The following is a 57671-nucleotide window of genomic DNA, read 5'->3' on the forward strand; positions in this document are numbered from 1 at the left end:
ACCTTGAGCTTTTCAACTCTTTCTATTATACCTACTTTTCCTACTTTGTCAAGGACTTTTTTCAGTGAAGTTGATTTTTCTTTTCTTCACTAACTTAACCACTGCTTCTGTCCGTGCAGTGTGGGGAAACATATCGACCGACTGGATATACTGGAGATCATAGACTTTTACTAGTTTAACCAAATCTCGCGCCAAGGTCGAAACATTGCAGGATACATAGACCATTTTGTCTGGAACATAGGTCAGAATGGTTTCCAACAGCTTATCATCTAAGCCTGTACGAGGAGGGTCAACTATCAAGGCATCTGCTCGGTAGCCTTCTTTATACCAGCGTGGAATAATCTCTTCAGCTGTTCCCGCTTCGTAATGGGTATTGTCAAATCCCATTTTTTTAGCATTTTGCTTGGCATCTTCAATGGCTTCTGGAATAATATCCATTCCTCTGAGACTCTTGACCTTCTTTGCGAAGGCAAATCCGATCGTCCCAACACCGCAATAGGCATCGATTAGATGGTCTTCTTTGCTGACATCCAGAGCCTTAACTACTTCACTATAGAGAATTTCTGTCTGCTCAGGATTAAGCTGATAGAAAGCTCGAGGGGAGAGAGAAAACTCATAGTCGAGTACTCCTTCTTGAATACTCTCTTGGCCCCAGATAATTTCCGTCTTTTCACCATAGATTTCACTTGTTTTCGCTGTATTTGTATTGACTGCAACTGTGACGACTTCTGGAAAATCTTTAACTAAGTCTTTTACTAGCTGGGTTAAATTAAGCTGACGATTTGTGACGATGATTATCTGGACTTGTCCCGTCTTCCTTGCTCGACGTACCATGATGGTGCGAACGCCTAGCGTTTTTCTCTCATCGGTGATGGGGATTTGATGGTAAGTAAGAAGTTCAGCTAGGCGATTCGCAATCACTTGGGTTTCCTTATCTTGTACCAAGCAGTCTTTTAACTCTACGAGATAATGAGAGTTTTGTGCATACAAACCTGCCTTGACCTGATTGTTAAATTTCCGAGTTTGAAATTGCAACTTAGCACGGTAGTACTTCGGTTCCTGCATTCCGATAGTTGGACGGATTTCATAGCTTTCATATCCTGCAGGAGCAAATTTTTTCAGAGCTTGGTGGAGCAAGTTCGTTTTGAACTCTAACTGTTTATCATAGTGAAGGTGCATGATCTGGCATCCACCACATTCATTATAAATCGTACAAGCCGGTACGACTCGAAATTTCGACTTCTTATTAACCTTTAGTAATTTTGCTTCAACAAAGTTGCGTTTAATAGAAGTAATCTGACAATAGATATCTTCTCCTTTGAGGGCACCTGGCACAAAAACGAGGGTTTTCTGGTAGAAACCGATTCCCTCACCATTGATACCCATCCGCTTGATTTTTAAAGGTATTTTTTGTTTGACTTTCAGATTCATACCCCTATCTTATCACATTTTACGGTATAATAGAACTATGAAAATCACAAAACTTGAAAAGAAAAAACGCCTCTACTTAATGGAGCTAGATAATCAACAAACCTCTTATATCACGGAAGATACCATTGTCCGTTTTATGTTGTCTAAAGATAAGGTTGTTAGCAAAGAAGAATTAACCGAGATACAGGCCTTTGCCCAGTTTTCTTATGGTAAGAATCTCGCACTCTACCATCTATCATTTAAAGCTCGAACCGAAAAGGAAGTTCGTGAGTATCTGAAAAAGTATGAACTTGATGAAAAAATCACTAGTCAAGTTATCGCTAACCTTAAAGAAGATAACTGGATTAATGATCGTCAGTATGCCTACTCTGTCATCAATGCAAATCAACTTTCTGGAGATAAGGGACCTTATGTGCTAATTCAAAAACTGTCTCAAAAAGGGATTGCCAAATCAACTATTGAAGATGTTTTAATGGATTTTGATTTTTCAGAGGTTGCTCAACGTGTTGCAGAGAAACTGCTTAAAAAATACACGGGAAAGCTTCCCGCTCGTGCCTTGCAGGATAAGATTATTCAAAATTTGACGAACAAAGGTTTCTCATATTCTGATGCTAAAAAAGCCTTTGATGATTTGGATAGTCAAGTCGACCAAGAAACGACTCAAGAACTCATTTTCAAAGAGTTAGACAAACAATATACTAAATACGCTCGCAAATATGAAGGTTACGAACTAAAGCAACGTTTGACCCAAGTTTTAGCTAGAAAAGGCTATGATTTTTCGGATATAGCAAGCGCTCTCAGAGAATATCTTTAACATTTTCAGGTAAAATTCAAAAAAATTAGACCAATTTATGATATAATAGTAAGCGATAAACTTATAAATTGTAGAAAGTTGGTTAGTTATGAAACTTCCAAAAGAAGGCGACTTTATTACAATTCAAAGTTATAAGCATGATGGGAGTCTCCACCGTACTTGGCGGGACACCATGGTACTAAAAACAACAGAGAACGCTATTATCGGCGTCAACGACCACACACTTGTTACCGAAAGTGACGGTCGTCGTTGGGTGACTCGAGAACCGGCTATTGTTTACTTTCACAAAAAATATTGGTTTAATATCATTGCCATGATTCGCGATAATGGGATTTCCTACTATTGCAATATGGCCAGCCCCTACTATCTAGATGAGGAAGCCCTGAAATACATTGATTATGATTTGGATGTCAAGGTTTTCACTGATGGTGAAAAGCGTCTCTTGGACGTTGAAGAATATGAACGCCATAAACGCAAAATGAAGTATTCGGATGATTTAGACTATATTTTGAAAGAGCATGTTAAAATCCTTGTTGATTGGATCAACAATGGACGCGGTCCTTTCTCAGAGGCCTATGTCAACATTTGGTACAAACGCTACATAGAACTAAAGAATCGGTAAAGTTGTCAAACTGGGGTGAGAGCCCTGGTTTTTTATTTGAAAAACCCAGCCTGGAAGCTGGGTTAATTGCTATATATCTAATTTAGTGACAGTAAACTTGATATGAGAATAGTCTTTTTCAACATCCTTATCCAACAAGAAAGCCGTGGCATCCTTCTTAATCTGAACAAGATCAATATTCTGGGCTTGAGCTGCATAGACGCATCCACAATAACATTGACGATAGATATCATACTCCTCGCACATCTCCACTGAACGTTTATAGCCTTGATTTTTCTTGAAATCACTTGGAAGATAGTGGGTTGTGTAAATCTTTTGCACATCGATTCCGATGCTGTTGATGGTTTGAGAATTCTTATGGGGACTGATGGTCAAAGCTGAACCAAAGTAGTCAAAGCCCAAGTCCATAGCTACCTGTGCTGTTTTATCCAGACGATAGTCAAAACAAACCTTGCAACGGTCGCCACCTTCAGGCTCTTCTTCCAGTCCTCTGACTAACTTCCGGTATTCATTTGGTTCGTAAGGCGCTTCTAGGTACTGAACCGTATTTCCTGTTCGCTCATTGAAATCACTGACAAATTTCTTGGTGACGTAAGCTCGCTTGTGGTATTCTGCCTTGGGATGGATATTGGAATTGGCAAAATAGATAGTCACATCCGCGTACTTGGTCAGGTATTCTAGGGTATAGGTACTACAAGGAGCACAGCAAACATGCATGAGAATGGTGGGACGTTGCTCATTTTTCTCCCAAACCTGAACCATTTTCTGCATAACACGGTCATAATTAATCTTCTGATTAGGGTTCATCTTGCTCAGAATTTCTTCTACATCAATCATGTTCTTCTCCTTCTTCTAGTCTTATTTTATCATATAAGTTAGGAGAGCTCAAATCAATTTTAGAAGAGAAAACCGTAAAAGGAGGGAATACGCATCCCTCCTTTTATAGTTTTTACATCATGCCGCCCATCATGCTTGGATCCATTGCTGGAGCTGGGGCTGCTGGTTCTGGTTTATTAGCTACGACTGCTTCTGTTGTCAAAATCAAGCTGGCTACAGATGCAGCGTTTTGAAGAGCTGAACGGCTCACTTTAACTGGGTCGATGATTCCCTCTTCAATCATGTTGACCCACTCGCCAGTTGCTGCGTTGAAACCTGTGCCAACTTCCGCATTTTTCAAACGATCAATAACGATAGAACCTTCGAATCCTGCATTGTGGGCGATTTGACGAACAGGTTCTTCCAAGGCACGGAGAACAATATTGCGTCCTGTTGCTTCATCTCCTGTCAATTCCAAATCAGCTACGGCTGGAATGACATTAGCAAGTGCAGTTCCACCACCTGCAACGATGCCTTCTTCAACAGCTGCACGAGTAGCGTTGAGGGCATCTTCAATGCGAAGTTTCATTTCTTTCAACTCAGTTTCAGTTGCAGCTCCGACCTTGATGACTGCGACACCACCCGACAATTTTGCCAAGCGTTCTTGCAATTTTTCACGGTCAAATTCAGAAGTTGTAGTTTCAATTTGAGACTTGATAACTGCAACACGGTGAGAAATAGCTTCAGGATTTCCAGCACCTTCTACAATAACAGTGCTATCTTTGTCCACAGTTACTCTCGCTGCTTGACCTAGCGCTTCAATAGTAGCGTCTTTCAACTCAAGACCAAGATCTTCTGTGATGACTGTTCCGCCTGTCAAGATAGCGATATCTTCTAACATAGCCTTACGACGATCACCAAAGCCAGGAGCTTTGACAGCAACAACATTGAAAGTACCACGAATCTTGTTCAATACAAGGGTTGGAAGAGCTTCGCCATCTACATCATCTGCAATAATCAAGAGTGGACGATTGCTTTGGAGAATGCTTTCTAGAAGTGGCAAGATTTCTTGGATATTTGAAATCTTCTTATCAGTAATCAAAATGTATGGATTTTCAAGGTCGGCCACCATCTTTTCACTATCTGTCACCATGTACTGTGATAGGTAACCGCGGTCAAACTGCATTCCTTCCACGACTTCAAGCTCTGTTTCCATACCACGTGACTCTTCGATAGTGATGACACCGTCTTTACCAACTTTTTCCATAGCTTCAGAAATGTATTCACCGACTTTCTCAGAACGAGAAGATACGGCAGCAACCTGAGCGATGGCTTCTTTATTAGCAACTGGAATGGCATTGTTTTTCAAGGCTTCTACAGCTGCGGCAACTGCAGCTTCAATCCCCCGACGAATACCGATTGGGTTGGCACCCGCAGTAACGTTTTTGATTCCTTCGCGGACGATAGCTTGAGTCAAGACTGTTGCAGTTGTCGTTCCGTCACCTGCGATATCATTGGTCTTTGAAGCGACTTCTGATACCAACTTGGCACCCATATTTTCAAAATGGTCTTCCAACTCGATTTCTTTGGCAATGGTCACACCGTCATTGGTGATGAGTGGTGAGCCAAATGATTTTTCCAACACAACGTTACGACCTTTTGGTCCCAAGGTTACTTTAACAGTATCTGCAAGGATATCGACACCACGGACCATAGCTGAACGAGCATCAGATGAAAATTTAATTTCTTTTGACATACTTACTTTCTCCTTCTATTCTTCCACAATTGCCAAGATATTGGCTTCGCCTACAATGATGTATTTTTCATCGCCATCTTTGACATCAAGACCTGCGTGGGCTTCAACTAAGACACGGTCTCCAGCCTTAACGCTTGGAGCAACCAAGTCACCGTTCAAGGTACGAACCCCTTGTCCAGTAGCTACAACTTGGGCTGTTTTTGTTTTTTCTTGGGCTGAGCCCGCAAGGACAAAGCCTCCAACAGTTTGTTCTTTTTCTTCGATTTTCAAGACCACACGGTCTCCTAATGGTTTCAACATCTGTTTTCCTCCATGATGAAATACATATTATTAGCACTCTTTATATCTGAGTGCTAATTCATAGTTCTATTGTATCACTTGGTCAGAAATAGTCAAGAAAAAAGTCTGACTTTGGCAATATAAAAAAGCCTGAGACCAAGTCAGACTTTTCAATGTTTAAAATGGCAATTCTTCCTCTTCCAAGACCAAATCTGCCAAATCCTGTCCTGCGTTATTTTCACGCATAGCCCGTTGGGCGCGGCTTTCCAAAAGTTGGAATCCTGTGGCAAGGACTTCAGTCACATAGTTCATCTGGCCCTTTTTCTCAAAGCGACGGGTACGAAGTTCTCCATCCACAGAGATAAGACTACCTTTAGTTGCGTAGCTTGCCAAGGTTTCAGCCAATTTCCCCCAAAGAACAAGATTGACAAAATCAGCTCCACGTTCCCCGTTTTGGTCTTTGTAACGACGGTTCACAGCGATAGTTGCTCGCGCCACTGACTTGTCGTTGTTTGTTTTGTGCAATTCTGGTGTAGACGTTAAACGTCCAATAAGAATAACTTTATTATACATATTTTCTTCCTCCTACTTATCTATTCGTAAGGAATCAAAAAAAGTTACAAAAATTTGTAACTTTTCGAAGAAATTTTTTATTTTTTATGAACCATGAAACCTGTAGCCTGTTGATTGGCCATAATAGTCATATCTGTAATCTGCACACGGCGAGGCTGACTGGTCACATAGACAACCGTATCTGCGATATCTTGTGCTTGCAGGGCTTCTATTCCCTGATAGACGGTCGCAGCCCGCTCTTTATCACCGTGAAAACGAACTGTAGAGAAATCTGTTTCGACAATCCCTGGCTGAATGGTGGTCACCTTGATATCCGTTGCGATGGTATCAATTCGCAGGCCATCTGAAAAAGTCTTAACTGCTGCCTTGGTGGCTGAGTAAACAGCTGCACCCGCATAGGCATAGATTCCTGCGGTCGATCCCATATTGATAATATGTCCCTGATTGGCTTTTACCATTGCTGGCAAGAAACAGCGAGTGACTGCCATCAACCCCTTGACATTGGTATCTAACATGGTCAGCATATCCAACTCTTCATAGTCTTGATAGGGAGCCAAGCCAAGAGCTAGTCCCGCATTATTGACCAAGATATCAATCTGCCCTATCGTTTCCAAAATATCGGAGCAGACAGTCTTGACCATGGTCATATCCGTGACATCCAGTGGAAAGGTCCAAACTGTTTGATTTGGAAAAGTTTCTGCAAACTCTGACTTGAAGGCCTCTAGTCTGTCTGTCCGTCGCCCTGTTAGAACGACATTCTCTCCCTGCTCCAGATAAGCACGCGCAATCGCTTCACCGATTCCTGAGGTCGTTCCTGTAATCACTACATTTTTCGCCATCTTATCCCCCTATCTGGTCTATCAAACACTGACAATTTCCTAGGCAGTCCAGTGTTTGGCTGGGTCAAATGGAGTTCCAATAACTTGGTCTTCTGATAATTCAATAACCCCACGTTTTTGTGGAGCATTTGGCAAATGCAATTCACGAGGACTGCACATCATGCCAAAACTCTTTTCACCACGAAGTTCGCCTGGGAAAATGAGATTGCCTTTTGGCATCATAGCTCCAGGAAGAGCGACAATGGTTTTCAGACCGACACGCGCATTAGGAGCCCCTGCAACGATTTGCACTGTCTTATCACTTGCGACTGCAACTTGGCAGATGTTAAGGTGGTCACTATCTGGGTGAGTTACCATCTCGACAATCTCACCGACAACAAACTTTGGTTCCTTATCATTAACAATTTCTTCTGTAAAGCCTTCCGCCTGCAATTCTTGGTTCAAACGAGCGACTTGCTCATCTGTCAAAAAGACTTGACCGCGCTCTACAATTTCAAATAAACTTGAAACTTCGAAAATATTCCAAGCCACTGTTTCTCCATTTTCTTTGAGGAAAACACGGGCAACCTTGCCTTTGCGCTCCACGTCCAGTTTGGCATCGCCGCTATTTTTCACGATGACCATAAGGACATCGCCGACATGTTCTTTGTTATATGTAAAAATCATTCTTTCCTTTTTCTCCTATTTCAGTCCTGCTAAAAAGTCGTTAATTTCTTCCTTACTTTTACGGTCGCGATTGACAAATCGGCCGATTTCCTTGTCCTTTTCTAAAACAACAAGACTAGGAATGCCGTACACATCCCAGAGTTTAGCCAGATCCAGATACTGGTCTCGGTCCACTCGAATAAAGGTGAACTCTGGATTGGTCTCCTCAATCTCTGGCAAGGATGGATAGATATAACGACAATCGCCACACCAGTCCGCCACAAAAAGGAAGACCTTCTTGCCATCTTGCTCGACAAAACCTGCTAGTTCTTCTATACTATCGGGAGTAATCATAAGGCTTCCTCCTCATAGACCAGGTCTTCATTTTCATAGACAAAGGTATAGTGACGACCATCCTCGAAAACGACTCCTCCGACGAGTCGCTCTAGGCTACTTTCGTAGACTTGAACATAGATAGTCGCAATCTCACCCATATCTGAGAAAAGTTCGCGCACGATAGCGGTCAACTCTTCTTGCGTCTTCATCAGTTTGTGGTTATCTGCTGCTTTTTTGGCACCCAAAGCGAGGGCACTTAGACCAGCCACAGTCAAGCCAGTCATCCATAATTTCTTAGCTTTCATACCATTCATTGTAACACAAAAAGGGCTCTAGGACAAATAGGGAAGCCGTATACGAGCAAGGAAAATCACTTCCCTCAGTGAGAAAAGAAAACTTCGGATTCTTATCGCCAAGCGCCTGAGTTAACAAGAATTTCCTGAATGGATTTAAAAACCTCTGAGATTGCTCTCAGAGATTAGAAGATAACTAGTTACTATTTTCAACTGCTGCTGTAACAAAGGCGGTGTAGAGTTCTTCTGGACGGTTTGGACGGCTGGAAAGTTCAGGGTGATACTGACAAGCCACAAAAAATTTATTCTCAGGAATCTCCACAATTTCTACCAAACGATTGTCTGGAGAAACTCCTGAAAAGACAAAGCCTGCTGCTTCAAACTGTTCACGAAAGGCGTTGTTAAACTCATAACGGTGACGGTGACGGCGTTGCACCACTTCTTGATTATGGTAAGCAGCTGCTGCCTTAGAACCACGTTTTAACTTAGATGGATAAAGTCCCAAACGAAGGGTCCCCCCCATATCCTCCACATCAATCTGATCACGCATGATATCAATGATAGGGTATTTTGTATCTGGTGCAAGTTCTGCAGAATTGGCACCTTCAAGACCTAAAACGTGACGAGCAAACTCGATACAAGTCAACTGCATTCCCAAGCAGACACCCAACATTGGAACATCATTCTCACGCGCATAACGGATGGCTTGAATTTTTCCTTCCGTACCACGTTGGCCAAAACCTCCTGGCACAATGATTCCGTCCGCATCAGACAAAAGCTCTGCCACATTCTCTGCTGTCACATCATTGGCATTGACCCAATTGATTTTAACTTCTGCGTCGTTGGCATAACCAGAGTGTTTCAAGGCTTCAACCACTGAGATGTAGGCATCTTGCAACTCCACATACTTACCGACAAGGGAAATTTTAACTTGTTTTTTCAGGTTCATGACCTTGTCCACCATAGCTGACCATTCTGTCATATCCGCTGCTGGTGCGTCTAATTTCAAATGGTCACAAACAATTTGGTCCATGCCTTGCGCCTGCAAATTCAATGGAATTTGGTAAAGGTGTTCGACATCCAAAGACTCGATAACGGCTTCTGGAGCTACGTCACAAAACTGAGCTAGTTTATTTTTAATGCCCTGACCAGCTGGTTTCTCCGTACGAATGACCAACATATTTGGCTGGATTCCCAAACCACGCAATTCTTTTACAGAATGTTGAGTTGGCTTGGTCTTCATCTCACCAGCAGCCTTGAGATAAGGAAGCAAGGTTGTATGGATGTACATGACATTATCTGCCCCCACATCTGCCTTCATCTGACGAAGGGCCTCTAGAAATGGCAAGGACTCGATATCTCCAACGGTTCCACCAACCTCTGTGATAATGACATCAGAGTCGGTCGTTACAGCAGCACGCTTGATTTTTTCTTTCAAAGCATCTGTGATATGAGGAATGACCTGAACAGTTGCCCCAAGGTACTCACCACGGCGTTCCTTGCGAAGAACTTCACTGTAAATTTTCCCAGTTGTCACGTTGGAATATTTGTTAAGATTGATATCGATGAAACGTTCATAGTGACCCAAGTCCAAATCGGTCTCAGCCCCATCATCTGTCACAAAGACTTCTCCGTGCTGGTAAGGGCTCATGGTTCCCGGATCGATATTGATATAAGGGTCAAACTTCTGAATAGTTACTTTTAGACCACGATTTTTCAAGAGACGGCCTAGACTTGCTGCGACAATCCCTTTCCCAATAGACGACACCACACCACCAGTTACAAAAATATATTTCGTAGACATAGATTCCTCTTTCTAAAATGCTCAAGGTCTTGTTAACTACGAGGGGAAATCGAAAACAAGACCCTTATGAATAACGACTTTTCAAGAAAACTTCCTGAAAAACAAAAATAGCTCCCTAGTAACTAGGGAGCCCCGACCTCTAAAAGAGGTGCCCGAACAATATAATACCTTAAAGCAGAACATTTGTCAACCCGAATTGGTAAAAGATGAAAAAAGGAGATTGTTTTCAGAAAACAAATTAAAGATCCGCATCCCAACGGATGACCTGCTCAAGGAACAAAAAAGGAGATCAGGCGATCTCCTTTGTGAAGTCTTTTACTCTTCTTCACTCGTTTCAGCGTCATCGTCAGAAAACTCATCGTCTTCTTCGTTGAGATCCACGTCTTCACCCAAGTCATCAGGGGCGATTTCATTGATTTCTGCATCGTAAGCTTCCACTTCATTTTTCTCATCATCTGGATTTTCATCATCGTATGAAAGAGCTGGATCTGCTTCGTATGCATCTTCGTCTTCTGGATCATCCGCATTGTAGTCAATGGCATCTGAATCACCATCCATAAAGGCATTGACACGTTTTTTCTTAGCTTTTGGTGCCACTTCATCGTCGTCACTTTCTTCAAGAGCGATGATTTCTTCGTCGATTTCGTCCACACCATACCATGAACGAAGACCCCATTTGTTGTCCCCAAGTGAGATGAAGCTACCGTCAAAGTTCAACTCCGTGTAGAACAAAGGCAAGGCTTCGCGGATATCGCTGTTTGATGTTCCAAGGTAGTTTTGAATTTCGTTTACAAGATCGCTAAAATGCATCTCATGATCGCGACCACGAATTTCCAAGATAGCACGCGCTACCTCAATCATAGATAGTTCACTTTTTTCTTGCCCAGCAAATACTTCTAATTCCAAAGCGTTTCTCCTCATTTTTACTACTATCGCCAGAGCGAACAGACTCTGACCTCATTTTATCATGTACTCTTTATTGTACGATAATTTTGCGGAATAGTCAAAGGTTAAATGGGAGAAAGTGGCAGGACTTTTTATTTCTTTGATACCCAGCCGATAGCATCGCTTGGTGGGTTTTCTGTATCAATCCAGATGAATTCAATACCAATTTCACCATTTTTAAACTTGGTCAATCGAATACCGTTGATTTCTAGTTCATTGAGTCGTTGACCTGTCAAGACTTCTCGTTCCTTCAACTGGAAAACACCACGCAAAATCCAATTCCCAAGGATTTCTTGCTTATCAGTTGACTGGATTGCCTTACCAGCTTCTTGGTTGATATAGGCATTGATGACATCTCCAGAAGGCAAAAATCGTAATTTAAAGGTTCTTTCTTCTTTGGATAGAGCTAGTTTTTTAGTGCCAGGTTCAAAGGTCCCGAAACCTGGACCAAAGAAATCTGGTCTTTCATCGTGAAAGTTTTTCGAGTCAGGCAGAGGAATGTAAACTTCACTAACTGGCCGATAGACGAGTTGTTCGATTTCTTTAATGAGTTTTTCATTGCTAGTATTGTGAACAAAGTTAATTAAGTCCTCACGAATAGCCTTCATCTGAACTTTTTCTTCCTTGCTGGTCCATTTCTTCAAGAGTATTTCTTCCAGAGAGAAGGTCACAAAAGCTAGTTCTTCTGGAGCTAAACTGTCCTTAAATTTATCCTGAATCTTTAAAATCCGTGGCAAACGGTCTTTTTTGGCTAATTTTGAACCACCGTTAAAGGCGTTGAAACCAGAGTTTTCTTCTACATTTCCATGTTTGTCTGTGATTACCCAAGACACCGTTTCTAAGATATCGGATTGTTCCTTTTCAGCTGTCAGTAAATGAAGATTTTCAAAAAGAGAAAAAGGATCTTCGATGTAATGGACGTCCCAAGTGTCTACCACAATATCTTTATTGTTAAAAGTCATGTGAAGCTGGCTGTCAGCTGCTGTATACTTGTAGTGGTGTTGTCCATCTGTAAAACGAAAGTTAGTTGGATTGTTTTTGGTGGTAGAGCCTTCAATAACCAGATTATCAATATCGACTGGTAAATATGAAGTTTCGCCGACAAAAATCCTAGGATTTTCTCCTTTTGGTGTTGGCATCAAAACATGATAAACAGCTTCAACATTGACCGAATCCGAGCTAAAACCCTTGATTTGTGCCTTAGAGGACTCAATTCTCTGATTTCTCAAAGTCGCAATCTTTCGCGCCAACTCTTCATAGCGTTGGTAGTTTTCCTTGTCTGCTGTTTCTTTATCAGCAGCAATATCTGCATAAAACTTGATATCACCCAACAAGTCCGTCCAAGATTGAGAATCCTTCTTAAACTGGGCAATTTTTTGGTCTCCCGAATTAATCCCAAAAGACTTGATCCCCACTAGGTATTTATGATTTTCATCTACAACAACAGAAGCATCATAGGAAGTATTGGCGATATCTTCCCCTACGGCATTAAAAGCCTTCTGGAAAACAGTCTCCTGAAATTTGGAGTTAACAATCGGAGCCACATAATTCTCTGTTTGTCCCTCATCTTCAGATTCTGCCTTTTGAGAGAAAGCTTGGCTCAAACTAGCGAAGTTGGTAATTAAGGTTTTGTATTTGTCTTTTTGTTCAGACTTTAGATGTTCCCACATAAGCGCCCTCTTTTCTATTTTCAGTATATCAAAAGAAGATTAGTTTTTCACTAATCCTCTTATATATTCGTTAATTAATACTGTAAAATTCGAGTTTGCCTTGTTTTTTGACAAGTCTCAAATACTCTTCATCTGACAGAACAGCTAAACCATCATCATAAGCCTTGATTTTTTCAAGAGCCTGATCATAGCTATCCACAAAATCCTTGACATAGGATTGCCCTTCAAACTGCCCGTTCATCTTGGTATAGATAATGGCGAATTTTCCTGAGCGGTCAAGTTGAGATTGACCTTGGCTTTCATTTAAGGCCTTGGCAACATTCTCCGCGATGCGTTTAATAACAGGAACAACCACACTGTTTCCAGCCTGCTTGTATAGCTGACCGTTAGAAACCCCTTCTGGGATTTTAAAGGATTTAGGGTATCCCTGAACGTTAAAAGTTTCTTTCGGTGTCAGCTTACGAATCTCACCGCTGTCTGTCAAAATCAATGGAACGTTGTGTCCACCTGTTCCCATATTTGCTGTTAGGGTAGGTACGACGCCATTTTTATTTTCACGGACATACTGACGGCGCCACTGGTAGACCGTATCTTGACTGGTAACTTCAAATTTCAACTGGTCGTAGAAATTTTGCTTGCCTTCACGGTAGTAGTAGACCTCGTCTAGCTTATCACCAAAGTTAATCACATTCTGAAGACTCGTAGTCAGCTTGATTTCCTCTGGGAATTCAAACAAGTCATAAGCTTCCTTGGTATCAAAACCAACAATGTAGATCCGTTCACGATTTTGAGGGATATTTCCGTAGTCTTTCCCGTTGAGAACCTTCCACTTGATGAAGTAGTTGTTTTCGGTTAAGGCTTCACGAATAACCTTGAAGGTATTGCCATGGTCATGACCGACCATGTTCTTGACATTTTCGATAAAAATAGCCCGAGGTTTGCATCCCTCAATCATGCGTAGCAATTCGAAGAAAAGATCGCCACGATCATCATCAAAGCCCTTGCGATAGCCCGCAATACTAAAGGCCTGACAAGGGAAACCTCCCATAATCACATCCACGCGCTCAGCTGGGATATCCTCTGGCTGAACATCGTGAATATCACTACCATCCAAATAGGTATCTGGATGGTTTAACTGATAAGTTTGACGCGCATACTTATCAAATTCATTGGCATACACCACTCTGAACTCGTTGGTCTGTTCAAATCCCAACTCAATTCCCCCAACACCTGAGAAGAAAGCAGCAATGTTGTACTTCTCAGGTCGGTTCGAACTTACAGAATTTGTCATGTAGTAACCTGCTTTCTAAAAATTTATCTTTTGTCATATTAAAGACATATCTTGTGAAACGATATATTTAAATGATAAACTGGCAATTATATGTCGTAATTATAAATAATTAATTCGCTCGCTGGAACTCGGCAAGATCCATTTCTATTAATTTTTCTAGGGACATTAATTTTTTTTATTTTAAATATACTATCATCACTATATAAATCCAAAATTTCATCAGTAAATGAGTTAGATACTAAAAATCTAATTCCTCTTTTATGAAGCTTAATACAAATATCTCTTAACTCTCTTTGTTTTTCGATCGGAAATCCTAGTTCTGTGTATCCAGTGAATGACGAGGAATTGAGCGGTAAATAAGGAGGGTCAAAATACACAAAACTCCCTTTCCTTAAATACTTTAATGCTAACTTGTAATCTCCTGTCATCATTTTCAAATTAGCTGTATTAAAGTAATAAGAAATATCACTAATCATTTCCTCATTTATTATTTGCGGATTCTTATGTCTGCCATATGGGGTATTGAATTGACCCAGTTGATTCACTCTAAATAGACCATTATAGCATGTCTTGTTTAGGTAAATGATTCGAGAAGCTCTTTCGACAGCCGTTAAGTTACTAAAAGATTCCAATCTATCTAATTCTCGAATATTGTAAAAATAGTCTTGCGAATTATTAATTTTGTGATTATGAAGAGAATCAATGAGAGCTTGAGGATCTTCTTTTACAACTTTATAAACATTCATTAATTCTGAATTGTAATCATTGATAATTGCACGCTGAGGCTGTAAGTCAAATAGAACAGCACCGCCGCCCAGAAAAGGCTCAACATAGACAGTAATATCAGTAGGTAAATGTTCTCTAATTATATCTAGTAACTGTCTTTTGCCTCCTGCCCATTTTAAAATTGGTTTTAAACGGACTTTTTCCATTATTAAAACACCTCATCAGAATAGAAAAATGAATTAACTTTTTCTAAAAGCCACTCTTTATTCATTCTGTTTCGATCTATATTTTGAGACAGTTCACTTTTCATTTCCCCTTCTGGATAATGTATATTGTGATAGGAGATAAATTCTTTAGTTAAATCTATCAAATTTCCCTTTTCACGTTTACTAGATAAAAACTGAACAAATTCTTGCTCTCTTTCAAGAAAATCTCTGGAAGTTTTTTTTAATGTTTCAATCAGAAGACTTTCATCAAATACCATATCTTCAATTTCTTTATTGTTGTCAAGAATATAAACTTCTATTTCAAAATTTTTAAATTTCCCTTTATCTTTATTTATCTTTTTTTTCGCCTTTTTGCCCGCTTCATCACCATCTAGTAAAATAAAAATTTTTCTATGAACCTGACTTACTTTATCCAGATATAACAAGATTGGTAAGACTGACTCTGTTCCTTTTGCAATAAAATCAAAACTTAAATCAGCTTCATCATTCTGATACTTCTCATATCTTATTTGCGGTCTGTAAGGTTTCGAATCTAATATATATTCAATATAATTTTTATCTGTCTTCCCTTCACATATTATAATTTCGCTATGATCATCGACTTCATCTAATAAACCATAATTTTTTAACACTTGATTTTTTATCTCATTAGTGAACTTACTAACTACAGAATTTTTCACAATATCAAATTCATTCTTACTTCGTTGATAAGATTGTTCTCTTTTACTCTGACTAATGTTATAAAATCTAAAGATAGGATTATTCACTTCCTTTAAAAATTCTCTTGAGTGAGTAGTTATGAATAACTGAGATTTATTATTTTCATTATTCACTAGTTCTAAAATTGAATCTTTTAAACCCGTTGTCAAAAGTGGATATAAAAAAGCTTCAGGTTCATCTAATAAAATTATTTTATTATGTTTTTGAAAAATCTCGTTTAATAAAAAGAATGTTAATAAAATAACAGATGTCCGTTGTACCCCTGCTCCTTTAGCATCAATAATTTGAGCATAATCATCATCTAGCTTCAAAGAAATATTCTTCAATAAAAATTCCGTAATCTTTGCTTTATCATCAATTACTAACTTTGGCTTTATTTCAATATGATTTTCTCTAAATAATTCAAACTCATTATCTAAATCCGATTCGATATCATTAATATGTTCTTTAAAAGTCCCCAATAACAAATCATATTGTCTTTCAAACTCTTCTACAGTTTGTTTAATTTTTTTATGTTTTTTCTTAAAATACTCTAGTACCATATCATTTAGCAAAGAAAATGCCTGACTAGACAAGTCTTGGTCTGTTGTACTTAGATACACACATTTAAATTTAGCATTTAGATATTTTTTTATTTTGCTACTCGAGTTTAATTTTGCATGTTTTGAATTAGTCTTGTAGATTTCAGCCTCTTCTTTATTTAGATTACAATAAATCTGATACTTACTTTCTATACCAATTTCTAATTCATCATCAATAAAGTCTACTGTAATAACAGGATCTTTACTTGCCCCTTTAGTAATTTCCTTAATAGCATTTCTATCAATACTTGGATTGTAAGATTTTGGGTTAAAAAACAAATTAATAGCTCTTAAAACATTTGTTTTTCCAACATTATTGCGACCCGCAAAAATATTTAAAACATCAAGTTCCTTAATAATATTTTCTTCATTAGTAAATGATCTAAAATTACTAATTTTTATTTGAGAAATTTTTATCATATCTTATTTTCCTATATACCCTAACTAATGTCAATTACGATGCCCTAGATCAACTTCTTCATCTCATCAATACGTGCGACGGTCGCATCATATTTCGCTTGGTAGTCGGCTTGTTTGTCGCGTTCTTTTTGGACGACTTCTGGTTTGGCATTGGCTACGAAGCGTTCGTTAGAGAGTTTCTTACCGACCATATCCAGTTCTTTTTGCCATTTAGCCAGTTCCTTGTTGAGACGAGCGAGTTCTTCTTCGATATTGAGAAGGTCTGCCAGTGGCAAGTAGATTTCTGCTCCTGTGATGACGCTTGACATGGCGAGTTCAGGTGCAGGGATAGTTGATGCGATTTCCAAGTGCTCTGGATTTGTGAAGCGTTTGATGTAGTTGACATTGCTGTTAAAGAAGGCTTCCAAGTTGCTATCGCTTGTCTTAACAAGGATGGTGATTGGCTTGCTTGGTGCTACGTTTACTTCCGCACGCGCATTCCGAACAGCACGGATCAAGTCTTTGAGGCTTTCGACACCAGTGTGAGCCGCAAAGTCTTCAAATGCTGGGTTAACAGTAGGGTAAGCAGCTGTGACGATAGAGCCTTCTGAGATTTGTCCAAAGATTTCCTCTGTCACGAATGGCATGATTGGGTGAAGGAGTCGAAGAATCTTGTCCAAAGTGTAAAGGAGAACAGAACGTGTGATAACTTTCTCTTCTTCGTTGTCGCTATAAAGGACTTCCTTGGTCAACTCAACATACCAGTCCGCAAACTCGTCCCAGATAAAGTTATAGAGGATGTGGCCAGCCACACCAAATTCAAACTTATCAAAGTTTTCAGTGACTTTGCCGATCGTTTCATTGAGATTGTGGAGAATCCAGCGGTCAGTAACATTTCCAGCTTCCTTGTTGGCAACTTTTTCCACATTGGCCGTTGCTTGCTCAAGTGTCAAACCTTCATTGTTCATGAGGATGTAGCGAGAGATGTTCCAGATCTTGTTAATGAAGTTCCATGAAGCATCCATTTTCTCGTAAGAGAAGCGCACGTCTTGACCAGGTGCAGAACCGTTTGAAAGGAACCAACGAAGGGCATCGGCACCATATTTCTCGATAACATCCATCGGGTCAATCCCGTTACCGAGAGATTTAGACATCTTACGTCCTTGCTCGTCACGAATGAGACCGTGAATCAGGACGTTTTGAAATGGCTGACGACCAGTGAATTCCAAGGATTGGAAGATCATACGAGACACCCAGAAGAAGATGATGTCGTAACCTGTTACCAAGGTTGAAGTCGGGAAGTAACGTTTGAAGTCTTCTGAGTCGACATCCGGCCAGCCCATGGTAGAGAATGGCCAAAGGGCAGAACTGAACCACGTATCCAATACGTCCTCATCCTGAGTCCATCCGTCGCCTTCTGGAGCTTCTTCACCAACGTATATTTCACCCTCAGCATTGTACCAAGCAGGGATTTGGTGACCCCACCAGAGCTGACGAGAGATTACCCAGTCATGGACATTTTCCATCCATTGGAGGAAGGTATCATTGAAACGAGGTGGGTAGAATTCTACCTTGTCGTCTGTGTCTTGGTTGGCAATGGCATTCTTCGCCAATTGGTCCATCTTAACGAACCATTGCGTAGACAAGCGTGGCTCAACTACAACACCTGTACGCTCTGAATGACCAACACTGTGGACACGTTTTTCGATTTTAACAAGAGCACCAATTTCTTCCAACTTGGCAACAACTGCCTTACGAGCTTCAAAGCGATCCATACCTGCGAATTCAAAGGCCAAGTCGTTCATAGTTCCGTCGTCGTTCATGACATTGACTTGTGGCAAGTTGTGGCGTTGACCAACTAAGAAGTCGTTTGGATCGTGGGCAGGTGTGATTTTCACGACACCAGTACCAAATTCAGGATCTGCGTGCTCATCTCCAACGATTGGAATCAATTTATTAGCGATTGGAAGGATAACATTTTTACCGATCAAGTCCTTGTAGCGTGGGTCTTCTGGATTGACCGCAACGGCAACGTCCCCAAACATGGTCTCAGGACGAGTGGTCGCTACTTCAAGGGCGCGTGAACCGTCTTCCAGCATGTAGTTCATGTGGTAGAAGGCACCTTCGACATCCTTGTGAATCACCTCAATATCAGAAAGGGCTGTGCGAGCTGCTGGGTCCCAGTTGATGATAAACTCACCACGGTAGATCCAGCCTTTTTTGTAAAGGTCCACAAAGACCTTGCGAACGGCTTTTGACAAACCTTCGTCAAGGGTGAAACGCTCACGAGAGTAGTCTACAGAGAGTCCCATCTTGCCCCATTGTTCCTTGATGGTAGTGGCATACTCGTCTTTCCATTCCCAAACCTTGTCGAGGAATTTTTCACGACCGAGGTCGTAACGACTAATGCCCTCACCACGCAAGCGCTCCTCAACCTTAGCTTGGGTCGCAATCCCCGCGTGGTCCATCCCTGGAAGCCAAAGCGTATCAAAGCCTTGCATGCGTTTTTGACGGATGATAATATCCTGTAAAGTCGTGTCCCAAGCGTGACCAAGGTGGAGTTTACCAGTTACGTTTGGTGGTGGAATGACGATAGAATAAGGCTTAGCCTTTTTATCGCCAGAAGGCTTGAAAACATCGGCATCAAGCCATTTTTGGTAACGACCAGCCTCAACCTCGGCTGGATTGTATTTAGGTGAAAGTTCTTTAGACATGTGTGTTCTCCTTTTTTGATGTGATTGATTCAAGTAATTTTAATTTATGTTCCTTGTTTTTTTCAGTATATCGTATATCGGTTTCTATTCTTTTTTTAATAAATTCTTTTTTAACTCTTTGTTTCCTCTCATGTAATTTTTTAAACTCTTTCTCACTTATACTACTTTTAAGTCTTTCTATTTTGCTTTCAAAATAAGAAATTTCGTCATATAATTGGTTTGACATTTGTATATCTTTTAATTGTCCAAATTCGACTAATTTAATTTTTGCAATGTACCATTCTTCTATGCTATCGTGCTGGGGAACAAAAATGAAACTTAAAATAACGATTAAAAAGATAACAATCACGAAAATAAAAATAAGCTCACTCAAAGATATAAAATTTTGATTAGCAAAAAAATATAGCAACTTACCTAAAAAATATGCATATGGAATTACATATGAGATAATAATCCATGAAACCTGCTTTTTCGTCGAAGTAACAGAGCTATAATTCCAAGAATCAATTATCCAATTTTGTATGAATAAAAGAGCGATTGACAGTAAATCAAAAAACATAATTAAAGATTGCCAATCTTTCCCCATCTTAATCGTATATGAAAATAAAGACGCAAAAAGTAAAATAACTACAATATATTTAATAAAATTGTAAATTAAATTAAGAGGTCTATAGCTGATTTCTTTTTTACTATGTTCCCAATTATATTTTATAGATAACTCTAAATACTCAACAAGTTTGTGTATCTGCTTTTCCGAATAATCAAAATCATCAATTAAGTACCAGATATGGGCATCCCTCAAATAATATTCTTTTGAATACTTAAAAGTCATTCTATGTCCATAAGGATTTAATTGAGTTCTTAATTTACTAATCGCAGAATGTCGATTTCTTCCATCTAATAAATCAACTATGATTGCTTTCATGGAATTCCTCCACTCAGACCGCTCTTTGGTAATATAATCAAGCCGATTCCTCTTGTTGTTATTCACAAATACCAAAATTGCACTCAAGATCGCACCAATACCTGCGCCGCTCAGCAGAGTAATTATCTGACTTATATCCAATTTTTCTTACCTCGCTTCCAAATGCTCATAAACCTCAACTGTTCGATTTTTCCGAACAGTTCAACTTGTAAAATACTCTTACAAGTTTGTTTTACATTTGCTCTTCCCACTCACTCCTCAGCAAGCCGTATCTCAAATCATCACAACGATTGCCTTGGGCATCTTTGCGGTCTCTTATGCGAGCTTCTAAGGTAAAGCCAAGTTTCTCAGCGACTCGTTGACTTTGGACATTATAACCAAAACAAGACAATTCTACCTTGTGGAGCCCCAAATCCTTAAAACCTAGCTCAATCAAGGCACGCGCAGCTTCTGGCACATAACCACGGCCCCAATAGTTCGGGTGCAAGGTATAACCAATTTCCAGTACATCGTCTTCATGTCGATGGTTGAAATCAACAGACCCGATGATGGTATCAGTCCCTTTGACCACAATTCCATAGCCTGCTGGGAGATTGTCCTTTTCATTGCGCTCGGGCAGAATGTGCTCCAGATAATAAATCTCATCTTCCAAGGTCTTGACGGGCGGAAAGCCTGCTGGATAGGAAACTTCTGGCCTACTGGCATAGTCAAAGATATCCACAACATCAGCCACGGTACGGACTCGTAAGACTAGCCGTTCGGTTTCTAAACGTTCTGGTAACTCTGCTCTTGTCATCCTTCTACCTCGCTTCCTACAAAAAAATCGTCCCTGCCATATCCATGACAGGGACGAATGTGTTATCCGCGGTACCACCCAATTTCGGGCAGAGATGCCCGCAACTCTTGTCTTTGAAGGATATACAAAGACACTTTTATTTCATTTTCATCCATCAGCAACCAGTTTTGACACATTTGTGGACTTCTCAGCACCGCCACTTTCTGTAAAATGCGGGACTCAAAACACCTCTGATGGCTTTATTGTAGCAAGTTTTTGACGGAAATGCAAGGATCAAGAAAGATTACTTGAAACTGATTCCGTGTTCTTTTAATTTCTTAATCGTAGCTGGGCCAATTCCTTTCAAGGCAAGGAGTTCTTTTTCTGTCCAGTTTTTGAAGTCAGAAGTTGACTTGATGCCTTCATCATAGAAAGTCTTAGCGCGATCTACTGAGAGGCCACCCAAAGTAGCTGCGAAATCTTCTACTGAATTCGCCACTTTTTGAGCTTGTTCCTTGGTCACTTCTACTGCTTGTTCCACTTTTTTAGAGACAACTTTTCCTGCTTGGCTGGCAGATTTTTCTGCATGTTTCACGACTTTCTTGGTCTCTTCGACAACCTTGGTCACTGTAGTTGAAAATGCACCTGAACGACGAAGGCTATTTCGCAATTGTTTTTTACGTTGAAGTTTCTTTGACATGATAAAATCCTTTCAATAAAAAATCCCTGCTCTGACAAGGATTTAATAAAGATATTCTATCAAGATTTTGGCAAAAAATCAAGAAAGTATCACTATTTTAATAGTTTCTTTCGCCAAATAATCCCTCTGGCAAATCATGGAAACCCTTGCCTGCTTTGAAGTTTTCAAACTTACCCAGCAAGAACTGATAAGCATCCAACCGACTCTCGTAGCGAATCATGGCATCTTTGGCACGCTCGTCTTGATCTTCTTCGTAGACTTTTTGACTTTCCTTGTGCGCCATGTCGTTGATCATGATTTGGGTATTAACCCAGGCTTCAAATTCCTTCATAAATTCTTGTTCGTAACTCATTGGTTCTCCTTATTCTAATCCACGGAAGTAGTCCGTATCAATCTCACGGTAGGGCTGGATATCCTGAACGTACTCTAGCACGCCTTGGAATTCCCCGTTCTCATCGTGTACTGCAGCGTAGGTGATGTGGACAAACTTGCCTCGCGACTCCGACTTGAACCACATCTCATACTTGTCCTTGGTTCCTTCACGAAGTCCCTTCATGATGGTCTTGACCTTGTCTAGGTACTTAGGCGGATGACAGAGTTCAACATTTCGTCCGACTTGGGACGGCGTCCGTTTGAAAATCATCTCATCAGCTGGCGCATTGTCATTGTAATACTGAAAAATATCGTCTTTATTGACAAAGGTAATCTCCATGGGGAGGTGATTGAGGATGAGGTTGGCCTGCTCAACTGAGAGATAGCCATTGCCAAAAGCCTGTTGACTATGACGGTCCAGCACCGCTTCCTTTTCCTTAGGGGGAAAGGTAATGGTGAACTGTCCTTCCGGCGTATCGATAACTTGCTGAACTTGACCTTCAGCAGTGTCTAGTTGTACTGTCTCCTCGGCACTCTTTTCTTCAACGAAATTTTGACGTTCTGGCACCCATTTTTCAGACGGACGGATGATAGCATAGCCATAGGCATCGCTCTCCTCCGCAATCTGAATCCAGTCATCCTGAGTGAAAGACTCAAGGAGAATCATGAGGAGGATGGACTCTTCCTTGAAAATCATACTTTCAAACTCTGTCGCAAAAGCTTCAAAATCTTCTTTTACAGCGCTAATCGGCACTTCTGGTAGTGACTTGGCTGTAGATAGAGCTGTCTGAAAGAGTTCTCTGATCTGATCATCCACTCCCCACATGACTTTTGGAGGTGAATCGTGACCATAGCGCTCCATGATGGGGAAAAAGAGCTCTTCCTTGCGCTGATAGTGAATGTCAAATTGCCCCAAAAGCCCCATTTGACGGACCAAACCCTTACGCATCTCTGCCAGCATTTCCTCGTCTTCCATAGACTCATAGGTATCTAACAATCTCCGAATGCGAATCAGAGCAGCACGGAGAGCCAGATTTTCATCCTTGAAGACGCGAACTGGGTGACCAGGGTGTTCGGTATCCTCCACTTCGACACCCTTAACAGCGTTTTTAAAAAGATTGGCATGGACATCACAGAGTTCCATGACATCTTCAAAGGTGACACCTGAGTCTGAGTTCATCAGCTCGTGCTCCATGAGGGAAATCTCAATAGCTGAGACACCTGTAAAGGTCGCATCAAAACGCTCCTGAACCGACTCAGGAGAGGCACCATTATGCAATTCTAACAAAATATCCCGTAGGATATGAATCCGTTCATCTGCCATTAGTCTAATCCAATCACTTCATAGCCATTCGCTTCCAGTGTGCGGACAATCTTGTCCATAGGCGTTCCTTCAAGCTTAGAACCCTGTTTGAGCGATACTTTGCGACCGACTGTGTTGCGCATCAAGGGATTGGCAAGTGGTTTAAAACCTAGCTCAACTAGGATTTCCAAGACTTCTGGATGCTTGTCCACCACTTCTGCAACGGGTATTGACACATCTATGATATTATCCATGACAACCTCCATGTATGTTATAAAATGATTTTACTGCTTATATTATACCATAAGGACGATTAGCATACACCAAAAAAGAGGGTTTCCCCTCCTTCTTAGTTCTTATCCAGATTGCGTAGCATCTCGTCAATCTTGTTTCCATATTCGATGGATTCGTCTTTGACGAAGGTTAAATCTGGGATTTTGTACAATTTCAAATTGCGACCAAGTTCACGTTTAATCGTACCAGTTGCTTTTTCAAGCCCGATTTGAGCCTTTTGGTTATCCGAAGCAAGGTTACTCAAAATGGTGTAGTAAACCTTGGCAACAGACAAGTCACCTAGCATCTGAACATCTGTAATGGTCACACCTTGGACACGTGGATCACGAACTTTCTTTTGCAAAATCTCATTGACTTCACGCTTGATTTCCATGCCCACACGATCCGTACGGAAATGATTTGCCATGATATTCCTTTCTCTACTTTGAACCAAAAGCTAGGCCAGCAGACCTAGCTATTTCTATTAGATAGAGGAACTAGAGCCATTTGAATCTAGGAAACAAGCCTTAGATAGAACTGAGGTTCATCAAGGCGCTGTTGACGATGAGTCAAATCGGCTATCGTTTCTCTATTATCGTTTGATTTCTTCCATGACATAAGCCTCAATCACATCATCCATCTTGATATCATTGTAGCCGTCAATCATCAATCCACCTTCACGACCGTTTGTAACTTCTTTGACGTCGTCTTTGTAGTGTTTCAGGCTTGCAAGTTCGCCGTCATAGATAACGACACCGTCACGGATGACACGGACTTTAGAATCACGGGTAACCTTACCACTCATAACCATAAATCCACCGATGGTTCCCACTTTAGATACCTTGAAGGTTTCACGGATAACTGCTTCACCGATAACCTTTTCTTCGAATTCTGGATCAAGCATCCCTTTCATAGCTTCTTCCATCTCTTCGATAACCTTGTAGATAATGCTGTGGAGACGGATTTCTACATCGTCAGCTTCGGCTTGTTGGCGAGCTTGTGGTGTAGGGCGTACGTTGAAACCAACGATAAAGGCATTGGAAGCTTCTGCAAGCGTCACGTCAGATTCATTGATGGCACCGACCGCTGAGTGAACGATAGTAACTTTCACACCTTCCACATCAATTTTTTGAAGTGAGGCAGAAAGAGCTTCAACAGAACCTTGGACGTCGGCCTTGATGATAACATTAACTGATTTGAGTTCACCGGCTTTAAGCGTATCAAAGAGGTTTTCAAGGCTAACACGTTGGGTAGCTTGACGTTGTTTCATGAGCGCGCGTTTGGCACGCTCCTCACCTGCTGCACGCGCAGATTTTTCATCTTCGTAAACGGCAAAGTGGTCACCCGCCATTGGTGCTTCGTTCAAACCTGTGATAGAAACTGGTGTTGATGGTCCTGCAACCTTAACACGACGACCAAGGTCATTGGTCATAGCACGGACACGACCAAAGGTATTTCCGACAACAATAGGGTCTTGTACATTCAAGGTACCTTGTTGGACAAGAAGGGTTGCGACCGCACCTTTCCCTTTATCCAAACGAGCTTCGATAACCGTACCGATAGCACGCACTGTTGGGTCTGCCTTGAGTTCTTGGATTTCAGCCACAAGAAGGACTGTTTCCAAGAGTTCATCGATGTTTTGGTTGAATTTGGCTGAGATTTCAACAAATTCAGAATCTCCACCCCAAGCTGTTGACATAACCCCATGCTCTGCCAATTCACCGATAACACGTTCTGGGTTGGCACCTGGTTTATCAATCTTATTGATGGCTACAATGATTGGAACATTCGCTGCTTTTGAGTGGTTGATGGCTTCGATAGTCTGAGGCATAACACCGTCGTCTGCCGCTACAACCAAGATAGTAATATCGGTAACAGATGCACCACGCGCACGCATAGATGTAAAGGCCGCGTGTCCTGGTGTATCAAGGAAAGTAATCTTCTTGCCGTTTTCAACGATTTGGTAGGCACCGATATGCTGAGTGATACCACCCGCTTCACCTGTTGCAACACGAGAGTTACGAAGGGTATCCAAGAGAGTTGTTTTACCATGGTCAACGTGTCCCATGATGGTCACAACTGGTGGACGCTCAACCAGTTCATCTTCATTGAGATAACCATCTTCGACGAAGAAACGTTCGATGTCCGCATTGTCCACTTCTACCTTTTGTTTGGCTTCGATACCATAATCTACCAATAGAAGTTCAATGGTTTCTCCATCCAAAGATTGGTTTTGTGTGGCCATAACACCCATCATAAAGAGTTTCTTAACGATTTCAGCTGGTTCACGTTTGATACGTTTTGCGATTTCCGCAACAGTCATACCATCTGTATATTCAAATTCGCTTGGCAATTCATGGAACTTACGCTCTGTAACAGGTTTTGGAGTCTGGTTACGGTTGTTTTGCTTGTTCCCTTTTTTATTTTTCTTATTGTTATTCCAGTTACTATTTCTTTGATTTCTCACTTGATTCTGACTACTTCGATTCTTTTGTTGTTTTCTAGGACCATCTTCTTCGTGATCATAATCGTCACGTTCTTTGTCTGGTCGAGCTTGTTTTTTACGACGTGTATCCACTGGCGCTTCTTTCGCTACAGGAGCTACTGTTACGGCTGGCTGAGTTTGTTCAGCTAACTTAGCAGCTTCCTCAAAGATTTCCTCAGGCTCCTTGCGTTTATTAGCTTGAGCCAAGGCTTCTTTGGCAGCTTGCGATTGTTTGAAGCGCTCCTCGCTTGAGCGTGCGTACTCTGCATTTTGCTCTGCTTTTAGGGCTGCTGCACGGGCTTTAAAGTCAACACGTGGTCCAGCTTGTTTTGGCTGGAAGTCTTGTTGCTGACGGCGATCATTGCCACGATTTCCTTGACCTTGTGGTTTCTTCCCTTGGTCATTAAATCGGCCATTGTCGCGGTTTCCTTGACCTGGTTTGCCACCATTACGGCCGTCGCCTTTCGGACGGTTACCGTTTTGTTGTTGGTCACGGTTATTGCCCTTGTTTTGTTTGCGTCGCTCTGCCTGCTCTTTTGCACGTGCCTCACGCTCCGCCTTGAAATTTCGGCTCTGCGGTCTTGCAGCCACCACTTTTTCTTCCTTAGGAGCTACAGGTGTAGCTGGTTTACTTTCTTCCTTAGTGACAACTGGTTTAGTTGAAACAGGTTTTTCTTCTTTCTTTTCTACACTTGCTTTTGGTGCTGCAGGTTTTGCTTCTGTTTTAGGAGCACATGCAGACTTAAAGCTGGCAGCAATTTGCTCAGCAGCAGCGGTTTCCACGCTCGATGAGTGGCTTTTTACATCCAAGCCCAACTCTTTTGCACGCGCTACAACTTCTTTACTTTCTTTTCCAAGTTCTTTTGCGATTTCGTACAATCTTTTCTTAGACAAATCATGTCCTCCTCTTCTATTCCATAAGAGACCTCATTTTCTTTGTAAATCCAGCATCTGTCACAGCCAAAACCTTTCTCGATTTTCCGACTGCTATGCTTAATTCCAGTGTTGAAAACACGGTTATAACTTCTACTTGATAATAGTCACTTTTATCTTGAATCTTCTTGGTCAGATTGGGTCCAGCATCATGGGCTAGAAAGACTAGTTTGGCTTTCTGGTCTTGGATGGCCTTGACCACCAATTCCTCACCCGATATGATCCGACCTGCTCGTTGAGCAAGTCCCAAGAGATTGCTTATCTTTTGCTTATTCAAGTCCTAACTCTCTTCTTTTTACTTTGTGATCCACATAAGCAATCAACTCGTCATAAAAGCTTTCTTCCACTTCCATGTTAAAGCTGCGGTTAAAGACTTTCTTCTTTTTTGCCTCTAGGGCTTCTGCATTGTCTAGCTTGATATAAGCGCCACGACCATTGGCCTTGCCTGTCGGATCGATAAAGACCTCTCCTTCCTTGTTCTTGACAATGCGGAGCAAATCACGCTTATCAATCACTTCGTTGGATACAACAGACTTGCGCAAAGGGATTTTTCTTGTTTTCATCTTTCCCTCCTCTAGCAGCTTTTATTCTTCTGTCAATTCGTCCGCAGCTGCGTAATCCACTTGACCTGCTTCTTCCATAGCTTCAAACTCGCTGGCAGACTTGATATCGATACGGTAACCCGTCAAATGAGCTGCCAAGCGAACGTTTTGTCCACGACGACCGATCGCAAGAGAAAGCTTGTTATCAGGTACAACGACCAAGGCACGTTTGCTGTCATTTTCATCAAAGATAACTTGGTCAACCTCTGCCGGTGCGATGGCATTGTAGATAAACTCAGCTGGATCTGCTACCCACTCGATAACGTCGATGTTTTCTTCGACAGGAATCATGCGGTCGCTCTTAGCATCGTAACGAGCTGGGTGGAATTTGCTGGTGATTTTCTTGATATTAGCACCACCACGTCCAACGATTGTACCGATAGCGTCCACGTTTGGATTGTGGCTACGAACGGCAACTTTCGTACGGTCACCAGCTTCGCGGGCTACGCTCATGATTTCGACAGTTCCATCGTACACTTCTGGAATTTCTTGCTCCATCAAACGTTTGATCATTTCTGGATGGCTACGGCTAACAAAGACGTTGACGCCGCGAGGATTGTCTTCGACCTTATAAACATAGACTTCGATACGGTCGTGAGAAGCAAAGACTTCTCCAGGGATTTGGTCTTGTTTGGACAATTGGGCTTCAATGCTGCCAAGGTTGACATAGATAAAGCGGTTATCAAAACGTTCTACTGTGCCTGACATGATTTCTTGCTCATGTTCTTTATAAGTATTGTAGGTAATAGCACGTGTTTGCTTGCGCATTTTTTCCATGATGGTTTGTTTGGCAGATTGGGCAGCTACACGGCCAAACTCAGCAGGTGCTTCTTCAAACTTGATTTTGTCACCAAGCTCATAGGCTGAATTAATGGCAAGAGCATCTTTCAAGCTGATTTCCAAACGACTATCAAATACTTCATCAACAACTTCACGAACAGTATAGACAGTAAAGTCACCTGTTTTTTCGTTGAAGTCAATAGCTACGCTATCAGACTGACCATAGCGTCTGCGATAAGCGGAACGAAGCGACTCTACTACTGCGTCGATGATGTCTTCTTTTTTGATTCCCTTGTCTTCTTCCAAAATGCGGAAGGCCTCTAGCATTTCTTTACTCATGTTTTCTTCACTTTTGAATCCTCAAAAGCTATCCTTTCTTTTCTATAGTTTTACTGCTAAACGTGCTTTTGATACTAAACTGTATGGAATTTGGACAGTTTTCTTACGTGTTTTGTCCATGTACTCCATGGTCAACTCATCCTCTTCAAAGGATAGCAAGGTTCCCTCAAAGACTTTTTGCTTATCGATGGCCTGGTAGAGCCCGACATGGATGTATTTACCAACTGCTCCAGCGATAGCATCCTTGGTTTTCAAAGGACGTTCCAAGCCTGGACTGGTAATTTCTAGGAAATATTGTTCTGGGAAGGGATCAGGCTTGATAGTATCAAGAACAGGACTGATGATTTCTGTCAGGTCTGCCGTGTCGTTCAAGGTAATTCCTTCAGGTTTATCTACAAAAATACTGAGAATCATGTCACTGCCAATCTTTCCATACTCGATATCCACGAGTTCGAAAGGTGCTTGAATGACAGGTTCTACAACTTCTCTGACTAATTCTACGATTGTTGCGATTGCGTCCACCTCCTCATAAGCAAGAGGCGAAGATATTTCCCCGCCTCTCTTTCTCATATTCTTACTATCAGTATAGCACGTTTGTCAATTTATGTAAAGCATAAGCACTCAAACGGCTGGTTTTCAAGCTATTTCTTAAAATTCTGCCTCAACTCGGTAGATCACTTGACCTTTGCTGGAGAATTTTTGCTCATATTCCGTCATGACATTGCCTTCAAAATCACTGGCATGTAAGTCTAGCCAGACACCATTGAGCTTCATCCCATACTGAGAAAAGCTCACCAGGCTGTACTCAAATAAGCCACGGTTGTCTGTCTTGAAATGGATTTCCCCATTCTCAGGCAAGATACGCTTGAAGGTATCCAAGAAACTCTTGTAAGTCAAACGACGTTTTTCATGGCGTTTTTTAGGCCAGGGATCTGAAAAGTTTAGGTAGAGACGATCAATTTCACCGTCTTCGAAATAGTCAGTCAGATCTGAACCATCTACCCACAGCAATTTGATGTTGGGAACTCCAACTTCAAGCACCTTGTCCAAGGCATAACTCAATACCGACTTTTGGATATCAATCCCAATGTAGTTGATGTCAGGATTTTGTTTGGCCATTCCAGATACGAAGGCTCCTTTTCCACTTCCAACTTCAACATGAATAGGATGATCATTTCCAAACAAGTCTCGCCATTTCCCTTTAGCCTCCAAGGGATTGAGGACCACATACTGGGGATTAGCCTCTAGTAACTCTGTCGCCCCTTTACGATTTCTAACTCTCATCTCTTCTTTCCATACTTGTCACGAAAGATACGCAAGGCATAAATCTCCCGGTTTACATTATCTAAATCTTGATTTACAAAGTATTTGGCAATCTGGCTCAAGTAAGAATACTGACCATACCAATACAATTTATCTAACACTGTCTGATTGTACTTATAACCGTAATAAGTTAGCCAATCATGCCAATGTTGCTCTGGAATATAATGACACAGCATATGCGCCACATCAAACATGCGATCCGTCAGGCGAACCGAATCCCAATCCACTAAATAAACAAGCCCACTCTCTGTCTCAATCCAATTACTATGGCGAAGATCCCCATGCACAATCGTTGCATGGTCTTCCCTAAATCCTGGAACCGTCCTGCGCAAATCATCGATCACCGAGTTTAAGTACTGATGTCGTTTCAAGACTTCAGGCGCTTCTTGCCTCCAAGACTGCAACAAGTCTACTGGCGTCTCCATGGTATATCCCAAACGGCTCAACTGCTTCATCAAGGGACGTGAGCGGTGAAGACGTGTCAAGATATTGATGATCTGCTTGCGGTTCATATCGTGCGGTGTCAAGATTTTACCCGTCAACCATTCTTGGGCACACATATCACGACCATCTGGCAAACGACGAGTCCATAGTAATTGAGGAGCGATTTGTTCTCTGGCTAGGCCAGGTAGGATTGGAGAGGTGTTCATTTTTACAAAGACGCGCTTCCCATCAGGGTAGCTTCCCATATAAGCTTTGCCGCTCTTCCCAGGTATAGGGGTCAGCGTTAGCTCATTATCACCCAAGTCCATTTCTTTCCTCCGTATAAAGTTTCCTTACTATTCTACTAGTTTTTGGTCTATTCGTCAACCAGTCTTTTCAGTTGGTAAGGTAAATAAAACAATTGTAGGAAGAGACTAGCTCCTACAAGAACCAACAAGGATATTTTTTCTTGAAAAACCACTGCTCCGACCAGCAATTCTAACAAAAGAACTGCACTTCCCACACCGACTACAATCTGTTTCAGACCCTTTTCTTTCTCCCCTTTTTCTAGTGGAAAGAGCTGGGTCAAGTACTGGTAGTCAAAAGCGTGATAGAGGCCCAGCAACTGAAAGAGCAAGAGGTAGTTAAACAGCACTACCACCGCTGTCGCTATCCAAGCTTGCTCGATAAAGATCACAGCTAATAAGGATAGGAGCAAGAGACGCAAACTGAGGGCAAAGAGGTCTCCATTTCGCAGGTAAGAACGAAGATAGAGATTTTGCCAGATCTTCCCTGGAACCTTTTGAACCGTCTTTAGGATAAAATCCAGATAAGCTCGGCGCTTGACGCTGTTAGAAATCCCCTTGACCTGAGTAAAGAGAGCAAAGAAACGAAGCAAGATTTGCTTGCGTTTGCTTTCTTGGGCGATCACATAGTCCCAATCCAATCCAGTCTCAGTAAGAAATTTACTGGCTTTTTGGCGAAAGAGGAAGTATTTCCCAGTCCCCAATAAAAACACATAGACGAGAAAGACTGGCAAGCCATAACCCATGGCTAAAAACAAGGGTGCAAATAAGGATAAACAGAGAGTCTGCACCAAAAGCCAAAAGACCAGTGAGCGCACTGTCTGCCCTTTGAGGTAGGACTTGACCTCCTCTTCACTGACTAAGAGAAAGAGTTTATCCGGTCCTTCCATATAGGTCGCGATTCCTCCCCAAGCTAAAAGCAAGGCAGAGACAATCCCCAAAAACAAGAGAATAGGCCAATGATTTTCAGGAAAATTTTGCAAAAGTTGACTATACTGGTAGGCTAGAAAACCGATGAGAACCAGCAGGAACAAGACAAAGTGGTCATTGAGAACATAGCGCAGATAACCGACACACTCCTTGCGAAAGGCCTGCTTTCTCTTTAAAAACAAGTCTTTCATAGCTCCTCCTCTTTGGTCAGAGCCAAGTAAATATCATTCAAACTAGCATCAGGCATTGCAAAAGCACCCCGGAGTTGCTGGAGGTTCCCCTGAGCCCGAACCTCTCCCTTGTGGAGAATGACAAAGGCATCACACATCTTTTCTGCTGAGTCTAGCACGTGGGTACTCATGAGAATGGACTTGCCTTTTTGCTTTTCCACTTCTAGAAGCTGAATCAAGTCAGAAATGGCCAGCGGATCGAGGCCAAGAAAAGGTTCATCAACGATGAAAAGACTCGGATCTACGACAAAGGCACAGATAATCATGACCTTCTGCTTCATCCCTTTGGAAAAATGCACTGGGAACCAGTCTAATTTTTGGTCCAGACGGAACATTTTTAACAAAGGTTCTACTCGATCAAAAGCCACTTTCTGATCGATACCATGAGCCATGGCAACCGTTTCGATATGCTCTCTGAGAGTCAATTCCTCGTACAAGCTAGGCGTTTCTGGGATGTAGCCAATCTGCTTGCGATAGTTGGTCGCATCTTCTCGCAGGGTGAGACCATTAATCTTGATTTCCCCACTGTAAGGTGTCAACAGACCAATAATCTCATTGATAGTCGTTGATTTCCCAGCACCGTTGAGACCAATCAAACCGACCAACTGCCCACTTTCAACTGTAAAGGACACATCTTTCAAGACAGGAACGTGAACATAGCCTCCTGTCAGGTTTTTAATTTCTAACATATTTTCTCCGAATCTGGTATAATGTAGCTATATTATATCAAAATTCAATACAGTAGAGGTGGATTTTATGTCAGATTGCATTTTTTGTAAGATCATCGCAGGGGATATTCCTGCTTCAAAAGTATACGAGGATGAGCAGGTTCTTGCCTTTCTTGATATCTCTCAAGTAACGCCTGGACACACCCTCATTGTACCAAAAGGGCACTATCGCAATCTTTTGGAGATGGATGCTGCGAGCGCCAGCCAACTCTTTGCCCAAGTGCCAACAGTGGCTCAAAAAGTCATGAAGGCTACTAAAGCTGTTGGCATGAATATCATTACCAACTGTGAGGAAGTCGCTGGTCAAACGGTCTTTCATACCCATGTGCATCTCGTACCTCGCTACGGTGCAGAAGATGACCTCAAGATTGACTTTATTGCCCACGAACCTGACTTTGACAAACTTGCCCAAGTCGCTGAAACTATTAGAAATGCCTAAGGAGTTGCCATGAAACTATCAAATCTACTGCTATTCGTAGGAGCTGCAGCTGGAAGTTATTTTGTCGTAAAAAATCGCCAAGCCATCACAGAGGAATTTGTGGATACTAGCGACCGTGTCGAGGCTATGAAGGAGGATTTGGATATCATTCAAAACAGCCTGCAAATCATCGACCAACAAAAAGCCCTTATCAAGGAATACCAAAAAGACCTAACCTACAAGTTCAAAGTCTTAGAAAAGGATTTCCAAACCAGAATGGCAGTCCTCCAAGAAGAAAAACAAGGATAAGAGAGTCTCTAACTTTCCTTAAACTCTTTTTGGGACACTGAGCCCGAACAGAAAAAGGAGGGAATGAAAGTGAAACAGTTTTTAAAAGTTCTAGCGAAGGTCATCGCGATCCCTTGTGGTTGCCTCTGCCTGCTTGCAGCCTTGGCATTTCTACTACTGATGAATCTTTTCAAGGCCTCACCGAGTGACATCCAAAAAGGGAATGATGACTTAAAACAAACCTTTATCTCTCTTGACATGCCTCCTGAAAAAGTAGAATCAAATGGAAGGTATCAATTTGAGGGTGGAGGCTTACATTTTTATGTTACTTTCTCAGATGAGGTCATCAATAGCCACCCCGTCCTAAAAGAAAGTCCAAAACTCTCCAAAAACCGACTCGAAGTCTATGTCCTCCAGACAGGAGAGATTTCCTACTATAAAGTAGGGGATAACTTGTTCAATCATGGCTTATTCCAATTTTTAGAGAAGGAGGGCGAGAAGTATTTCCAAGAAAAAGGAAAGAAATTTAACCCTAATTACTCACTTCTCTTTTGGAATAATCAGGAAAGTTTTAAAAAGGGAATCGCATTCTATGAAAAAGCTTTGACCTTAGTAGATATTCAGGATAATTCGGCGATTAAGCGCATTGATACCGTCACCGTTAAGCCTGGAAAGGAAGAGGAATTCAAGCAACTCATCCAGGAGATGGATGTGGCTGGCTTGCTCACTCAAAAGTATAAATAGTAGACCAGCTGGAAAATGATTTCCCCAATGATAAATTTTTAAAGATAACAAAAAAAGAGCCAATCGACTCTTTTTGTTTTATTCTCCTTCAAAGGCATCTTTTATATGGTCAAAGAAGCCTTTTTTCTTTGGATTGACTTTCAAGTCACCTGCAGCTGCGAATTCCTTCAAAGCTGCTTTTTGGCGGTCGTTTAAGCCTGTCGGAGTCACGACATTGACTGTAACGTATTGATCACCAACGGCACCTCCACGAAGGCTTGGCGCTCCCTTGCCACGTAGACGGAATTTCTTACCTGTCTGAGTTCCTTCTGGGATGACCAATTCAACATCACCATGTACAGTTGGAATTTCCACAGTATCTCCAAGGGCTGCTTGGACAAAGTTGAGGTTCAGATTGTAGAAGATAGTCGTTCCTTCACGTTCAAACTTATCACTAGCTTCAACTGAAACCACCACGTACAAGTCTCCGTAAGGTCCACCGTTAAAGCCGGCTTCACCTTGACCCGCTAAGCGGATTTGTTGGCCTGTTTCCACACCAGCAGGAATCTTCACATGTACGCTATGAGCTTGTTTTTCATGACCTGTTCCGTGACAAGTTGTACATGGATCTTTAATTTCCTTTCCGCGACCATGACAGACATCACAGGTTACTTGGCGGCGCATCATACCAAGCGGAGTTTGCGTATCAACGTTAATGACACCAGCGCCATGACAGCGTCCACAAGTGACTGGACTTGTCCCTGGCTTAGCACCAGAGCCATTACATGTACGACAGCTGGCTTCACGATTGTATTTAACTTCTTTTTCCGTTCCAAAGATAGCTTCTTCAAAGGTCAAGTTCACACGATACTGGAGATCATCACCTTGACGAGGAGCGTTTGGATTGCGCGAAGCCCCGCCTCCACCAAAGAAACTTGAGAAAATATCCTCAAAACCACCGAAGCCACTTGCTCCGTCAAAGCCACCGAAACCGCCAGTACCACCAAAGCCACCGTTGGCACCTGTAGCACCATACTGGTCGTAGGCTGCACGTTTTTGGTCGTCACTCAAAGTCTCATAGGCTTCTTGAACTTCCTTGTACTTTTCCTCAGCACCAGGTTCCTTATTGATATCTGGGTGATATTTTTTTGAAAGCTTACGATAAGCCTTTTTGATCTCGTCTGCCGAAGCGTTTTTTGACACCCCCAGACGATCATAAAATTCAGTATTGTTCATACAAGATACTAAGAGCGAACAGAAAGCGACTGAAATTTAGGAAACCGACAAGAAATCCTGATTTCTTAGGAGGTTTATCTAATTCCCAAGCTTTCCGCTCGAGTTCAATTACGAACACCCTTATTCCTTTCTATAATTTATAAGCAAATCATTAGAGGGTATTTTCTATACTCTGCTTCACTTCATCAAACTCTTTGTCCGATAGAGTAAAAATCAAGTCCTCTTCTGAATATTCGTTCTGTTCTTTAAAATAGTTGTCAGTATTTTCTGCCAAACCTAGACCAAGAATCACTTTTCTTGCAAACTCTTGATGTGCAAAGCCAATAGCAGTAATGATATTTTTATCTTGCAGGACAGCTTTTGCTTTGAAATTTTCCCGAGGAAGAAATTCAAAATAATCAAAGAAGTTTTGCCAAATCCCACCAGTAAATTCCGTGTCATTCAACAAGCCAGCTTTCGCTAACAAAATGGGCGCAGAAGAAATTGCTGTAATTAAGATATCCTGCTCACCGAGTTCTCTCAAAAATGAGGCTAATTTTTCATCCTGTAGAACAGGCCCTATATTTACCATTCCTGGCAAAATCACACAAGAATACTCTTCTATACGTACTTGATCCAATGTTTTTGTAGGTAAACAAGGCAAGCCATCTTCAGAGACCACCATCGAATGATCTGAAGCTACATAATCAATCGTGATGTCAAAAGACAGAGCCAAAGTACTCGTTAAAGAGGATATCTCATAAAGAGAAAAATTAGGATAAAGGATACAAAGTACTTTTTTCATAAGCAACACCCTCTATTTTACCGAAAAACAGAGGCTGGGTTGCAACCTCTGCGAATAAGTAAATTAACTTTATTTTGATTTTAAATATCCTATAAGTACAGAAACATTTATATATTTTTGTCGCTTCTTAGTATTGGCTATAAAATTCCAATAGATTAGAAGGAATACACAGACAACCCAAACCATGCCAATTATAAACGATATTATAAATTCTGGTTTTTGTATGGTTGCTGATACTAGTGCTGATACTAGCGCCGACAACAATACTGAAGTAACAAAATTCCTTACCGCTTCATCATTTTTGACACAACTATCATGTTCAGCTAATATAATTTCTCTATATCTAGCTAAATATTCTATTGGAATATTGTCAATAAAATCTTTTGATGTTCTATAGTTGTCAGCTCGACTACAAAAATCATTATAAACCTTTCGTGTATTTTTTAGATACTCTTCATCCGATACACTCATCTTATTTCTCCGTAAACTCTCCGTCTACGACGTCATCGCCTGCATTTCCTGTTGCTTGTGCGCCTTCTGCCCCTGCTTGAGCTTGTTGAGCTGCTGCGGCTTGTTCGTAGAGTTTAACAGCAAGTCCTTGAGCTTTTTCGTTCAACGCTTCAAGTTTTGCTTTCATTTCATCCAAGTTATTATCTTCTTGGGCTTTCTTAAGGTCATCAAGGGCAGCTTGAGCAGCATCACGTTCTGCATCGAAGCCTTTACCTTCAGTTTCCTTGATTGTCTTTTCAGTCGCAAAGATTGCTTGGTCTACTTCGTTACGAAGGTCAACTTCTTCTTTACGTTTCTTATCTGCTTCAGCGTTAGCTTCTGCATCTTTCATCATGCGGTCGATTTCTTCGTCAGTCAAGCCAGAGTTAGATTGGATAACGATTGTTTGCTCTTTTTGAGTTCCAAGGTCTTTAGCCTTAACAGACACGATACCGTTCTTGTCGATGTCGAAAGTTACTTCGATTTGAGGAATTCCACGAGGTGCAGCTGGGATATCTGTCAATTGGAAACGTCCAAGAGTCTTGTTATCTGCTGCCATTGGGCGTTCACCTTGAAGAACGTGGATATCAACGGCTGGTTGGTTGTCTGCCGCAGTTGAGAAGACTTGTGATTTAGATGTTGGAATAGTAGTGTTGCGGTCGATAAGTTTTGTGAAGACACCACCCATTGTTTCGATACCAAGTGACAATGGAGTTACGTCAAGAAGGACAACGTCTTTAACATCACCAGTGATCACACCACCTTGGATCGCAGCACCCATAGCAACAACTTCATCAGGGTTTACTGATTTGTTTGGTTCTTTACCAGTTTCAGCCTTAACAGCTTCTACAACGGCTGGGATACGAGTTGAACCACCAACAAGGATAACTTCATCGATTTCTGACAAGCTCAAACCTGCATCTGAAAGGGCTTGACGAACTGGGACTTTTGTACGTTCTACAAGGTCACGAGTCAAATCGTCAAATTTCGCACGAGTCAAGGTCATTTCCAAGTGAAGAGGTCCAGCTTCACCCGCAGTGATGAATGGCAAGCTGATTTGTGTTGAAGTTACACCTGAAAGGTCTTTCTTAGCCTTTTCAGCTGCATCTTTCAAACGTTGCATTGCCATCTTGTCAGTAGACAAGTCAATACCATTTTCTTTCTTGAATTCTGCTACCAAGTGGTCGATGATTTTTTGGTCAAAGTCGTCACCACCGAGTTTGTTGTCCCCTGCAGTTGACAATACATCGAAGACACCGTCACCCAATTCAAGGATAGATACGTCAAACGTACCACCACCAAGGTCGAATACCAAGATTTTTTCTTCTTTGTCAGTCTTATCCAAACCGTAAGCAAGTGCTGCTGCAGTTGGCTCGTTAACGATACGTTCTACTTCAAGACCAGCAATTTTACCAGCGTCTTTTGTTGCTTGGCGTTGAGCATCGTTAAAGTAAGCTGGAACTGTAATAACTGCTTTAGTTACTTTTTCACCAAGGTAATCTTCAGCGTAACCTTTCAAGTATTGAAGGATCATAGCTGAGATTTCTTGTGGAGTGTATTCTTTTCCGTTAGCAGAAACTTTTTCAGAAGTTCCCATCTTAGATTTGATAGAGATAACTGTATCTGGGTTTGTAACTGCTTGACGTTTCGCAGCGTCACCAACGATGATTTCACCGTTTTTGAATGATACTACAGATGGAGTTGTACGGTTACCTTCTGGGTTTGCGATGATTTTGCTTTCAGTTCCTTCAAGAACTGCAACTGCTGAGTTTGTTGTACCTAAGTCAATACCGATAATTTTAGACATGTGTTTTTCTCCTTGTTAGTTAATTTTCTATTTTTGATATTTCCCTTAAGTGGTGGGGACGTGAGCAACTCCCTTCGGGATTTCATCACTTATTTTTGAGCCTATTGTCTCAAAAATCCCCTGTTTCAGTAGCTTATGCTACTGAAACTTTCACCACAGTGGGCAATATCTTCCTTGCAAGCCTCCGGCTTGCTTTTTATCTTTCTTCATAGTTTTTTGTCGTTTCGGACAAGTTTTCAATGTATTTATGTTGCGACACGAGAAGTCGAAATCGATTTTATTTCGACGACGAGTTAGTAAGGAGGCTAGGCAAACGCCATAGCGATTGACGTTTTCTGACGAGTTGCTTCAGCAACCGTCAGAATTGCCTAGTTATAGACCACTACCATGGCTGGGCGTAAGATGCGGTCATGGAGTTTGTAGCCTTTTTGGAAGACTTGGGCGATGGTATCTGCTGGATGTTCATCGTCTGCTGGGAGAGTTTGGATGGCCATATGATAGTTATGGTCAAATTCTCCATCCGCTGCGATTTCTTCGATTCCCTCTTCTTTCAAAGCGTGAATCAAGCTTTCTTGCACCATCTCCAATCCTTTTTTGACATCATCTGTCAATCCTTCAACTGCGAGTGCACGTTCTAGGTTGTCGAGCGATGGTAAGATTGCTTTTGCTAAGTCCTGGCTACGATAACGTTGCAAGTTTTGACGCTCTTCATTGGCACGGCGTTGGATATTTTGCATTTCTGCATGAGCACGAAGGTATTTATTCTCAAACTCATCCGCACGTTCATTTGCCAAGTCTAGCTCTGACTTTTCAGGAGTTGTTTCCTCAGTCGTTTCCACCACTTCCTCTTCTTTTACTTCTTCGTTTTTTATTTCCTCAGACATTTTTCGCCTCCTTTTTAGGAATTTATGTAATTTCATGTTCAACTCACCTCATAATGATTACTACTCAAATAGCGATAGAAATCTGTGAGTTTCATAGTTAGTACTCGATTGACAACATTGAGTTGATTGACCAATTGCTGGTAATCCAGATTGACCGGACCGATAATCGCCAGAATTCCAAATCCTCGATAAGGGATGAGGAATTTACTGCTAATCACTGCTAGGTCTGCCAGACAAGACTCTTGACTGTCTGCAACACGAACATTTTGCATCTGATCTTCATGCAGACCCTCACGAATCTCCAGAGCCACTTTCTGTGGTTGGTCAAAGAACTGATAGGCTGCTAGATTGGCAAAATTCAAAAGATTGACCTTGCCCGCCACCACAATGTTTTCGTTGAACATTTCCTTAAAGATGTGTTCAAAGAGATCGATGACATTGTCCGTCGTTGTAAAGTAACGCTGGATAATCTGTGGAATCTCCGTCCGAATCTTGTAGTGAATATCTAGAACGGTGTGACCGAGGAAACGTTCCTGAATAATGCTCTTCAGTTTCAGCAAATCCTCCTGCAAGAAGTTCCTTGGAATCAGAAACTGACTGGTAACCGTTCGAGACTCATCAAGTGTAAAAACTGCAAGAGCGGTATGTTGTCCCAAAACAACGATATCAAAAGCTGTCAACCGTTGCCTGCTCGGCTCAACATCTAGCGCTACAACTGTGCAGCCACTTAAGTCTGTCAAGACATTAGCTGCCTCTTGTAGAATATCCTCCAGTTTGAAGAATTCCTGATCAAAGGCTTTGACAATCTCATAGACCTCATTTTCAGCCAATCGGTCAAAATCCAGTGAGTGTTTCACATAGTACTGAAAACCAGCAACACTTGGCATCCGACCGCTTGAAGTATGCGCCTTCTCAAGCAAACCTTGCTTTTCTAGAGCCGCCATATCATTACGAATGGTTGCACTGCTAGAGTTGATAGACTCTTGCAAAGCTTTGGATCCGACAGGTTCGTGCGTTTTGGTAAAGATGTCAATAATCAGATTTAAAATATTCTGCTGACGCTCTGTAACCATCTCATCACTCCTCTCTGTCCAATCGATTAGCACTCGATCCACCTAAGTGCTAACTCATGATTCTATTATACACCCTTAGAAGAGAATGTCAAGACAAAAACTCAAAAAATTAGCACTCTTTTGCCAAGAGTGCTAAAAATCAGTCTGAAGACCTAGAAACTTACTTTTCATCAATTTGGTATTTCCTTTTAAGTCTGAAAAAACCATAGATTAGATAAGAAATTAAGCAAGCATATAACAAGAAAATAATAAAGAAAGACTGAGACAAGTTTTCTCGATACAAACTCATGCAAACAACAAAACCACCCGAGAAAGCAGCTATACAAGAACGAAGTCTGGACCACATAACTTCCCATCCAAGACCATTAGTCATATAGACTTGATCCTCTGGAAGTATATCTGAAGATAATTTACGAAGAATCGAACAAAAACCTGTTTCTATCAATTCCCAATCTCTATTCCTAAAATCTTGCAGTTCATGCTTATACTTTTTAAGAAATCTAGAATCATAGATACAGTATATGACATCGTCCGGTTGACATTGGTCAAAATAGAAAAAGCCCAAACGACTAGTTCTATATCTCCAACCTTTCAAGTGCATCTCATGCAAATAATCTTCTTCCTTGTCCAAATCAACAATGGTGAAAATCCGAAATTGTACTTTGCTATTCATTGCCTGACCTCCAAATCAGAAAACAAGTATTGTTTCAGCTATCAGATAATTCTTTCCACTTTTGGAACAATCTCCAAAAAATATAAAAAATCTGAATTGCAAAAACTATCAATAAAACACAATCCATAATAACAATCAAAAACATTACCCAACTGAAATTACTACCTCCACTGAGAAACTTTGAGAAAATCGGTATTAGAGCTAAAAAGAGAAGCAAAATAGGAAGCATCCGCATTATTAAAATCCGTTTGACCATGGCTAACTTCCCAGTAGCGTCATTATAGATTTCAAACTCAGTATCCAACTCAATTCCAGAATGAAGCTTTCTAAAGTAGGAAAAACCATTAAAATCTATAATATGCTCCCATCCACAGTCTTTAAATAGTTGTAAATAGGAGGCTCTCTCTGATTTTTCCATTGGGTGAAAATCCAACTGATAAGACACCTGCTCCGGTTGGCACTTTTCAAAAGTATACTTAACCGCAACTACTAAGTTAGAGTAACTCACTTCCTCAAGTTTCCAACCCTTAGCATGCATTTCCCCAAGGTATAAAGCCTCTCTATCATAATCCGCAATGGTAGTAATTCTATAAACAACCTTCTTTTCCATCAACCTTCCTCCCGACTATTTCTGTAAAGTCGTTCAATACGTTTGAGTTCGATTTCTAAAACTTTCTGACCCAAGTCTGTAATCTGATAGATTTTCCGTTTTTCCTCTTCTCGGACAAAGGAAATCAGGCCATCCTTTTCCATTTTTGACAAGGTTCCATACATAGTTCCAGGACTAATAGAAACTTGCGAATCTGTCATTTCCTTGACCTTTTGCGTAATACTATAACCATGACGTTCCCTTTGCAGACAGAACAAGATATAAAATCCCGTTTCCGTCATTGGAAGATAAACTCGACGAATCTTATCCGTTAATTCCATTTATAAGCGCCTCCCATTTAGTTCGATATATCGCATTTCGTTATATAAAATATATCACACCTCGATATAAAATACAATAAAAAAGACTGCCCTCAGGCAATCTTTCTTCATTAATAAAGGTCTAAATAATTATCAATTTCCCATTGTGAAACGAAGGTTGCATAACTTGCCCATTCGATTCGTTTAGCTTCAAGGAAACTAGTATAGATATGTTCTCCAAGAGCCGCTCTGACAACCTCATCCTCTGTCAAAGCTTTCAAAGCGTTGTGAAGGGTTGATGGAAGGTCTGTAATACCAGCCTCCTTACGTTCTTCTGCTGTCATGATATAGATATTTTCTTCGATAGGAGCTGGTGCTTCAATTTTGTTTTCAATACCATGCAAACCAACTTCTAACAGAACTGCCATAGCGATGTATGGGTTTGCCATTGGGTCCACTGAACGCAACTCAAGACGAGTTCCCATACCACGTGAAGCAGGCACGCGCACAAGTGGCGAACGGTTACGACCAGCCCAAGCAATGTAAACAGGCGCTTCATAACCTGGAACCAAACGTTTGTATGAGTTAACTGTTGGGTTCATGATGGCAGTATAGTTATAAGCATGCTTGATCAAACCACCAAGGAAATGGTAGGCCGTTTCAGACAACTGCATTCCTTTTGGATCATTCGGATCAAAGAAGGCATTATTTCCTTCTGCATCAAACAAGGACATATTACAGTGCATACCTGACCCAGCGATACCAAATTTTGGTTTTGCCATAAAGGTTGCGTAAAGACCATGTTTACGAGCAATAGTTTTTACTACGAGCTTAAAGATTTGAATCTTGTCACAGGCACGGAGGACTTCATCATACTTGAAGTCAATCTCATGTTGTCCAACCGCAACCTCGTGGTGACTTGCTTCTACTTCAAATCCCATTTTGGTCAAGACATTAACGATTTCACGACGCGTATTGTCCGCAAGATCTGTAGGTGCCAAATCAAAGTAGCCACCCTTGTCATTTACCTCAAGAGTCGGATCCCCATTTTCATCCAGCTTAAATAGGAAGAATTCTGGTTCTGGACCAAGGTTGAAAGATTTGAATCCTACTTCTTCCATATGACGAAGTGCACGCTTCAGATTACCACGTGGGTCACCTGCAAATGGCTCACCCTCTGTTGTATAGACATCACAGATCAAACCTGCAACACTTCCATTTTCATCTCCCCAAGGGAAGACTGTCCATGTATCCAAGTCTGGGTACAAGTACATATCTGACTCATTGATACGTACAAAACCTTCAATAGAAGATCCATCAAACATGGCTTTGTTTGACAAGACCTTGTCTAACTGTTCATCTGTAGCAGGAATTTCGACGTTTTTCATAGTTCCCAGAATATCTGAAAACATGAGACGAATAAAGGTAACATTTTTTTCCTTGACTTCACGACGAATATCTGCAGCTGTGATTGGCATGAGTTTTCTCCTTAATTTTTGACTACTTGCGATTGCCTAACCGCGACCAAAAGGCGACTGTGCTGAAGCAAAGCGTCCCTGTTGAAGGAGCTCATTATGAAGCGCACGACGCACCTCCGTTGGGCTCACTGCTTTCTTGGATTTCGCCTCACGTTCAGCATATTTTTTCTTAATGGCAGCGATATTATATCCTTCAGAGATATAATCTTTGATTTCAAGCAAACGATCCATGTCATTCAAAGAATACATGCGACGGTTCCCTTCGTTTCGATCAGGCTTTATCAACTCTTGATCTTCATAATAACGAATCTGACGCGCCGAGAGATCGGTCAATTTCATCACACTGCCGATAGGAAAAACAGCCATATTTCGGCGAAATTCTCTTTCCTTCATTTACAATTTCCTTCTTTCTATCTATTATAATCTAAAAAAACACATACGTCAATTGATAATGTCATAAAATGTAACATTATTTTCTTTTTTTCTCCAGGAGATTTCTGAAACGATCAATATCATAATTTACGAGTATGGCCACAAAAACACCCATAAAAGTTTCAAATACACGCGCAAACACGTACAAAAATGTTTCTCCGCTTGGTATTGATAGGGTAATAATCAACATAGCTGCTACACCACCGATAACTCCTGCCTTGTTGTTCATGGCAACATTTGTCATAATGGTTAACATGGTGCAAATCGGAACAACTAGTAAGGTTACCCAAAAGGCTTCTTGAAATAAGGTATTTAAGAGAAAAAAGACAAGAGCATAAAAACCTCCGATGCTATTTCCTAAGATACGTGAAGTTCCAAAATGAACACTCTTATCAAAGCTTTCTCTCAAACTAAAGACTGCTGTCAAAGCCCCAATTTGAAGCCCCTTCCAACCAAAGAATCCAAAAATCAAGAGAACTAAAAAAACAGCAATTCCGGTTTTAAAGGTTCGTAGACCAAGCTTGAACTGTGACTTATCAAATTTATATTTTTTAAAATAACCCATAATCTCAACTTTCTATTTCCATTTTATCATAATTTAGTTGATTTTATGAGCCAAAATCAATCGGAAACGTTTTTAATTCAAGCTACAAGAAAAAGAGGAAACAAAGTTCCTCTTTTCATCGTTTCATTTACGAAAGATTATTTTTCTGTAAGTGCAGCCAATCCTGGCAATACTTTACCTTCAAGGAGTTCCATTGATGCTCCACCACCAGTAGAGATCCATGAGAACTTGTCTGCACGACCAAGGTTGATGGCTGCGGCAGCTGAGTCACCACCACCGATGATTGATTTCACACCTGGTTGTTTCACGATAGCATCCATGACACCGATTGTACCAGCTTGGAAGTCAGGGTTTTCAAAGACACCCATTGGTCCGTTCCATACAACTGTTTTGGCACCAGTCAAAGCTTCATCGAATTTAGCGATAGATTTTGGACCGATATCCAAACCAAGGAAACCTGGGTCTACTGCTTCACCCTCAGTGTCTTTCACTTCAGTGTAGTCAGCAAATGCGTTTGCTTCTTTTGAGTCAACTGGCAAGATCAATTTGCCGTTTGCTTTTTCAAGAAGAGCTTTGGCGACATCCAATTTGTCTTCTTCTACAAGTGAGTTACCGATTTCGATACCTTGTGCTTTGTAGAATGTGTAAGTCATCCCACCACCGATAAGAACTTTATCAGCTTTTTCAAGCAAGTTTTCGATAACACCGATCTTGTCTGAAACTTTTGAACCACCAAGGATAGCAACGAATGGGCGTTCTGGAGCTTCAACTGCTTCTTGGATGTAGGCAATTTCGTTTTCAAGAAGGAATCCAGCAACTGCTTTTTCAACGTTTGCTGAGATACCAACGTTAGATGCGTGTGCACGGTGAGCTGTACCGAATGCATCGTTTACGAAGATACCATCTCCAAGTGATGCCCAGTATTTACCAAGTTCAGGATCGTTTTTAGATTCTTTCTTGCCGTCAACATCTTCAAAACGAGTGTTTTCAACCAAGAGAACTTGTCCATCTTCAAGAGCGTTGATTGCTGCTTCCAATTCAGCACCACGAGTGACACCTGGAAGGAAAGCAACGTCTTGACCCAATTTAGCAGCCAAGTCAGCAGCTACAGGAGCAAGTGATTTACCAGCTTTGTCTGCTTCTTCTTTTACACGGCCAAGGTGAGAGAAGAGGATAGCACGTCCACCTTGTTCAAGGATGTACTTGATAGTTGGAAGAGCTGCAGTGATACGGTTGTCGTTGGTAATCACGCCATCTTTAACAGGTACGTTGAAGTCAACACGAACGAGAACTTTTTTCCCTTTCAATTCAACGTCTTTAACAGTCAATTTTGCCATTAGATATGACTCCTTCTTTTTTTATACGTGTTAATTATATCACAAAATGAGTAAAAGAGATAGCAAAAGCCTGCACTTTTCCAGTTCTTTCTTGCAACTGAAACTAGCATTTCTTAAAATCAAAACTAGAAAAACCTTATCAAATAAGTAATGAATGCGAGATAAAATCATTAAAACAAGGCCTGACTAATCTACAGTCAAACCTTGTTTTTAGTTGTTAAGAGGAAATCCAAGATTCGTAAATCCGATTAGTCTTCTCTCCTCTTTCTAGCAAGCAAGCCATAGCCACTCATCACTCCGAGAAGCCCCAGAGCTACTAGACTGGCATCTGTTTCTACACCAGTATTTGGCAGTTGTTTGCTTGCTGCTTCACCTTTGATAGACACTTCTGCAGTTGGAGCATTTGTACTTGGTGTAGCTGGAAGTCCCTTTTGCTCTTTAGAGAGGGTATCAGCATGAGGTTTATCTGGACTTAGCGCCACTTCTTTTGTACCAACTTCGGTAATTTCTGGGATAGCTTCCTTGAGAACTTCTGTTGAACGAAGGGTGCGTTTGCCTTGGGCATCTACTTCTACTAGACGACGAATTTGCCCTTCTTCTCCTTTTTGAACAAGCTGACGTTGACCTTTTAGAAGGCTTGCATTTGGTCGCTCTTGACGTTCGAAGGCAACTGTATCCTCTTCAATTTCTAGTTTCGGAATTTCTAAAACTAGGTCTTTTACTCCTTCAGCCGGTTGGTTGCTTGACAGAACTTTTGTTCCAACTTCGGTAATTTCTGGGATAGCTTCCTTAAGAACTTCAGTTGAACGAAGGGTACGTTTTCCTTGGGCATCTACTTCTACTAGACGACGAATTTGTCCTTCCTCTCCTTTTTGGACAAGTTGACGTTGACCTTTCAGAAGTTCTGGAGTCTCACGTTCTTGGCGTTCAAAGGCCGTTGTTTCTGTTTCAATAACCAGTTCAGGCAATGCCTCTACTGTTGGCGCAACTTCATTAGGATCCATGCTACCAACGTGGTGACTTTCTTCTGCAGGAGCTAGTTTCTTATTCAGCTTTTCTTTCATGTCCGCAAAAGCTTGTGGAGTTGGTGTTTGTGAAGATAATAAAGCTTCAGCTTGGGCAATCAATTCAGCTTGAGAATCTTTTTCACGGACAGATTCGAGCAAGCCTTCCAATTCTTCTCTAGCAGTTTGATACCGTTGATTGCCATCCAAGTCCGCACCTGCTTGTTTCAACTCATTCAAAGCCCGGTTGACTTCTTCTTGGCTAGCATTGTGGTTTTCTGCTACAGCTTTCGCAGCATTGAGCTTCTCTACTAACGCTCCTTGTTTGTCCTCACTTGAGAAGGTATAGGCAAGGGTTGACTGACGACCTTGGGCAGCAGTAATTTCTTGTTTGAGGTACTCATCATTGACTGCAGCCTTTGGAGAAACAAAGACATCGAACTCAGCTGTGTGCCCTTTGTAATGCAGAGTCAAGGTCTGGCGTCCAGTCTTCTGAGCATCGTAGCCTGTAATTTCAACACCTTTATCAGTAAAGCTGTGAGCCTCTTCTGTCTCATCATCATAGAGAACTCCAAAGCGACCTTCTGCAAGATCCAGTTGATCTCCAACTAGATAGTCTGTTTTTGGTTTCTTAGTAATATACAAGCCTGCTACTTCTTTTGGTTTTCCTTCATCTTGGCCAGTCACTTGTACGTTTAAATCACCAGTAACTGGAAGTCCAAGGTAGCTGACTGTGAGCTTCTGTTCCCCTTTTTGATGAGCGTCGTATCCAGATACAGTCACACCTGAGTGGGTGAGGTTAATCAGCTCGTCGGCTTGTCCCCCTTCATATTGAACACGGAGTGTTCCGCCTCTGAGGTCGAGTTTTTCTCCCTCTTTATAAACCGCCTTCTTAGGTCCTTTTTCAAGGCTGACAGATTTAATTTTTCTTTCATCCTGTGGAATCGCTACAGCCAAAGTGTTACTGATTTCTTTGCCAGGTAGTTGGGTACGATAGTAGAGGAGATTTGGTTGCTTGTTAAAGGCTAATGGTGCTGTTGCCAGGTCCCCACCAGTTTCAGACTTCAAGGTCGCAATCGGTGTTTGTGAATCCGCCTTGTCGTAAACGGTGATGGTTGCGCCTGCCGGAACATCAGAGAAGCCTAGTTGAACTTGATGGTTTCCAAGTGAACGAGCCGCTACCTTAGCCATTGGAATATTTTGACTTTCTGTGTCCAAGGTTTCGTACATCTTCCAGTTGTAGATACGAATGGCCTTCCAAGGTGTTCCGTTATCAGATGTAATGACATGCAAACGCCAGTCTTGGGCGGTGATTGGTTTATCAAGAGTGATATCCGTAACGTGCGCTTTATTACCACGGACTTCCTTAGCTAGTTTCCACTCGCCATCAGTATCCTTGTAATAAAGATCAAAGTCCTTGGTGTTCATCAAACCATCGTTAACAGACTCACCGCCAGCTCCCGCATGATCCATGACCCATCTAACAACACGACGTGGTTGGGTCAAACGAATATCGACACTACCGCTCAATTGTCCTGAAGACCACTTGTCTGATAGACTGGTAATGGTACCGTTCAACATGCCTTCGATACCTTCTCCACCTTCAGTATTTGGGAAAGTGCTACCGATTACCTTTGCACCTGGAACAATATTTTCAGCCAAAGGTCTTGGGAGAGTTGTATCCTGAACAGTCATCCCCCAGTTAAAAAATGTCGTCGCAGCTTCAGAACGAAGTCCATTTTTACCAACTGCAACGACTTTCAATTCTTGAGTCGTACCAGTCGCATTAGCAGAACGGCTAACTTTTGGCAAGTAGATGGTGGAAGCAGATGATCCTGTCAACAAACGCCAGTTATCTCCATCTTTTTCGTAGACTTCATAGAAATCTGCATCTTGGTTACCCGCAAACTGGACCACTGCTTCAGCTTCTTGGGCGTTCTTAAGAGATTGTTTCACTACAGAGAGTCCTGTCGGTGCTTGTGGTGCTTGGTCATTGTCTGAAATTGTTAATTGACCTAGGTTGAACTGATAATCTTTTACAGCACCTTCATGTTCGAAGAAGAGTTTAACCGCATAGATAGTTTTACCTGCTAGTGAGCTAAGGTCAAATTCTTCATTTGTCCAGTTGTCAGAAAGGGTCAGTTCTTTCCATGCATCTGCATCCTCAAATTTGTAGTCTGGAGTCGTAGAGAAGGCCATATAAACTTTCGAGCCTTTTCCTCCCTTATGGGCAACCCGAAGTTTGGTCTTCTCCGTTACTTCTAGTTTAGTAGAATACAAATTCACATCTTGGTCTGTCTTACCAGCTACATCACCTGAGAATTTAAGGGAATTTCCGCCATTGTAGGCATCTGTAAAGTCATATTCTGCACGAAGTTTTTCCCCCGTTGAAGTCTGCCACCAGCGCCATGTTGGCAAGACTCCTGAAACAGAACGGTAGTTCCACTCAGAATCCTTAGAAACTTTGCCGTCTACAAACCACTTTCTACCATGGCCTGTATTGAAAGAGGTAGTGAAGGTGCGTCCTACTGCTGGTGTGCGGTCCGCAACTAAATTAGCAATCCCATACCACTCTTTGTCCGCTGGTTTTTGAGCCGTTGGATCTCCTTGGTAGCCTGTGAAGAAGATATCTTCGTTCTTATGGTAGTCTTCGCCTGTTTTTCCTAGACTGGTAATCGTATCTGGTGCAAAGAGTCCAAGTGACAAACGCAACTTGCCTTTTTCATCTAAGAGGGCATCCCATTTGACTTTGGTTTTATAAGAACCACCTTGTTGCAATTCCAAGCCTGCAAAGACATCATATTGACTACGTTCTAGCCATTTGGCCATCTCTACGGAGTGGTCATTCTTTTCCTTGTTCCAGTTGAAATTGGCAAAAAATTGGTCTGCAGGGACCTTGTCACCTTCTTTTTGCATAAACTGGTAGTTGTAATCACCAAGACCATCTTCGTGGTAACGACCATATTTGTAGGTCATGGCATCATACCAAGCATACTTGATTGGGTGGTTGACCTTAGCCGCGTATTCTTTTGTATAGAGCATGAATTGGCGCATTTTTTCACCAAGAGGTTCTACCAATTCCCCCGTTGTTTCTTGGTTGATGAAATAGCCATCAAATCCATAGTATTTAGCGAGATCAACGAGTTTACGTGCTATAGGGAAGGTGCCATCCTCATCTTGCTTCAAAGCCTCAGCAAACTTCTCTTGGTCGGCAATGCTGTTTGACCAGTTGAAGAAAAGTGTTCCATAAACGGGAACTCCGTTGCGGTGCCCTGCATCAATGACATCTGGAGTAGGGACTAGGCCTTCCCAGAAGACCATTGAATCCAAGTATTGCCAGTAGTCAAAAGCATAGGCCTTGAATTCTTCTCCACCAACAGAAGCGTGGTCTTTAGCCTTTGAGTTGGTATTTGCTAGCGCCTGAACTTTAGCTCTTCTGCTTGCTTTTTCGTTAACCAACTGACCTCTATGGCGCTTGGCGAGTTCAACTGAGGAACGATTGATGGGATCATCCTCACGCGCACCCGGTTCCCATTTCAACAAATCTTCCCAAGTATCAAACTTGATTTCTTTTGGTTGGAGACTCTTCTCTTCATTTTTAGGAACGTCTGCTAAACTTGGTTTGTCGGCTTTATTGTCAACCACTTGAGGAGCTTCCTCAGGCTTGACTCCTTCTTTATCAGTTGGTTTTTCAGCTGTTTCTGTCGGAGCTGGTTTCGCTTCTTCTTTTTCATTAACTAGATTAGTTATTGCTGGAGTGTTTTCTGAAATTGGTTGCTCAGCTACTTTGTTTTCAGTTTCCGATAATTGTTTTTCGATAGCTGTGGTGTCTGGATCAGTTGTTTCACTCGCACTTGTCGCGTGAGCACTTGTATTGGCAACTGTCTCAGGGACAACAACCTGTTCGGCAAGAGCTGGGCTCGCAAATAGAGCTGATCCAATCATCAAGGAACAAGCCCCGATTGACAGCTTACGAATACTGTAACGGCAACGTTTTTCAAAAAATAGATCTTTCATCTTATCCTCCTAATATAATAAAAAGTAAACGCTTTACTTTTTAGATAAAAAGCAACTGTTCTTAGTGGACACCACCCGAACAGGATTATCCTCATTCTATCTTATATGAAAACGTTGTCAATCTATTTCACGCATAAACTATAACTAGGATAAAAAACAGTTAAATTTGGATATAATCCTTGCAGACATTTATACTTGAGGTAAGAATACTATTTAAGGAAGAAATTTAAAAAAGTTAGCGATTTCTTACTAAAATATCAAGAAAACACTTGTGAGATTTACTTTTATCCTTTAAAATAGAATAGGAGAAATTCCGTTATTATTTTTCGGAGGAAAAAGAAATGTCCATTAATTGGCAGGAAATTTTATTTCACTTTTTAGGAGGTCTAGGACTGTTTTTATATAGTATCAAGACCATGGGAGACGGTTTGCAACAAGCTGCTGGAGATCGCCTTCGTTTTTACATTGACAAGTACACCAGCAATCCCTTTTTAGGTGTTCTAGTCGGGATTGTCGTAACTGCCCTGATTCAATCAAGTACAGGGGTTACAGTTATCACGGTTGGTCTAGTCAGCGCTAGCCTTCTAACTCTTAGACAGGCTATCGGAATTATCATGGGAGCCAATATTGGAACCACCGTTACTTCCTTTATCATCGGTTTCAAACTTGGTGAATACGCTTTGCCCTTGATTTTCCTTGGAACCATGTTCCTCTTCTTTACAAAAAATAGAACAGCAAACAATATCGGACGCATCCTGTTTGGTGTCGGGGGAATCTTCTACGCCCTCAACCTCATCAGTGCCGGTATGAGTCCACTTAAAGATTTACCACAATTCAAGGAATATATGGTAACCTTGGGACAAAATCCTATTTTAGGAGTGGTAGCCGGTGCAGTGATTACCGTCCTCATCCAAGCTTCTTCTGCGACAATTGGGATTTTGCAAGGTCTCTATGCAGGTGGATTCCTTGATCTTAAAGGTTCTCTACCCGTTCTCTTTGGGGATAATATCGGGACAACCTTAACTGTTATCCTAGCAGCAGCTGGAGCCAATGTCTCTGCAAAGCGCGTTGCAGCAACCCACGTTACCTTTAACGTTTTGGGAACTATTCTTTGCTTAATCTTATTAGGTCCATTTACGTCTATGATCGAGTATTTCCAGGCACTCCTTCATCTCTCACCTGAGATGACCATTGCCTTCTCTCACGGTGCCTTTAACGTAAGTAATACTATTGTACAATTTCCATTCATCGGAGCTTTGGCCTACTTTGTAACCAAGCTCATCCCTGGTGAAGATGAAGTTGTCAAGTACGAGCCTCTTTATCTTGACGAACAACTTATCCAGCAATCTCCTTCTATCGCACTAGGAAATGCAAAAAAAGAACTCTTGCACTTAGGGAACTATGCAGCTAAAGCTTTTGACCTTTCTTATAACTATATCATCGGTTTGGATGAAAAGGTAGCTGAAAAAGGGCACAAGACAGAGGAGGCCATCAATACCATCGATGAAAAACTCACTCGTTACCTCATCAGGCTCTCTAGCGAATCCTTGAGTCAAAAGGAAAGCGAAGTGTTGACTAACATTCTGGATTCATCCCGTGATTTAGAACGGATTGGGGACCACGCAGAAGGGTTGCTCAACCTAACAGACTATCTCCAACGCAAAGATGTTCATTTTTCTGAAGCTGCTCTAGAGGAATTAGCTGAGATTTATCAAGCAACAACTGCATTTATCAAGGATGCCCTTGATAGTGTCGAAAACAATGATATTGAAAAAGCTCAAAGTCTGATTGAACGCCATAAAGAGATTAACAATATGGAACGCGTTCTCAGAAAGACCCACATTAAGCGCCTCAACAAGGGCGAGTGTTCAACGCAAGCTGGTGTCAACTTTATCGACATTATTTCCCATTACACTCGTGTGTCTGACCATGCTATGAACCTAGCTGAAAAGGTCATTGCTGAACAAATCTAATAAACTAAAAGCTATCCTGAATGGGGTAGCTTTTTCGTCTCCTCATCAAGAATGTCTTTTCTGACATATAAAAAAATGCTTTGATTCACAGTGGAATCAAAGCATTTTAAAGAGTTCTCCAAACATGATAGCAGAAACTGCTGTGCCTCTGTACTTGGCTTCTTCTCTTTTGATAAAGCGAGCCAAGTTGATCAATTCAGGTGCTGGGTGTTTGGGATTTCTGAACAATTCAAGATTGACCAGGCCTGAGAGACGGACTGCTAGTAATTGCTCGTTTGTAGTAGGTAGTTTTTTAGCAGTCTCTAGGAGAGCGGCGACTAACTCATCACTCAAGCTTTGACGGGCATGATTATAGAGATCTTTTATAAGGCTTTCTAGGTTTGGTTCTGTCATTTCGCTCACCTCTCTTATTCTTTAATAATTTTTAATCAAATCAACTGTTGAACGATCCAATTTTTTCACTAAGGCTTGCAAGAAAGCTTGAGCTTCTAAAAAGTCATCCATAGCGTAGAGAGTTTGGTGAGAGTGGATATAACGAGCACAGACACCGATAGTTGTAGATGGGACACCACCATTTTTCAGATGAGCTGCTCCAGCGTCCGTTCCGCCTTTTCCACAGTAGTATTGGTACTTAATGCCAGCTTCTTCAGCTGTTGTCAAAAGGAAATCCTTCATACCCGGGAGGAGCAAGTGACCTGGATCGTAGAAGCGAATCAAAGTTCCGTCCCCAATTTTGCCTTGACCACCATAAACATCACCAGCAGGTGAACAGTCAACAGCTAGGAAAACTTCTGGATCAAACTTAGTTGTAGAAGTATGAGCGCCACGAAGACCAACTTCTTCTTGGACGTTCGAGCCAAGGTAGAGTTCATTTCCGAGTTTTTGACCTGACAAAGCTTCTGCTAGCTCACTAACCATAAGAACACCGTAGCGGTTGTCCCAAGCTTTTGAAATGATATTTTTTTCATTGGCTGTTAAGATCGCTGAGCTATCTGGCACGATGGTATCACCAGGACGGATACCAAAGCTTTCTGCTTCAGCCTTATTTGCAAACCCACCATCAAAAATGATATCTGAAATAGCTGGCATGGTTGGTCCACCTGTTCCACGAGTCAAATGTGGAGGAACAGAACCTGAGATCACAGGAATTTCACGACCATCACAAGTAAAGAGTTTAAAGCGTTGGCTGCTGACCACCATAGGATTCCAGCCACCGATTTCAACCACACGGAAGGTTCCGTCTGGCTTAATCTCGCTGACCATAAAACCAACTTCGTCCATATGAGATGCGACCAAAACACGCGGTGCATCGGCTGCTTCTGAATGTTTGATACCAAAAATACCGCCCAAGCCATCTGTCACTACTTCATCCACGTGCGGTGTCAACTTTTCACGAAGATAAGTCCGGACAGGCGCTTCATGACCTGAGATCGCAGCAAGCTCTGTTACTTCTTTGATTTTTGAAAATAATGTTGTCATATCAGTTCCTTCTTTCTGTCCTCCATTTTACCACTTTTTATAGGAGAAGGATAGTGGGAAGGTGGATTGGTTTTGACTCAGTTTTCCAATAAAAGAGAGTGTCAGATATTATTTCAGGAATTTTTCTTTCTTTTTACATTAAATTGTCAGAAAATTTATTGACAGATTAAAAAATCGTGTTACATTATCTCCAAGGGTATTTTTATACCAAATCTACATGAAAGGACGGGGCATGAAACTCTCTCATATTTTAACAGGCTTACTTCTACTCCTGGTCTTTCTCTCCATTAGTATTGGAACCAGTGATTTTTCTTGGGAAAAATTCTTTGCTTTTGACCAACAGACTTGGCTTCTCTTTCAAGAGTCGCGTCTTCCAAGAACCATCAGCATTCTCCTTGCAGCCTCCAGTATGAGCATGGCAGGACTCCTCATGCAGACCATTACCCAAAATCAATTTGCTGCTCCGAGTACAGTCGGAACGACTGAAGCCGCTAAACTGGGAATGGTGTTGAGCCTCTTTGTCTTTCCGTCTGCGAGTCTGACCCAAAAGATGCTCTTTGCTTTTGGCTCATCCATTTTATTTACCCTCTTCTTCCTAGCCTTTATGACTATTTTTTCTGTAAAGGAAAGGTGGATGTTGCCCTTAATCGGGATCATCTATAGTGGAATTATCGGTTCTATCACAGAAGTTATCGCCTATCGTTTCAATCTGGTTCAGAGTATGACGGCTTGGACCCAGGGTTCCTTCTCCATGATTCAGACCCATCAGTATGAGTGGCTCTTCTTAGGCCTCATTATCCTGATAGCCGTTTGGAAATTATCCCAAACCTTTACCATCATGAATCTGGGCAAGGAAACCAGTGAGAGTTTGGGGATTTCTTACTCCCTACTGGAAAAACTGGCCCTCTTTCTGGTGGCGCTAACGACAAGCGTCACCATGATTACCGTTGGTGCCTTGCCTTTTCTCGGGGTCATCGTTCCCAATCTGGTCCGCAAGCGCTATGGAGATAATTTGAGTCAAACCAAACTCATCGTCGCACTGGTCGGAGCCAATCTGGTTCTGGCCTGCGATATCCTCTCTCGAGTTCTCATTCGGCCCTATGAGCTGTCTGTCAGTCTCTTGCTAGGAATCATCGGTAGCCTCGTCTTTATCCTACTTCTATGGAGAGGGGGACGAAAAGATGCCGTTTAAAAGCAAACATACCAGACTCTTCTGCCTTCTCATTATTCTGGCCATCGGAGCTTGTCTCCTCTACTTTTGGCCTATTAGTCACCTATCTGTCTTTGCTTGGAAACTTCGTTCTCAAAAGATTGTCGTTTATCTCTTGGTAGCTATCGCGACAGGGATTTCGACTATTAGTTTTCAAACTCTGACGGAAAATCGCTTCCTAACGCCAAGTATTTTGGGAATCGAATCCTTCTATGTCTTGCTACAGACCCTGCTACTGGTTTTTGAGAGCAAATTTCTTCAGCTTGAAAAGTCTTCTATCTTAGAATTTCTAGTCTTGCTTCTGCTTCAATCCCTCTTCTTTCTCGCCTTACAAGGCTACTTGAAAAAGCTGATGAAGCAAGATCTGGTCTTCATCCTGCTAATCTGTATAGCCCTCGGAAGTCTCTTTCGAAATATCAGCACCTTCCTCCAAGTCCTGATGGATCCAAATGAATATGATAAATTGCAGAACAGTCTCTTTGCCTCCTTTCAGCATCTCAACACTTCCATCCTAGTCATCGGTTCTCTGATTATCCTCGCTTTGACCATCTTTTTCTTTCGAAAAGCAGTCGTTCTGGATGTCTTGCACCTGCAAAGAGAAACGGCTCAGATACTGGGACTCGATATTGAAAAAGAACAGAGAGAACTCCTCTGGGGCATCGTGCTTTTGACCTCAACAGCCACTGCCTTGGTAGGGCCTATGGCCTTCTTCGGCTTTATGCTTGCCAATCTCACCTATCTAATCCTCAAAGATTATCGGCACAAGTTGCTCTTTATCGTAGCCATTCTGATTGGATTTATTAGTTTGACCTTGGGACAAGCCCTCATTGAACGAGTCTTTGCGCTGGAAATTCGCATCAGTATGATCATCGAGAGTGTGGGTGGCTTCTTATTCTTTATCTTACTTTATAGGAGGGCACGTCAGTGAAACTGGAAAACATTGACAAATCCATTCAAAAACAGGATATTTTGCAAGACATTTCGCTTGAAGTCAGTCCTCAGAAACTGACAGCCTTCATTGGTCCAAATGGTGCTGGAAAGTCAACTCTCCTCTCCATCATGAGCAGACTGACCAAGAAGGATCAAGGAATTCTCAGTATCAAAGGGCGTGAAATCGAGAGTTGGAATTCGCAAGAACTAGCCAAAGAGCTCACCATCCTAAAGCAGAAGATCAATTACCAAGCCAAATTGACTGTAGAAGAACTGGTCAGCTTTGGACGTTTTCCCTACAGCCGTGGTCGACTGAGAGCAGAAGACTGGGAAAAAATCCGAGAAACTCTGGACTATCTGGAACTGACAAACTTAAAAGACCGCTACATCGATAGCCTGTCTGGTGGACAGCTCCAACGTGTTTTTATCGCTATGGTACTAGCCCAGGATACAGACTTTATCTTGCTAGACGAGCCGCTCAACAATCTCGATATCAAGCAAAGTGTCAGCATGATGCAGATCCTTCGGCGACTGGTGGAGGAACTAGGTAAGACCATTATCATCGTCCTCCACGATATCAACATAGCCAGTCAGTATGCGGATGAAATTGTCGCCTTTAAAGACGGTCAAGTCTTTTGCAAGGGAACGACTGCTCAAATCATGCAGGCTGACCTGCTCAGTCAACTCTATGAGATTCCCATCACGCTGGCTGATATCAACGGCAAAAAGATCTGTATCTATAGCTAGCTATTCCGAACTCATGTTAGAGTACCCTCTGTCTCTTAGCTAACAAGCCTATCTAAGAGCCCCCCTACATCGTTATCACATTTTAAAAAGGAGAAATCATGAAAACATCCCTTAAACTTTATCTCACTGCCCTAGTGGCCGGCTTCTTGCTCTTACTTGGTGCATGTAGTACAAATACAAACTCAAGCACTAGCCAGACAGAGACAAGTAGCTCTGCTCCAACAGAGATAACCATTAAAAGTTCACTAGATGAGGTCAAACTTTCAAAGGTTCCTGAAAAGATTGTGACCTTTGACCTCGGTGCTGCG

Annotated in this window: 58 protein-coding genes (1 of these 58 only partly in view); 10 read left to right on the plus strand and 48 right to left on the minus strand. The window is 41.7% G+C overall.

Translation table 11 applies throughout. The features are described from left to right. Window positions 1–48: 48 nt before the first annotated feature. Window positions 49–1431 carry a 23S rRNA (uracil(1939)-C(5))-methyltransferase RlmD gene (gene rlmD / locus E2R31_RS01820; RefSeq protein WP_132972547.1) on the minus strand — a complete coding sequence of 461 codons (1383 nt, stop codon included), beginning with the start codon at window positions 1429–1431 and terminating at the stop codon, window positions 49–51. A 37-nt stretch (window positions 1432–1468) separates the two neighbouring features. Between rlmD and recX the strand changes: the two genes are divergently transcribed. Together recX and ntdP are read left to right on the plus strand one after the other, a co-directional pair. Further along, window positions 1469–2245 (plus strand): recombination regulator RecX, encoded by a 777-nt coding sequence (recX, locus tag E2R31_RS01825; RefSeq protein WP_000705112.1) that lies wholly within the window; start codon window positions 1469–1471, stop codon window positions 2243–2245. Window positions 2246–2333: 88 nt separating this feature from the next. Next, a complete protein-coding gene (gene ntdP / locus E2R31_RS01830; protein WP_000775318.1) occupies window positions 2334–2867 on the plus strand; it encodes a nucleoside tri-diphosphate phosphatase in 534 nt (177 codons plus the stop codon). A 69-nt stretch (window positions 2868–2936) separates the two neighbouring features. On the opposite strand, the gene E2R31_RS01835 is transcribed toward ntdP, so the two are convergent. The 31 genes from E2R31_RS01835 to E2R31_RS01985 all read right to left on the minus strand — a co-directional run bounded on the left by E2R31_RS01835 (window position 2937) and on the right by E2R31_RS01985 (window position 32868). Then, entirely contained in the window at window positions 2937–3704 is a 768-nt protein-coding gene (locus tag E2R31_RS01835) for an epoxyqueuosine reductase QueH (protein WP_000567566.1), read from the minus strand. A 112-nt stretch (window positions 3705–3816) separates the two neighbouring features. Further along, on the minus strand, window positions 3817–5439 hold the full coding sequence (groL, locus tag E2R31_RS01840) for a chaperonin GroEL (RefSeq protein WP_000031555.1): 1623 nt from the start codon (window positions 5437–5439) through the stop codon (window positions 3817–3819). 15 nt (window positions 5440–5454) lie between these two features. After that, window positions 5455–5739: a co-chaperone GroES gene (groES, locus tag E2R31_RS01845; protein ID WP_000917324.1), complete on the minus strand. Its 285-nt coding sequence runs from the start codon at window positions 5737–5739 to the stop codon at window positions 5455–5457. A gap of 156 nt (window positions 5740–5895) precedes the next feature. After that, window positions 5896–6291, minus strand: a complete 396-nt coding sequence (locus E2R31_RS01850; protein WP_132972549.1) for a single-stranded DNA-binding protein — start codon at window positions 6289–6291, stop codon at window positions 5896–5898. Between the two features lie 77 nt (window positions 6292–6368). Next, window positions 6369–7130 (minus strand): SDR family NAD(P)-dependent oxidoreductase, encoded by a 762-nt coding sequence (locus E2R31_RS01855; RefSeq protein ID WP_132972551.1) that lies wholly within the window; start codon window positions 7128–7130, stop codon window positions 6369–6371. Between the two features lie 39 nt (window positions 7131–7169). Further along, window positions 7170–7796 (minus strand): YtpR family tRNA-binding protein, encoded by a 627-nt coding sequence (ytpR, locus tag E2R31_RS01860; protein WP_132972553.1) that lies wholly within the window; start codon window positions 7794–7796, stop codon window positions 7170–7172. Window positions 7797–7811: 15 nt separating this feature from the next. Beyond that, window positions 7812–8129 carry a thioredoxin family protein gene (locus E2R31_RS01865; RefSeq protein ID WP_084948560.1) on the minus strand — a complete coding sequence of 106 codons (318 nt, stop codon included), beginning with the start codon at window positions 8127–8129 and terminating at the stop codon, window positions 7812–7814. Beyond that, a complete protein-coding gene (locus E2R31_RS01870; RefSeq protein ID WP_084925594.1) occupies window positions 8126–8425 on the minus strand; it encodes a DUF4651 domain-containing protein in 300 nt (99 codons plus the stop codon). Before E2R31_RS01870 ends, E2R31_RS01865 begins: the two co-directional genes overlap by 4 nt. 175 nt (window positions 8426–8600) lie before the next feature. Beyond that, window positions 8601–10208, minus strand: a complete 1608-nt coding sequence (locus tag E2R31_RS01875) for a CTP synthase (RefSeq protein WP_132972555.1) — start codon at window positions 10206–10208, stop codon at window positions 8601–8603. Window positions 10209–10523: 315 nt separating this feature from the next. Continuing rightward, window positions 10524–11114: a DNA-directed RNA polymerase subunit delta gene (gene rpoE / locus E2R31_RS01880; protein ID WP_165941776.1), complete on the minus strand. Its 591-nt coding sequence runs from the start codon at window positions 11112–11114 to the stop codon at window positions 10524–10526. 131 nt (window positions 11115–11245) lie between these two features. After that, window positions 11246–12823, minus strand: a complete 1578-nt coding sequence (locus E2R31_RS09815; protein ID WP_165941777.1) for a hypothetical protein — start codon at window positions 12821–12823, stop codon at window positions 11246–11248. Window positions 12824–12893: 70 nt separating this feature from the next. Then, the gene (locus E2R31_RS01890; protein ID WP_132972559.1) at window positions 12894–14114 is read right to left on the minus strand and encodes a DNA cytosine methyltransferase; all 1221 of its coding nucleotides are present in this window, start codon (window positions 14112–14114) and stop codon (window positions 12894–12896) included. An 86-nt stretch (window positions 14115–14200) separates the two neighbouring features. Beyond that, complete coding sequence (locus E2R31_RS01895; RefSeq protein ID WP_132972561.1) at window positions 14201–15046, minus strand: DNA adenine methylase; 846 nt, start codon at window positions 15044–15046, stop codon at window positions 14201–14203. A 2-nt stretch (window positions 15047–15048) separates the two neighbouring features. Then, the gene (locus tag E2R31_RS01900) at window positions 15049–16788 is read right to left on the minus strand and encodes an ATP-dependent nuclease (RefSeq protein ID WP_132972563.1); all 1740 of its coding nucleotides are present in this window, start codon (window positions 16786–16788) and stop codon (window positions 15049–15051) included. Between the two features lie 44 nt (window positions 16789–16832). Beyond that, the gene (locus E2R31_RS01905; RefSeq protein ID WP_132972565.1) at window positions 16833–19481 is read right to left on the minus strand and encodes a valine--tRNA ligase; all 2649 of its coding nucleotides are present in this window, start codon (window positions 19479–19481) and stop codon (window positions 16833–16835) included. Further along, entirely contained in the window at window positions 19474–20406 is a 933-nt protein-coding gene (locus E2R31_RS01910; RefSeq protein WP_084948554.1) for a hypothetical protein, read from the minus strand. Before E2R31_RS01910 ends, E2R31_RS01905 begins: the two co-directional genes overlap by 8 nt. A 232-nt stretch (window positions 20407–20638) precedes the next feature. Continuing rightward, on the minus strand, window positions 20639–21202 hold the full coding sequence (locus E2R31_RS01915) for a GNAT family N-acetyltransferase (protein ID WP_132972567.1): 564 nt from the start codon (window positions 21200–21202) through the stop codon (window positions 20639–20641). A gap of 283 nt (window positions 21203–21485) precedes the next feature. Then, a complete protein-coding gene (locus E2R31_RS01920; protein ID WP_132972569.1) occupies window positions 21486–21881 on the minus strand; it encodes a helix-hairpin-helix domain-containing protein in 396 nt (131 codons plus the stop codon). A gap of 97 nt (window positions 21882–21978) precedes the next feature. After that, the gene (locus E2R31_RS01925; protein WP_000119707.1) at window positions 21979–22233 is read right to left on the minus strand and encodes a DUF1912 family protein; all 255 of its coding nucleotides are present in this window, start codon (window positions 22231–22233) and stop codon (window positions 21979–21981) included. A gap of 9 nt (window positions 22234–22242) precedes the next feature. Continuing rightward, complete coding sequence (locus E2R31_RS01930; RefSeq protein ID WP_132972571.1) at window positions 22243–23577, minus strand: DUF438 domain-containing protein; 1335 nt, start codon at window positions 23575–23577, stop codon at window positions 22243–22245. After that, window positions 23577–23810 carry a DUF1858 domain-containing protein gene (locus tag E2R31_RS01935; protein WP_000368739.1) on the minus strand — a complete coding sequence of 78 codons (234 nt, stop codon included), beginning with the start codon at window positions 23808–23810 and terminating at the stop codon, window positions 23577–23579. Before E2R31_RS01935 ends, E2R31_RS01930 begins: the two co-directional genes overlap by 1 nt. A gap of 95 nt (window positions 23811–23905) precedes the next feature. Further along, window positions 23906–24256 (minus strand): 30S ribosome-binding factor RbfA, encoded by a 351-nt coding sequence (gene rbfA, locus E2R31_RS01940; RefSeq protein ID WP_001273601.1) that lies wholly within the window; start codon window positions 24254–24256, stop codon window positions 23906–23908. Between the two features lie 165 nt (window positions 24257–24421). Continuing rightward, a complete protein-coding gene (infB, locus tag E2R31_RS01945) occupies window positions 24422–27208 on the minus strand; it encodes a translation initiation factor IF-2 (RefSeq protein ID WP_132972573.1) in 2787 nt (928 codons plus the stop codon). A 16-nt stretch (window positions 27209–27224) separates the two neighbouring features. After that, window positions 27225–27524: a YlxQ-related RNA-binding protein gene (locus E2R31_RS01950; RefSeq protein ID WP_001041396.1), complete on the minus strand. Its 300-nt coding sequence runs from the start codon at window positions 27522–27524 to the stop codon at window positions 27225–27227. Further along, window positions 27517–27810, minus strand: a complete 294-nt coding sequence (gene rnpM, locus E2R31_RS01955; RefSeq protein ID WP_006144965.1) for an RNase P modulator RnpM — start codon at window positions 27808–27810, stop codon at window positions 27517–27519. Before rnpM ends, E2R31_RS01950 begins: the two co-directional genes overlap by 8 nt. A 21-nt stretch (window positions 27811–27831) precedes the next feature. Further along, complete coding sequence (gene nusA, locus E2R31_RS01960) at window positions 27832–28968, minus strand: transcription termination factor NusA (RefSeq protein ID WP_000032278.1); 1137 nt, start codon at window positions 28966–28968, stop codon at window positions 27832–27834. Between the two features lie 42 nt (window positions 28969–29010). After that, window positions 29011–29490 carry a ribosome maturation factor RimP gene (gene rimP, locus E2R31_RS01965; RefSeq protein WP_132972575.1) on the minus strand — a complete coding sequence of 160 codons (480 nt, stop codon included), beginning with the start codon at window positions 29488–29490 and terminating at the stop codon, window positions 29011–29013. A 126-nt stretch (window positions 29491–29616) separates the two neighbouring features. Next, window positions 29617–30252, minus strand: coding sequence for a tRNA (guanosine(46)-N7)-methyltransferase TrmB (gene trmB, locus E2R31_RS01970; RefSeq protein ID WP_001266088.1), 636 nt, complete (start codon window positions 30250–30252; stop codon window positions 29617–29619). Next, a complete protein-coding gene (gene ccrZ, locus E2R31_RS01975) occupies window positions 30249–31043 on the minus strand; it encodes a cell cycle regulator CcrZ (RefSeq protein ID WP_132972577.1) in 795 nt (264 codons plus the stop codon). Before ccrZ ends, trmB begins: the two co-directional genes overlap by 4 nt. 47 nt (window positions 31044–31090) lie before the next feature. Beyond that, a complete protein-coding gene (locus E2R31_RS01980) occupies window positions 31091–32140 on the minus strand; it encodes an ABC transporter permease (RefSeq protein WP_132972579.1) in 1050 nt (349 codons plus the stop codon). Continuing rightward, the gene (locus E2R31_RS01985; protein ID WP_132972581.1) at window positions 32137–32868 is read right to left on the minus strand and encodes an ABC transporter ATP-binding protein; all 732 of its coding nucleotides are present in this window, start codon (window positions 32866–32868) and stop codon (window positions 32137–32139) included. Before E2R31_RS01985 ends, E2R31_RS01980 begins: the two co-directional genes overlap by 4 nt. Before the next feature lie 67 nt (window positions 32869–32935). Between E2R31_RS01985 and E2R31_RS01990 the strand changes: the two genes are divergently transcribed. The 3 genes from E2R31_RS01990 to E2R31_RS02000 all read left to right on the plus strand — a co-directional run bounded on the left by E2R31_RS01990 (window position 32936) and on the right by E2R31_RS02000 (window position 34357). Beyond that, complete coding sequence (locus E2R31_RS01990; protein WP_125838080.1) at window positions 32936–33346, plus strand: HIT family protein; 411 nt, start codon at window positions 32936–32938, stop codon at window positions 33344–33346. Window positions 33347–33355: 9 nt separating this feature from the next. After that, the gene (locus tag E2R31_RS01995; RefSeq protein WP_084976036.1) at window positions 33356–33634 is read left to right on the plus strand and encodes a hypothetical protein; all 279 of its coding nucleotides are present in this window, start codon (window positions 33356–33358) and stop codon (window positions 33632–33634) included. 63 nt (window positions 33635–33697) lie between these two features. Beyond that, window positions 33698–34357, plus strand: coding sequence for a hypothetical protein (locus tag E2R31_RS02000; protein ID WP_132972583.1), 660 nt, complete (start codon window positions 33698–33700; stop codon window positions 34355–34357). A gap of 78 nt (window positions 34358–34435) precedes the next feature. Here E2R31_RS02000 and dnaJ read toward each other — a convergent pair whose 3' ends face one another. The 14 genes from dnaJ to E2R31_RS02075 form a co-directional block, all read right to left on the minus strand. After that, a complete protein-coding gene (gene dnaJ / locus E2R31_RS02005; RefSeq protein WP_132972585.1) occupies window positions 34436–35572 on the minus strand; it encodes a molecular chaperone DnaJ in 1137 nt (378 codons plus the stop codon). A gap of 151 nt (window positions 35573–35723) precedes the next feature. Beyond that, window positions 35724–36356 (minus strand): DJ-1/PfpI family protein, encoded by a 633-nt coding sequence (locus tag E2R31_RS02010; protein WP_132972587.1) that lies wholly within the window; start codon window positions 36354–36356, stop codon window positions 35724–35726. A gap of 69 nt (window positions 36357–36425) precedes the next feature. Beyond that, on the minus strand, window positions 36426–36827 hold the full coding sequence (locus E2R31_RS02015; protein WP_084948515.1) for a tRNA (guanine-N7)-methyltransferase: 402 nt from the start codon (window positions 36825–36827) through the stop codon (window positions 36426–36428). 1 nt (window position 36828) lies between these two features. Further along, entirely contained in the window at window positions 36829–38652 is a 1824-nt protein-coding gene (gene dnaK / locus E2R31_RS02020; protein WP_000034667.1) for a molecular chaperone DnaK, read from the minus strand. Between the two features lie 368 nt (window positions 38653–39020). Next, the gene (gene grpE, locus E2R31_RS02025; protein WP_061454553.1) at window positions 39021–39536 is read right to left on the minus strand and encodes a nucleotide exchange factor GrpE; all 516 of its coding nucleotides are present in this window, start codon (window positions 39534–39536) and stop codon (window positions 39021–39023) included. A gap of 38 nt (window positions 39537–39574) precedes the next feature. Continuing rightward, window positions 39575–40609 (minus strand): heat-inducible transcriptional repressor HrcA, encoded by a 1035-nt coding sequence (hrcA, locus tag E2R31_RS02030; protein WP_132972950.1) that lies wholly within the window; start codon window positions 40607–40609, stop codon window positions 39575–39577. Between the two features lie 160 nt (window positions 40610–40769). Next, complete coding sequence (locus E2R31_RS02035; RefSeq protein WP_132972589.1) at window positions 40770–41282, minus strand: DUF2812 domain-containing protein; 513 nt, start codon at window positions 41280–41282, stop codon at window positions 40770–40772. Between the two features lie 34 nt (window positions 41283–41316). Then, window positions 41317–41892 carry a DUF2812 domain-containing protein gene (locus tag E2R31_RS02040; RefSeq protein ID WP_132972591.1) on the minus strand — a complete coding sequence of 192 codons (576 nt, stop codon included), beginning with the start codon at window positions 41890–41892 and terminating at the stop codon, window positions 41317–41319. Next, the gene (locus tag E2R31_RS02045) at window positions 41892–42212 is read right to left on the minus strand and encodes a PadR family transcriptional regulator (protein ID WP_132972593.1); all 321 of its coding nucleotides are present in this window, start codon (window positions 42210–42212) and stop codon (window positions 41892–41894) included. The genes E2R31_RS02040 and E2R31_RS02045 overlap by 1 nt, the downstream gene beginning before the upstream one ends. Window positions 42213–42322: 110 nt before the next feature. After that, entirely contained in the window at window positions 42323–43669 is a 1347-nt protein-coding gene (glnA, locus tag E2R31_RS02050; RefSeq protein ID WP_001122886.1) for a type I glutamate--ammonia ligase, read from the minus strand. A 36-nt stretch (window positions 43670–43705) separates the two neighbouring features. Further along, window positions 43706–44062 carry a transcriptional repressor GlnR gene (gene glnR / locus E2R31_RS02055; RefSeq protein WP_132972595.1) on the minus strand — a complete coding sequence of 119 codons (357 nt, stop codon included), beginning with the start codon at window positions 44060–44062 and terminating at the stop codon, window positions 43706–43708. Window positions 44063–44138: 76 nt separating this feature from the next. After that, window positions 44139–44666 carry an FUSC family protein gene (locus E2R31_RS02060; RefSeq protein WP_000540313.1) on the minus strand — a complete coding sequence of 176 codons (528 nt, stop codon included), beginning with the start codon at window positions 44664–44666 and terminating at the stop codon, window positions 44139–44141. Window positions 44667–44803: 137 nt separating this feature from the next. Further along, window positions 44804–46003, minus strand: a complete 1200-nt coding sequence (locus E2R31_RS02065) for a phosphoglycerate kinase (RefSeq protein WP_061409634.1) — start codon at window positions 46001–46003, stop codon at window positions 44804–44806. Between the two features lie 248 nt (window positions 46004–46251). Next, window positions 46252–51024, minus strand: a complete 4773-nt coding sequence (locus E2R31_RS02075; RefSeq protein WP_132972597.1) for an endo-beta-N-acetylglucosaminidase — start codon at window positions 51022–51024, stop codon at window positions 46252–46254. Window positions 51025–51365: 341 nt separating this feature from the next. Between E2R31_RS02075 and E2R31_RS02080 the strand changes: the two genes are divergently transcribed. Further along, entirely contained in the window at window positions 51366–52997 is a 1632-nt protein-coding gene (locus E2R31_RS02080; RefSeq protein ID WP_132972599.1) for a Na/Pi cotransporter family protein, read from the plus strand. A gap of 96 nt (window positions 52998–53093) precedes the next feature. On the opposite strand, the gene E2R31_RS02085 is transcribed toward E2R31_RS02080, so the two are convergent. Then, complete coding sequence (locus E2R31_RS02085; protein ID WP_084970907.1) at window positions 53094–53390, minus strand: bacteriocin immunity family protein; 297 nt, start codon at window positions 53388–53390, stop codon at window positions 53094–53096. Between the two features lie 21 nt (window positions 53391–53411). Continuing rightward, window positions 53412–54476: a glutamyl aminopeptidase gene (pepA, locus tag E2R31_RS02090; RefSeq protein ID WP_132972601.1), complete on the minus strand. Its 1065-nt coding sequence runs from the start codon at window positions 54474–54476 to the stop codon at window positions 53412–53414. A 232-nt stretch (window positions 54477–54708) separates the two neighbouring features. Between pepA and E2R31_RS02095 the strand changes: the two genes are divergently transcribed. From E2R31_RS02095 to E2R31_RS02110, 4 genes are all read left to right on the plus strand, one after another. Beyond that, window positions 54709–55668, plus strand: a complete 960-nt coding sequence (locus E2R31_RS02095; RefSeq protein WP_165941778.1) for an ABC transporter permease — start codon at window positions 54709–54711, stop codon at window positions 55666–55668. Continuing rightward, the gene (locus E2R31_RS02100) at window positions 55658–56614 is read left to right on the plus strand and encodes an iron chelate uptake ABC transporter family permease subunit (protein ID WP_132972605.1); all 957 of its coding nucleotides are present in this window, start codon (window positions 55658–55660) and stop codon (window positions 56612–56614) included. Before E2R31_RS02095 ends, E2R31_RS02100 begins: the two co-directional genes overlap by 11 nt. Next, window positions 56611–57363 (plus strand): iron ABC transporter ATP-binding protein, encoded by a 753-nt coding sequence (locus E2R31_RS02105; RefSeq protein ID WP_132972607.1) that lies wholly within the window; start codon window positions 56611–56613, stop codon window positions 57361–57363. The genes E2R31_RS02100 and E2R31_RS02105 overlap by 4 nt, the downstream gene beginning before the upstream one ends. A gap of 98 nt (window positions 57364–57461) precedes the next feature. Beyond that, window positions 57462–57671: the start of a siderophore ABC transporter substrate-binding protein gene (locus E2R31_RS02110; protein WP_132972609.1), read on the plus strand. Its footprint extends 762 nt past the window's final position; only the first 210 of its 972 coding nucleotides appear in the window; it begins with the start codon at window positions 57462–57464; its stop codon lies off the right edge, out of view.

Source organism: Streptococcus downii, assembly GCF_004353325.1.
GTDB lineage: Bacteria > Bacillota > Bacilli > Lactobacillales > Streptococcaceae > Streptococcus > Streptococcus downii.

Bases quoted from the DNA above. Each gene is read 5' to 3' on its own strand.
- rlmD (WP_132972547.1), bottom strand. From the start codon at position 1,431: ATGAATCTGAAAGTCAAACAAAAAATACCTTTAAAAATCAAGCGGATG.
- recX (WP_000705112.1), top strand. From the start codon at position 1,469: ATGAAAATCACAAAACTTGAAAAGAAAAAACGCCTCTACTTAATGGAG.
- ntdP (WP_000775318.1), top strand. From the start codon at position 2,334: ATGAAACTTCCAAAAGAAGGCGACTTTATTACAATTCAAAGTTATAAG.
- E2R31_RS01835 (WP_000567566.1), bottom strand. From the start codon at position 3,704: ATGATTGATGTAGAAGAAATTCTGAGCAAGATGAACCCTAATCAGAAG.
- groL (WP_000031555.1), bottom strand. From the start codon at position 5,439: ATGTCAAAAGAAATTAAATTTTCATCTGATGCTCGTTCAGCTATGGTC.
- groES (WP_000917324.1), bottom strand. From the start codon at position 5,739: ATGTTGAAACCATTAGGAGACCGTGTGGTCTTGAAAATCGAAGAAAAA.
- E2R31_RS01850 (WP_132972549.1), bottom strand. From the start codon at position 6,291: ATGTATAATAAAGTTATTCTTATTGGACGTTTAACGTCTACACCAGAA.
- E2R31_RS01855 (WP_132972551.1), bottom strand. From the start codon at position 7,130: ATGGCGAAAAATGTAGTGATTACAGGAACGACCTCAGGAATCGGTGAA.
- ytpR (WP_132972553.1), bottom strand. From the start codon at position 7,796: ATGATTTTTACATATAACAAAGAACATGTCGGCGATGTCCTTATGGTC.
- E2R31_RS01865 (WP_084948560.1), bottom strand. From the start codon at position 8,129: ATGATTACTCCCGATAGTATAGAAGAACTAGCAGGTTTTGTCGAGCAA.
- E2R31_RS01870 (WP_084925594.1), bottom strand. From the start codon at position 8,425: ATGAATGGTATGAAAGCTAAGAAATTATGGATGACTGGCTTGACTGTG.
- E2R31_RS01875 (WP_132972555.1), bottom strand. From the start codon at position 10,208: ATGTCTACGAAATATATTTTTGTAACTGGTGGTGTGGTGTCGTCTATT.
- E2R31_RS09815 (WP_165941777.1), bottom strand. From the start codon at position 12,823: ATGTGGGAACATCTAAAGTCTGAACAAAAAGACAAATACAAAACCTTA.
- E2R31_RS01890 (WP_132972559.1), bottom strand. From the start codon at position 14,114: ATGACAAATTCTGTAAGTTCGAACCGACCTGAGAAGTACAACATTGCT.
- E2R31_RS01895 (WP_132972561.1), bottom strand. From the start codon at position 15,046: ATGGAAAAAGTCCGTTTAAAACCAATTTTAAAATGGGCAGGAGGCAAA.
- E2R31_RS01900 (WP_132972563.1), bottom strand. From the start codon at position 16,788: ATGATAAAAATTTCTCAAATAAAAATTAGTAATTTTAGATCATTTACT.
- E2R31_RS01905 (WP_132972565.1), bottom strand. From the start codon at position 19,481: ATGTCTAAAGAACTTTCACCTAAATACAATCCAGCCGAGGTTGAGGCT.
- E2R31_RS01910 (WP_084948554.1), bottom strand. From the start codon at position 20,406: ATGAAAGCAATCATAGTTGATTTATTAGATGGAAGAAATCGACATTCT.
- E2R31_RS01915 (WP_132972567.1), bottom strand. From the start codon at position 21,202: ATGACAAGAGCAGAGTTACCAGAACGTTTAGAAACCGAACGGCTAGTC.
- E2R31_RS01920 (WP_132972569.1), bottom strand. From the start codon at position 21,881: ATGTCAAAGAAACTTCAACGTAAAAAACAATTGCGAAATAGCCTTCGT.
- E2R31_RS01925 (WP_000119707.1), bottom strand. From the start codon at position 22,233: ATGAGTTACGAACAAGAATTTATGAAGGAATTTGAAGCCTGGGTTAAT.
- E2R31_RS01930 (WP_132972571.1), bottom strand. From the start codon at position 23,577: ATGGCAGATGAACGGATTCATATCCTACGGGATATTTTGTTAGAATTG.
- E2R31_RS01935 (WP_000368739.1), bottom strand. From the start codon at position 23,810: ATGGATAATATCATAGATGTGTCAATACCCGTTGCAGAAGTGGTGGAC.
- rbfA (WP_001273601.1), bottom strand. From the start codon at position 24,256: ATGGCAAATCATTTCCGTACGGATCGTGTGGGCATGGAAATCAAGCGT.
- rnpM (WP_006144965.1), bottom strand. From the start codon at position 27,810: ATGAAAACAAGAAAAATCCCTTTGCGCAAGTCTGTTGTATCCAACGAA.
- nusA (WP_000032278.1), bottom strand. From the start codon at position 28,968: ATGAGTAAAGAAATGCTAGAGGCCTTCCGCATTTTGGAAGAAGACAAG.
- trmB (WP_001266088.1), bottom strand. From the start codon at position 30,252: ATGAGAGTTAGAAATCGTAAAGGGGCGACAGAGTTACTAGAGGCTAAT.
- ccrZ (WP_132972577.1), bottom strand. From the start codon at position 31,043: ATGGACTTGGGTGATAATGAGCTAACGCTGACCCCTATACCTGGGAAG.
- E2R31_RS01980 (WP_132972579.1), bottom strand. From the start codon at position 32,140: ATGAAAGACTTGTTTTTAAAGAGAAAGCAGGCCTTTCGCAAGGAGTGT.
- E2R31_RS01985 (WP_132972581.1), bottom strand. From the start codon at position 32,868: ATGTTAGAAATTAAAAACCTGACAGGAGGCTATGTTCACGTTCCTGTC.
- E2R31_RS01990 (WP_125838080.1), top strand. From the start codon at position 32,936: ATGTCAGATTGCATTTTTTGTAAGATCATCGCAGGGGATATTCCTGCT.
- E2R31_RS01995 (WP_084976036.1), top strand. From the start codon at position 33,356: ATGAAACTATCAAATCTACTGCTATTCGTAGGAGCTGCAGCTGGAAGT.
- E2R31_RS02000 (WP_132972583.1), top strand. From the start codon at position 33,698: ATGAAAGTGAAACAGTTTTTAAAAGTTCTAGCGAAGGTCATCGCGATC.
- dnaJ (WP_132972585.1), bottom strand. From the start codon at position 35,572: ATGAACAATACTGAATTTTATGATCGTCTGGGGGTGTCAAAAAACGCT.
- E2R31_RS02010 (WP_132972587.1), bottom strand. From the start codon at position 36,356: ATGAAAAAAGTACTTTGTATCCTTTATCCTAATTTTTCTCTTTATGAG.
- E2R31_RS02015 (WP_084948515.1), bottom strand. From the start codon at position 36,827: ATGAGTGTATCGGATGAAGAGTATCTAAAAAATACACGAAAGGTTTAT.
- dnaK (WP_000034667.1), bottom strand. From the start codon at position 38,652: ATGTCTAAAATTATCGGTATTGACTTAGGTACAACAAACTCAGCAGTT.
- grpE (WP_061454553.1), bottom strand. From the start codon at position 39,536: ATGTCTGAGGAAATAAAAAACGAAGAAGTAAAAGAAGAGGAAGTGGTG.
- hrcA (WP_132972950.1), bottom strand. From the start codon at position 40,609: ATGGTTACAGAGCGTCAGCAGAATATTTTAAATCTGATTATTGACATC.
- E2R31_RS02035 (WP_132972589.1), bottom strand. From the start codon at position 41,282: ATGAATAGCAAAGTACAATTTCGGATTTTCACCATTGTTGATTTGGAC.
- E2R31_RS02040 (WP_132972591.1), bottom strand. From the start codon at position 41,892: ATGGAAAAGAAGGTTGTTTATAGAATTACTACCATTGCGGATTATGAT.
- E2R31_RS02045 (WP_132972593.1), bottom strand. From the start codon at position 42,212: ATGGAATTAACGGATAAGATTCGTCGAGTTTATCTTCCAATGACGGAA.
- glnA (WP_001122886.1), bottom strand. From the start codon at position 43,669: ATGCCAATCACAGCTGCAGATATTCGTCGTGAAGTCAAGGAAAAAAAT.
- glnR (WP_132972595.1), bottom strand. From the start codon at position 44,062: ATGAAGGAAAGAGAATTTCGCCGAAATATGGCTGTTTTTCCTATCGGC.
- E2R31_RS02060 (WP_000540313.1), bottom strand. From the start codon at position 44,666: ATGGGTTATTTTAAAAAATATAAATTTGATAAGTCACAGTTCAAGCTT.
- E2R31_RS02065 (WP_061409634.1), bottom strand. From the start codon at position 46,003: ATGGCAAAATTGACTGTTAAAGACGTTGAATTGAAAGGGAAAAAAGTT.
- E2R31_RS02075 (WP_132972597.1), bottom strand. From the start codon at position 51,024: ATGAAAGATCTATTTTTTGAAAAACGTTGCCGTTACAGTATTCGTAAG.
- E2R31_RS02080 (WP_132972599.1), top strand. From the start codon at position 51,366: ATGTCCATTAATTGGCAGGAAATTTTATTTCACTTTTTAGGAGGTCTA.
- E2R31_RS02085 (WP_084970907.1), bottom strand. From the start codon at position 53,390: ATGACAGAACCAAACCTAGAAAGCCTTATAAAAGATCTCTATAATCAT.
- pepA (WP_132972601.1), bottom strand. From the start codon at position 54,476: ATGACAACATTATTTTCAAAAATCAAAGAAGTAACAGAGCTTGCTGCG.
- E2R31_RS02095 (WP_165941778.1), top strand. From the start codon at position 54,709: ATGAAACTCTCTCATATTTTAACAGGCTTACTTCTACTCCTGGTCTTT.
- E2R31_RS02100 (WP_132972605.1), top strand. From the start codon at position 55,658: ATGCCGTTTAAAAGCAAACATACCAGACTCTTCTGCCTTCTCATTATT.